This is a genomic window from Haloarchaeobius iranensis, from assembly GCF_900103505.1.
In the GTDB taxonomy this organism is placed as follows: domain Archaea; phylum Halobacteriota; class Halobacteria; order Halobacteriales; family Natrialbaceae; genus Haloarchaeobius; species Haloarchaeobius iranensis.
In genome coordinates this window covers 164,959-206,018 of record NZ_FNIA01000005.1, presented here as the reverse complement: position 1 = coordinate 206,018, position 41,060 = coordinate 164,959, and the positions used below count along the sequence as shown (strand labels likewise).

The following is a 41,060-nucleotide window of genomic DNA, read 5'->3' as shown; positions in this document are numbered from 1 at the left end:
CCTGCGGAGCCTCGCCGCCGACAAGGGCTACGACGATATGGGTTTCCGCGAGGAGCTTCGCGCAGAAGGCGTTCGACCGCTGATCAAGCATCGCGTCTTCGCACCGTACGACCACGCGCACAACGCCCGGATCGACGATGACCTCTACAACCAGCGGTCGGTGTGTGAGACGGTGAATTCGGTGATTAAGCGCTCGTACGGCTCCGCCGTCCGAGCGCGAGCGTGGTATCGCCAGTTTCGTGAAATTGTGCTCGCCGCCGCAGTCTACAACGTCGAACAAGCCGTGAAACAGTGAATCCCGTCGCCCTCTGCGGATTCAATGAAGCCCAACCAGACTAAAATTGCCGGGGTAGTATTCGACATTGTACGAGAGGTTTTCATATGAAACAGTCACTGAACGGTTCTCCAGCGGACCACTCTCGTTACTCTTTCCCTCAGCATCGACAGCTGCGACTCCAGTGAATGACGTCGATACTATCAATAGAAGTAGGCCCATCTCTTGCCGCATCAACAAGACCCTACGGGGGTGTATTCTTTGTTCTCACTACACATTACATCAATAACCCTATGTAATGGAGGGCAATCCACAGTGTTTTTTCGGTATGCAAACAGGCCCATGCTATTCTATCCCGCCCCACTGTATTTAAATTTCCACTTTCCACTTTGATTTTTATCCTTGCGATTTGTATTGTGCTGTTTAGGGGCCCTGTCCTGACCAAGGCCTACCAACGGTTTTCCCGACACAGGAACAAGCAGTTGCGTGAACCTCGACCCCGTCACGCTCGCCGGCGAGTACGTCCGCCTGGAGCCGCTCGACCCCGACGAACACCTCGACGACCTGACTGCCGCCGGGAGTGACGAGCGTATCTTCCGGTGGTTCGCGGACGCCTACGCCACGCCCGGGAAGATGCGCGAGTTCGTCGAGACCGCGCTGGAGTCCCAGGCGGACGGCGACGCGCTCCCGTTCGCGACCGTCCGCCAGGACACCGGCGAGGCCGTCGGCTCGACGCGGTTCTGCAACATCCGGCCGGCGAACCGGAGCGTCGAGATCGGTTGGACGTGGCTCGCCCCCGACGAGTGGCGGACCGCCGCGAACACCGAGGCGAAGCTGCTGCAGCTCCGGCACGCGTTCGAGGAGTGGGACTGCGTCCGCGTCGAGTTCGAGACCGCCGCGGGCAACGAGCGATCGCGTGAGGCCCTCGAACGCATCGGTGCCGTCGAGGAGGGCATCCTCCGCAGACACATGCTCATCCACGGCGAGCCACGGGACAGCGCCTACTACAGCATCCTCGACTCGGAGTGGCCCGACGTGGAACGCGACCTCGAGGCGAAGCTGGACCGGTGACGGACCCCGGAGTCAGGAGTCGCCGGTGTTCGGGTCCTCGAACGTGCCCTCGACGTACACCATCCGCCCGTCGATTGTCACCGAGCTGGAGGAAGCCTCCCCGCCGAGTGCGGCCTCGATGTCGGCCTTCGCGTCGACCTCGCTCTCGCTCTCGTACAGGATGGCGACGGTGGAGTCGAGCTGGTCGGTCGAGAACGACGCGCTCGTCGCGCCGCCGACGGCGTTGCCGCTGAGGTCGAGGTCGCTGAAGCTGGCGAGGCCGCTCGTGCCGCCGCCGGCGCCAGCGCCACCGATCTCGAACAGACCGCCATCGGATCTGTAGGCGACGCCCATGATCCCGCGGTTCGGGAGCGCCGTGACGAGCGAATCGTAGTCGTCGGAGCCCGACCGGAACCGGTCGGTGTTCCCGCCGTTCGCGTCGACGAGTCGCCGGGTTCGTGCCATCGGGTCCGCGACGGTCTGGCCGCCCCGGACCACGACGACGGCGTCGCCGGAGACCGCGATGACCGTGCCGTCGCTCCCCGAGCCGCTGCGGTAGAACGTGTAGCCCGCGTTGGAGTCGGCCTCCTGGCCACCGGCCCCGGACACCGACGACCCGACGGTCTCGGCGTCGAACGACCCCTCGAGGACGATGCCGTTGTCGACGAAGTGCGCCCGCTGGGCCGAGCCGTCCTCCTGGACGAGCGACGAGAGGCCGGTCTGGGCCAGTCCGAACCCGAGCCCCAGCGCCGCGGCGAAGAGGTACGTCGCCGGGATGCCCGCCAGCGGGTCGCCCCCGACGTTCGACGAGGTTTCGGTCTGCGTCTGGGTCTCCTCGTCCTGGTTCTGGAGGGTCCGGTACACCGCGAGGTCGAGCGTGAAGGCGTTCACCGGCTCGCTCACGCCGGCGGCCACCCAGGAGTCGTAGGTCGCGCGGTCGCCGCTGGGCGTGCCGCCACCGCCGCCCGTGAGGCTGCTACAGCCCGACAGTGTGGTCATCGCCGTCGCCCCCGCGACCCCCGCTACCTGCAGAAAGCGTCGTCGTTCCATCGTGTCCCGGCAAACAGTATCAGCACACTAATAGATTGTGAAGTGGATACTTTCGGCCAGCTCATCTGGCACTACTTCCGCTCACAACGTGTCGAGCACGCCGAGGACGCGCTCCTCGTTCTCGCGGCCGGGGTCGTGCTCGCTGCCGTCGCGGTCCGACGCCAGGTGGTCGTCGGCAGCGGCCTGCATCGCCTCGTCGACGGGCGTCGACTCCCAGCCCAGCGCGGCGAGCTTGTTCGTGTCGAGCACGTGCGGGTAGTCGCGATAGAGGACGTAGTCGTCGAGCGAGAGGTCGCCGATGGCCAGCTCGCGCTCGGAGGCGTGGACGACCTCGACGTCGGCGTCCAGCGCGTCGGCGACGAGTTCGACCATCTCCTCCAGCGTGACCAGGCGCCGGTCGCCGACGTTGTACGCTTCGCCGGGCTCGCCCGCCTCGGCGACGACCCGGAGCGCGCTCGCGACGTCCTCGACGTACGCCCGGTGCCAGACGTTCGTCCCGTCGCCGGGGACGACGACCCGGTCGTGGTTCCGCACGCGGTCGATCCAGAAGTCCAGCCGCTCGGTGTAGTCGTGCGGCCCGTAGACGATGCAGGGGCGGACCGCCATCGCGTTCACGCCGTCCTCGGCGGCCGCGAAGATGGCCCGGTCGCCCTCCGCCTTCCGCGGGCCGTAGCTCTCGCTCGAGTCGTCCGTCGCCTGCTCCTCGGTGCAGTCACAGAGCGCCGTCTCGTCCTCCCGTTTCGGCATGACCTCCGCGCCGTAGGCCGAGCCAGAGGAGATGTAGACGTAGGCGTCCACGTCGTCGAAGATGCGACACGCCGTGCGGACGTCCCGGGGGTAGTACGCCACGCAGTCCACGACGACGTCGGGCTCGACCTCGCGTGCCGCGCCGGCGAGTTCGGCGTCGTCGGTCCGGTCGCCCTGCACGTGGCTCGCCCGGTCGTCGTCCGCGAACGGGTTGTCGTGGGTCCCCCGATTGAAGACCGTGACCTCGTAGCCGTGGTCGAGGAACTCCGCCACCGTGTGTCGGCCGATGAACCGCGTGCCGCCGATGATGAGTGCCGTCTCCATGTGCGGTGCGAGGGTCGGTCGGGGGATGAACGTGGTGATTCCGGGTCCGTGTTACCGGGGCCTGCCGGGTGCGGCCATCCAGGAATCAGGACCGGGGCGGGCAGGGCGGCCGACGGCTAGTCGTCGCTCGACGCGAACCTGGTCGCCCCTGCCTCCGCGACGGCGGTGGCGCTCTCGGGGAGCTCCTCGCGCACGTCGGCAGCGTCTTCCTCGGAGAGGACGCGCTCGTAGGCGTCGGGCATGACCTTCACGAACGAGTCGAGCGCGGCGTCCCAGTTCTCGAGCAGTTCACGGCCGCGCTCGGAGTCGGTGTAGGCGACGTGGTTCTCGACGAGACGGCGGAGCATCGCGCGGTCGCGCTCGTCGAGGTCGCGCTCGAGGTGGACCATCCCGGTGTTCAGGTCGGCCTCGAACGAGCCGTCCTCGTCGAGCACGTAGGCGATGCCGCCGGACATGCCCGCAGCGAAGTTCTTCCCGGTGCCGCCGAGGACGGCGACGACGCCGCCGGTCATGTACTCGCAGCCGTGGTCGCCGACACCCTCGACGACGGCGGTCGCGCCGGAGTTGCGCACCGCGAAGCGCTCGCCGGCCATGCCGTTGACGTAGCACTCGCCGTCGGTCGAGCCATAGAGCGCGACGTTGCCCACGGCGACGTTCTCCGCGGGGTCGAAGCCGGCGTCCGCGGGCGTCTCCACGGCGATGCGCCCGCCGGAGAGGCCCTTGCCGACGTGGTCGTTCGCCCCGCCGACGAGGTGGAGCGCGACGCCGCTGGCGAGGAACGCGCCGAAGGACTGGCCGGCGGTGCCCCGGAGCGAGACGTTGACCGTGCCGTCTGGAAGACCCGCCTCGCCGTACTCGCTGGCGATGGCGTTCGAGAGGATGGCCCCGACGGTGCGGTCGGTGTTCGACACCTCGGTGGCGATGCCGACGGGCTGGCCGCGGTCGAGGGCGGGTTCGGCCTGCTCGAGCAGCCCGTAGTCGAGGTGGCCGTCGAGCTCGTGGTCCTGCTCGCGGACCTTCCGGCGCGGGCCCTCGCCCGTGTCGGCGAGGACGGCAGAGAGGTCGAGCTGGCCGGCCTTCTCGTGGTCGCTCTCCCGCTGGGTGAGGCAGTCGACGCGGCCGACCATCTCGTCGACGGTCTCGAAGCCGAGCGCGGCCATGATCTCGCGGAGCTCCTGGACGACGAAGGTGACGTAGTTGATGACGTGGTCGGGCGTGCCGGGGAACCGCGCTCGGAGGTCCTCGCGCTGGGTGGCGACGCCGACGGGGCAGGTGTTCTTGTGGCACTGGCGGGCCATCACGCAGCCGCCGGTGACGAGCGCGGCCGTGCCGAAGATGTACTCCTCGGCGCCGAGCAGTGCAGCGACGGCCACGTCGCGCCCGGTCTTCATGCCGCCGTCGGCGGTGAGCCGGACGCGGTCGCGCAGGCCGGTCCGCCGGAGCGTCTGGTTCGCCTCCGCGAGCCCGAGCTCCCAGGGCAGGCCGGCGTTCTTGATGGACGTGCGCGGCGACGCGCCGGTGCCGCCGGAGTGCCCCGAGATGTGGATGACGTCGGCGTTGGCCTTCGCGACGCCGGCCGCGATGGTGCCGATGCCGGCCTCGGACACGAGCTTGACGTTGATGTCCGCGTCGGGGCTGGACGCCTTCAGGTCGTAGATGAGCTGCTTTAAGTCCTCGATGGAGTAGATGTCGTGCAGCGGCGGCGGCGAGATGAGCCCGACGCCCGCGGTCGACTTGCGGACGTGGGCGATCATCTCGTTGACCTTCTCGCCGGGGAGGTGGCCGCCCTCGCCGGGCTTGCTGCCCTGTGCCATCTTGATCTGCAGTTCGTCCGCGTTCGCGAGGTACGTCGCGGTGACGCCGAAGCGGCCGGAGGCGACCTGCTTGACGGCGCACTCCTTCTCGGTGTCGAACCGTTCGGGCGGCTCGCCGCCCTCGCCGGTGTTGGCCTTGCCGCCGATGCGGTTCATCGCGACGGCGTTGTTCTCGTGGGCCTCCGGGCTGAGGCTCCCGAGGCTCATCGCGGCCGTCGAGAAGCGCTCGACGATGTCGTGGACCGGCTCGACCTCCTCGACGGGGATGGGCTCCCGGTCGCTGTCGAACTCGAGCAGCCCGCGCAGGGTCTGGAGCTGCTCGTTCTGGTCGTTGATCATCTCGGCGAACTCGCCGTAGTGCTCGTAGTCGCCGGCCCGCACGGACTGCTGGAGCGCGCCGACGGTGTTCGGGTTCCACTGGTGGTGGAGGCCGCCGGAGCGGTTCTCGTACTCGCCGGAGCGTTCGAGCTCGGGCGCACCCTCTGCGTCGTAGGCCGTCGCGTGGCGGTCGCGCAGGTCGGCCTCGATGTCCTCGATGCCGATACCCTCCGTGCGGTTCTCGGTGCCCTCGAAGTACTCGGCGACGAAGTCCGAATCCAGTCCCACGGCCTCGAAGATCTGCGCCCCCTGGTAGCTCTCGACCGTCGAGATGCCCATCTTCGCCATCGTCTTCAGCAGGCCGCCCTCGACGGCCTCGATGTAGGCGTCGATGGCCGCGGCGAGGTCCGCGCCGTCCGGCCCTCTGGTCACGTCGGCGATGGTCCGGAACGAGAGGTACGGGTTGATGGCGTCCGCGCCGTAGCCGACGAGCGTCGCGGTGTGGTGGACGGTGCGGGGGTCGCCCGACTCGACGACGAGCCCGGCGTGGTTCCGCAGGCCGTTGCGCACGAGGTGGTGGTGGACCGCGCCGGTCGCGAGCAGGCTCGGCACCGGCAGGCGGTCGGGGCCGACGCCGCGGTCGGAGAGCACGACCACGTCCGCGCCGTCCTCGATAGCCTCGGCGGCGGCCGCGCGAACGCGCTTGACGGCCGCCCCGAGGTCGCCGTCGACGGGGAAGGTGATATCGACGACAGCGGTCTCGATGCCGCCGCTTGCCTCGCTCCCGTCGAGGTCCCGTACCGCGCCCAGCTCGGCGTCGGTCAGCACCGGCGAGTCGGCGACGAGCTGGCGGGCGTGCTCCGGGCTCTCGCCGAGCAGGTTGCGCTGGTAGCCCATCCGCGTCTCCAGCGAGGTGACGAGCTCCTCGCGGATGTAGTCCAGCGGCGGGTTCGTCACCTGCGCGAACAGCTGCTTGAAGTACGAGAACAGCGGCCGGTTGTAGTCCGACAGCACCGACAGCGGCGTGTCGTCGCCCATCGAGCCGACGGGGTCCTTCCCCTTCTTGCTCATCGGCTCGATGAGGTTGTCCAGCTCGTCACGGGTGTAGCCGTAGACGGTCTGGCGGGCTCGCAGCCCGCTCGCGGCGTCGTCGTCCGCGGGCGTCGGCCGCGGGTCGTCGGCGGCGTGGTCCGCGAGGTCGACCTGCTCCTGGGCGACCCAGTCGCCGTACCGCTCGTCAGCGAGGTCGTCGAACACCTCGTCGTCGGGGACGACCCGGCCTTGCTGGGGGTCTGCGAGGAACAGCTGGCCGGGCTGGAGCCGGCCGCGCTCCCTGACCTCGCTCTCGTCGAGGGAGAGCGCGCCGGCCTCGCTGGCCATCACGAGCCGGTCCTCGGTCGTCACGTCGTAGCGGCAGGGACGCAGGCCGTTCCGGTCCAGCACGGCACCGACGCGGTCGCCGTCGGTCGCACAGACGAGTGCGGGGCCGTCCCACGGCTCGACGAGCGACGCGTGGTAGTCGTAGAAGTCCTTGCGGGCGAGGTCCATCGAGTCGTCGCCGCGCCAGGCCTCGGGGACGAGCATCCGCAGCGCGTGTGGCAGGTCCCGCTCCTGGGTGAGCAGTTCGAGCGCGTTGTCGACGCTCGCGGTGTCGGACTGGTCCGGGTCCTGGATGATGGGTCGGACGGCGTCGAGGTCCAGGTCGTCCGATTCGAGGTCAGTCTGGCGGGCCCGCATCCAGTTGACGTTGCCCTGGATGGTGTTGAACTCGCCGTTGTGGACGATGCCGCGGTATGGATGCGCGAGGTGCCACGCGCCGAGGGTGTTCGTCGAGAAGCGCTCGTGGACCATGACGAACGTCGAGGCGACGCGCCCGTCGCGCAGGTCCGGGTAGTAGCTCGGGAGCTGCTCGCCGGTCAGGAGCCCCTTGTAGACGAGGGTCTTGCGGTCGAGTGAGCAGACGTAGAAGCGCTCCGCGCCCTCGAACTCGACCTCGTCGACGGTCTTCTCGACGACGCGCCGGGCCTCGTACAGCGCCCGGTCGAACGTCTCGGTGTCGGTCTCGGGGGCCGCAGGTGCGACGACCGCGTGCCAGACGTCCGGCTCGGAGTCGAGGGCGGTCCGGCCAAGTCCCTCGTTGTCCGTCGGGACATCGCGCCAGTGCAGCACGTCGACGCCGCGGTCGGCGAGTGAGGTCTCGACGAGCTCCTGCATCGGTTCGCGTTCCGCTGCGGCCTGCGGGAAGAAGAATGCGCCGACGGCGTAGGTCTCCGGCAGCTCGACGGGGAGTTCGTCGGCGAGGAACGCGTGGGGCGTCTGGAGCAGGATACCCGCGCCGTCGCCCGTGTTCGGCTCGGCACCGGTCGTCCCGCGATGTTCGAGGTTCTCGAGGAGTTCGAGCCCGTCGGCCACGACCGAGTGGTCGCTGCCGCCCGCCAGGTCCATCACCATCCCGACCCCGCAGTTGGACCGCTCGTCGTCCGGGTCCGCGAGCCCCCGGCTGGCAGGGGTGACCCGCTGTGGCTGGTTCATGTGTACACGGGACACTGACTCGTATAAGAGGCTACTCCTGAATGGCTAAGGGTATTAATAACACATATAAGGCAATATTGATTGTGGATATCTCCACTCGGTGAGAGACCACAGAACGGATGCGTGCGGGCCGGTGAGTCCCCGATTCGACCGCGAGCTGAGACGAGTCGAGACGGTTCGAACCCTCAGTACGTCTTCGCGAAGTACGCGATCTCCTCGGCCGGCTCGCCGCACATCGTGCACTCGTCGCTCTCGAGTTCGAGCGCCTCGCCGTCGTCGAGCTGGGCCTCGGGGACGGCCTCGTCGTCCATCGGGACGAGGACGATCTCGGCGTGGACCTTCTCCTTGACCGCCTCCTCGCAGGCGTCGTCGCCACACCACGGCGTCTTCACGTAGCCGCCGTGCTGGCCGATGGTGCCGAGTATCTCGTTGACGTCCTCGACCGCACGGACGTTCTCGACCAGGTTCTCCTCGGCCGCGGCGTACAGCTTGTCGAACACCGCGTCGAGGTGCTCCTCGACCGCGTCGGCGATGTCGGCGCGGTCCTCGACGACCTCCTCGCCGTCGGGCCGGTGGACCACCGTCACTTCCTCGTCCTCGACCTCGTAGCCGCCGATCTCGAACCGGACGGGGACGCCGTTGAGCTCCCACTCGTTGAACTTGAAGCCGGGGTTGCGCTCGTCGCGGTCGTCGAGGTGGACGCGGACGCCCGCCTCCTGCAGCTCGGCGGCGATCTCGGAGGAGTACTGCATGACCTCCTCGCGGTTCTCGTCGTTGTAGATGGGCACGATGACGACCTGTTCGGGGGCGAGCGCCGGCGGCAGCACGAGCCCCTGGTCGTCCGAGTGCGTCATGATGAGCGCGCCGAGTGCCCGCCAGGACAGCCCCCACGAGGTCGTGTACGCCGTCTGCTCGTCCTCGTCCTCGTCGGTGAACGTCACGTCGTACGCCTCCGCGAACGACTGCCCCAGGTGGTGGCTGGTGCCGCCCTGGACCGACTTCCCGTCGGGCATCAGCGCCTCGACGGAGGTGGTCGTGTCCGCGCCGGGGAACTTGTCGTGCTCGGGCTTGGAGCCCCGCAGCACCGGAATCGCCAGCACGTCCTCGTACAGCTTCGCGTACTGGTCGAGGCGGGTCATCACCTCGTCCCACGCCCCCTCGTTCGTGGCGTGGGCGGTGTGGCCCTCCTGCCAGAGGAACTCCTTGGTGCGGAAGAACGGCTTCGTCTCAGTCGCCTCCCACCGCACGACGCTCGCCCACTGGTTCAGCCGCATCGGCAGGTCGCGGTGGCTGCGCACCCAGTCACTGATGAAGGGTGTGATGATGGACTCGCTCGTCGGGCGGACCGCGAGGCGCTCCTCCAGCTCGTCGTGCCCGCCGTGGGTCACCCACGCGACCTCCGGATCGAACCCCTCGACGATGTCCTTCTCCTGTTCGAGGTAGCTCTCGGGGATGAACAGCGGGAAGTAGCTGTTCGTGACGCCCGTCTCCTTGAACCAGCCGTCGAGGTGGTCCTGCAGTCGCTCCCACAGCTCGTAGCCCCGCGGTCGGGTGACGATGAACCCCCCCATCGGCGCGTAGTCCGCCAGCTTCGCCTTCTGGACCACTTCGGCGTACCACTCGCCCGTGTTGTACTCCTTGGACTCGGTGATACCGAGTTCCTGTTCTCCACTCATTGTCTGTACGGACTCCTGTCTGGATTATAAACCCCTTGAACGTGTGCGACTGCGTCTGAGAGTGATTGTGGCTGTGATTGTGGACATATGGAGAGCTCCTGCATGCGTGAGAATAACTGGTAGCGACAACCGACAGAAAGCCCCGAGGTTCTCGGCCCGTTCAGTCCCACCCGACCGCCACCCGCACCTCGAACCTCCCCACCCTCCTGCGATGCTCGCTCCGCTGCGCTTCTCGTCCCTCGCACGAATGGCTCGCGGCCTGGCGAGACTCCTTCGTCGTCTCGCTGCCCTCCGCTCACTGCGTTCGCGGAGACCTCGCGGGGCTCGGCACGCTCGCCAGTCGCGCGCCAACTGTTGGCTTCTCAGCCGCACACCGATTGTTGGAGGACTCCCAGGCCCGGGTTCGGGGCTGGTAGGCTCACCGAGCCACCACTGTCCAGTGACCATACCCAAGCCGGTTGCCGACGTGTAGATGTACGATGACATTCGGGGGAACGATGACAGGGGAGGAATCGGCATGAAGGTGCTCACCGGCGAGTGGCGCGTCCTCGGCACGCGCTCGGACGGGCGGACGATGCTCGTCCACCCGCTGTTCGAGACCGAGATTCCAGCCGCGGTGCGTGTCGGCGAGGCCGTCGCGGTCTCGACGACGAACTACGGCGGCGAGCTGCAGCCCGTGGTCGACGAGCTGGAGCCCGGCAACCGCGTGGAGGCGGGGGTCTACCCCGGCACGCCGGGGCGGTTCACGACCGTGGAGCGCACCGACGACCAGCGGCTCGTGCTGGGCTTCCGGCCGACCCGCACGCCGGACTTCGTGGTGAGCCTCTGGAACGAGGCCATCGCGGGACACGCCGGTGACGGTCCCGTCGCGGCGAGCCGGTCCCTCTCGACACCCGAGGGGACCGCCGAGGTGTACGTCGCGCAGTCCGTGACGCGGGGCGAGGACGACCTCTGGTGGGCGTTCGTCGGCGGGAGCGTCGAGGAGTCGTTCTTCGACTCGTTCGACACCGCGCCCGGTCGCCCGGCCGAGTTCGTCGCGGGCAACCCCGCCGGCGTCCCGTACTTCTGGGTCGTGAAGTTCTCGGAACGCGACACACAGACGCGGCGACAGCTCGCCATCGCGGCCGGGCTGGTCGGGCAGGACGTCGACATCGACGCCGAACTGACCGAGCTGGCCGACGGGCTCGGCGGGGACGTCGTCGCCTGACCCCGCTACGTCTCGCCGAACTCGACGCCCTCGCGTAGCTCGTGGTCCAGCAGTTCGTCGCCGTCGTCGTCGAAGTAGAAGGTCGCGCGGACGGTGCCGCCGTCGAGGACCTGCGGGAGCCACAGCTCGTCGTCCGGCCACATCTCGTCGTAGGGCACCGACTCGCGGGACCGCCACTCCGGGACGGCCTCCGGCGTGGTCTCGGGCGTCCCGGCCACCTCGCGGGCGACGTACACGTGACACAGGAAGATGTGCTCCTCGCCGAAGAAGAAGTCGAACTCCGCACGCTTCGTGAGGTCGCCAACCTCGAGCCCGGTCTCCTCGCGCGTCTCCCGCACCGCGCTCTCGCGGGGGCTCTCCCCGGGTTCGACCTTCCCCCCGGGGCCGTTGTAGCGGCCGGCACCCAGCCCGCGGCGCTTGCGGATCATCAGTAGCTCGTCGTCGGGCGCGAGGGGGAGGTCGCTCCGGACGGGGTAGCAGACGGTCGCCTCGTCGCGGTCGTCGGCCATACCTGCCTGACAGCGCGGGGCTCAGTTAGCTCTGTCGCCGTCGGTACGTTCCGGTGCGGTCGAGTCAGCCCCGGGAGCCAGCCCCCGGCGGTCCACGTACCAGACGAGCGCGGCGACGGGGAGCGCCACCAGCGACGGCCAGACGCTCGAGCTCAGATAGGCGTCCACCGAGGGGAGCTCGGCCCACGTCAGCGGGTAGAGGTACGGCGGCGCGACGCCTCCGGCCCGGATGACGAGGTAGTCCATGCCGATGTGGAGCCCCGTTCCACCGAGGAGCGCGGCCAGTGCGACCCGACGCTCCGCGCGCTCGACCAGCATCACACCGGCGACGAGCAGACAGGTGACGACGCCGGCGGTCTGGAGGGCGTACCACGAGCCAGTGACGCCCGCGACGGTCACCTGAGGGTCGCCGGTCACGAAGTAGCCCTTCGCCAGGTCGGGGACCACCGCGCCCGCCGTCGCGAGCGGGACGTGCCGCCGGGCCAACCACGGGACGACCCACGAGGCGACGGTGGCGACGGCGAAGGCCGTGAGCGCGTGGGTCAGCAGGTCGCTCACGACTCACCACCGTCGCCCGTTCTCGGCGTGAGGACGGCGCGCTCGCGGTCGGGCCGCCAGTGCAGCAGGAGGAACCCGAGCGCCCACAGCGCCGCGAGCCCCGAGACGACCAGCATGTAGCTCCGGTTCTCGCCGTGGGAGACGACGACCCGCTCGGCGTCGATACGGTGGTCCGGTCGGGCGGTGCCGTACACCTGCACCTGGTCGTTCGCCCCGATGTCCGCGCCGGAGCCGACGCCCCTCACCACGACCCGGGTGTCGGCCGGGTCGAACGTCCCGACGAAGCCGTCTTCGGTCACCTCGACCACCTCGAGCCAGAGGAACACCGACTCGCCGTGGTGGGCCTCGAAGTCCGCGGCGAGCGCCCGGTCGCTCGGGTACGTTCCCCGCTCGTCGGTCTGGTCGGCGTAGTCGACGGCGAGCCAGCCGGCAGCCACGAGACAGCAGACGACCACGAGCAGTCTGACGAGCGGACGCTCCATCTGTCGCACCGCTTCTCGCCGAGGGCTGGTAGCTCGTTCGGTTGTCAGTCGATCGCGAAGGGGCTCTCGCGTTCGGTCCAGCCCCACCCGGGGATGCGCTCCTGGGTGCCGGCGGCGAGCGCGGCGTCCAGGTCGTCCGCGCCGGCCGCATCGTCGGTATCGCCGTGTGTCACGATGTCTGCGTAGTGGAACGTCGCCTCGCCGAGCATCCGCAGTGGCTGGCTGCCCGCGATGGTCGCGGCCAGCTCCCGGCCGAGCACCTCGTCGACGACGAAGCCGGGGTAGTCCCCCTCGACATCGAGGTCGCGGAGGAGCCCGACCAGCGCTGCGACGTTCACCGCCCGGTCGCCGTCGGCGAACGTCTCGTCCACGACCGCGACGTACTGCGCTTCGGTCACCGGGTCGACGTCGATGCCGAACGCCTCGCCGAGGTCGGTGCGAACTCGATTCGTCAGCGGAACGACGACGGCGGACCGGTCGCGGACCCACTCGTACTCGCGTTCGACGACGGCCTCCGTGACCTGCATGGGCCGTGCTACGGGCGGCCCTGCCCTGAGTATTGCGAAGGCTTTTATAACAGCGGGGGCATACGACCGAGTAAGCGGGTTCTCCCCGAGGCCTCCCGACGAGCAAGCGTCCGGGACGGGCTCGAACCGCAGTTTCCACCGACAATGTCTCGATACGACACGCGCGGCAACGCACGTCACCAGTCCGAGAGCAGTGCGGACGCTGGGGGGTGTGGCGGTTCCGTCCGCGACGGACGGAGCGGGTCGCGCAGACGGTCGGCCGGAACGGGCGGAACACGCCGTCCGGACGCGACTGAATTTCTCGACATATGAGTTCCGTAGATCGACAACTCGAAGAACTGGAAGCAGAGATAAAGAGCGAGATACCGAGCGACATCTCGGTGTCCGCCGTCAAATACGAGGGACCTGAGCTGGTCGTCTACACGCGCGACCCGAAGAAGTTCGCCCAGCAGGGCGACCTCATCCGCCAGCTCGCCTCGAAGCTGCGAAAGCGAATCACGGTCCGCCCCGACCCCGACGTGCTCTCCCGGCCGGAGTCGGCGCGCGAGCAGATCATGGACGTCATCCCCGAGGACGCGGGCGTGACGGACCTCGACTTCCACGCCGACACCGGCGAGGTCGTCATCGAGGCCGCGAAGCCGGGGATGGTGATCGGCCGCCACGGCTCGACCCTGCGCGAGATCACGAAGAAGGTCGGCTGGACCCCGGAGGTCGTCCGCACGCCGCCCATCGAGTCCTCGACGGTCTCGAACGTCCGTAACTTCCTCAAGCAGGAGCGCGACGAGCGCCGCGACATCCTCGAGCGCGTGGGTCGGCAGATCCACCGCGAGGAGATGTCTAACGACGAGTACGTCCGCATCACGACGCTGGGCTGCTGTCGCGAGGTCGGACGCGCTGCGTTCGTTCTCTCGACCCCGGAGACGCGCATCCTCATCGACTGCGGCGACAAGCCCGGCGCGGAGGACGAGGTGCCCTACCTGCAGGTGCCCGAGGCGCTCGGTGCGGGGGCGACCAACATCGACGCGGTCGTGCTCACCCACGCCCACCTCGACCACTCCGCGCTGCTGCCGCTGCTTTTCAAGTACGGCTACGACGGTCCCATCTACACGACCGAGCCGACGCGGGACCTCATGGGCCTGCTCACGCTCGACTACCTCGACGTGGCCGCCAAGGAGGGCCGCGCGCCGCCGTACGAGTCCGAGATGGTGCGCGAGGCCATCAAGCACACCATCCCGCTGGAGTACGGCGACGTGACCGACATCGCGCCGGACGTGAAGCTCACGTTCCACAACGCCGGCCACATCCTCGGCTCCGCCGTGTCGCACTTCCACATCGGCGACGGCCTCTACAACGTCGCCTTCTCCGGTGACATCCACTACAAGGACACCCGTCTGTTCAACGGCGCGGTGAACGACTTCCCGCGCGTCGAGACGCTCGTGCTCGAGTCCACCTACGGCGGCCGGAACGACTACCAGACCGACCAGGAGGACTCCGAGCGAAAGCTCATCGAGGTCATCAACGAGGCTCACGAGCAGGACGGCAAGGTGCTCATCCCGGCGTTCGCCGTCGGGCGCTCCCAGGAGATCATGCTCGTCCTGGAGGAGGCGATGCGCAAGGGGAAGATCCCCTCGATGCCGGTCCACCTCGACGGGATGATCTGGGAGGCGACCGCCATCCACTCCACGTACCCCGAGTACCTCCGCGACGACCTCCGCGACCGCATCTTCCACGAGGACGAGAACCCGTTCCTCGCCGACGAGTTCAACCACATCGACGGCGGCGAGGGGGAGCGCCAGGAGGTCGCCGACGGCGGCCCCTGCATCATCCTCTCGACCTCCGGGATGGTCGAGGGCGGCCCCATCATGTCCTGGCTCCGCCACGTCGGCAGCCAGGAGGACTCGAAGATGGTGTTCGTCGGCTACCAGGCCCAGGGGACGCTGGGTCGCCGCATCCAGAACGGCTGGGACGAGATACCCATCAACGACCGCGGCGGCAACGGCGGCCGCTCGAACACGCTGAAGCTGAAGATGGACATCCACACGGTCGACGGCTTCTCCGGCCACGCCGACCGGCAGGGCCTCGAGGACTTCGTCCGCACGATGAACCCCCGCCCCGAGAAGGTGCTCTGTGTCCACGGCGACGAGTCCTCCGTGCAGGACCTCTCCTCGGCGCTCTACCACGAGTTCAACATGCGGACGTTCGCGCCGAAGAACCTGGAGACGTTCCGGTTCAAGTAACGCGACCGCGGCTCCGCGGCCGACGTTCCCGGCAGAAGACACTTACCCGTTCTCGCGGTTGCTCGACGTGATGCCCTCCAGACGCGCGTTCGTCGCGAGCGTCGCCGCGGCCACGGACACCCTCGCGGGCTGTGCCGGAGTTGGCGACGGGAGCGACCAGCCCGACGACGACACCGACACGACCGTCGACCCGACGGACGGGACGACCCGACCCTCCGCCGTCAGCCTCGACGACGTCGACCCCACCGCGGCCGACGAGCCCATCCGCGTGGTCCCCGAGGGGCTGCGGGGGCTGCTCGCCGACGCCGCCCGCACGGACGGGGTGGTCCGCGGCCACTATCCACTCGCCGTGAACCGGCCGCCGTCGCCCGGCCTCGCCGCGTTCGAGACGGTCGAACTCCGCAACACCGACGCCGCGGACGGCACCTACACCGTCGACGTGCAGGCCGGGGGTCGCTACGTGATGCAGTTCGAGGCCGCCCCGGCAGAATCGGTGCCCGACGACGCGACCGTTGCCGACGGGAGCGAACTGACCGCCGCACAGCGCGAGTTCGTCCGCAACGCGACCGGCAGCGACCCGGCCGAGGTGTACCCGGAGACAGAACTCGGCACCTTCGCACGGACCGTCCTCGACGGTGGCTACGTCCGCCTCGACGGCACGGTGTACACCGGACGCGAACGGCAGCAGACCGACGCCGAGTTCTTCGCGAACCGGGTCTGGTACGTGCTCTCGCTGGAGCCGGTCGACGCGGACGACCCGCCGGTGCTCGACTGTACGCCGGTCGAGCCGGCGGTGACCGACGAGGTCGCGGCGCTGGTGGCGGCCGACAGCTCCGTCGGCGACGACGAGGCGACGCCCCCCTCCGAGGCGCTCGTCCGGCTCGCACGCGAGGCCGACGCCGTCCTCCTCCACAACCTGACCCTCCGGCTGAGCGTCGAGTAGTCCCGACGCTCAGCCGCGCGCCGCCTCGGAACGTTTTCGACCCCCGAGCGTCTCGCCGGTCGTATGTCGACCGCACCCGTCGTCTTCGCGCTGCTGGCCATGCTCGCGTGGGGGGTCTGGGCCGTCCTCGCCGACGCCGCCACGCAGAGCACCTCGCCGACCGTCGCGATGATAGTCTCCTACCTCGTCGGCACCGCGCTCGCTGGCGCGTACGTCCTCACGCGCACCGAGCCGGTCAGCTACACCCGCGACGGCGTCCTGCTCGCCGTCGCGGCGGGCGTGTTCTCCGGCGTCGCCGCCGTCGCGTTCTACGCCGGACTGGAGCGCGGGAGCACGGGCGTCGTGACGACCGTCTCGGCGCTGTACTTCGTCGTCGCGGCCGCCCTCGGCGTCGTGCTGTTCGACGAGCCCGTGACCCTCCAGCGCGTCGGCGGCGTCGGCTTCGCGGTCGCCGCGGTCGCGCTGCTGGCGAACTGAGCCGGCCGCTCGACACCGTCGTCGACGCCGGCTCCCGGTCGGTCTCGAAACCCACAAGTGCGAACTGACCCTCGCTCAGGTAGTGCGACGAAGATACCGGCAGGCCGCGGTCGTCCTCGCGGTGCTCTCGCTGCTCGTGCTGGCCCGCCTGGCCGTCGGGGGCGACGTCCCGGGGCTCCTCACGGCCGTCGAGAGCGACGTGCTGTTCGTCGTCATCCTCGCGGTCGGCTACCTCGTCCGACCGTTCCTCGCGGTCCCCGTCACGGCGTTCACCCTCGTCGTCGGCTACCGGTTCGGCTGGCCCGGCCTCCCAATCGCGCTGGCCGGCGGCGTCCTCACGGCGCTTCCAGCGTACTACGCGGGCCGGTGGTACAAGCGCGACGACGGCGTCCTCGGCTGGCTGCGGCGCTCCGGCGACGAGCTGTTCGACGCGACGGGCGACCTCCGGGGCACCATCGCCGGCCGGCTCTCGCCCGCGCCCGCCGACGCGGTGGCCTACGGCACCGGGCTCGCCGACGTGCCGCTCGGGACGTTCATCCTCGGAACGTTCGTCGGCGAGCTACCGTGGATTCTCACCATCATGGCCATCGGCGTCTCCGCGCGGAACGTCACCACCGGCAGCTCCGTCGACCCGCTCGTGCTCGTCGGTGCTGGCGTCCTCGCGCTCGCGCTGGTCGCCAGACCGCTGTACCAGCGGTACGTCGAGCGCCGCGCGTCGTAGGAACTATTAACTCGATTCCGCGTACTCTTCGACACATGACTTCGAACGCTCCCGCGCCCGGCTCCGACGACCCGCTCGGCATCCACGGCGTCGTCCCGCCGACGGTGACGGCGTTCCACGACGACGAGTCGGTCGACTACGAGGGGACGGCGGCCCACGCCCGGTACGTCGTCGACGGCGGCGCACACGGCGTCTTCCCGCTCGGCACCAACGGCGAGTTCGCGATGCTCTCCGGGACGGAACGGGACCGCGTCGTCCGCGCCGTCGTCGACGAGGTCGGCGACGAGGTCCCCGTCATCGCGGGGGTCGGCGCGCCGAGCACCCAGCGCACGGTCGTCCGGGCCGAGGCCGCCGCCGAGGCCGGCGCGGACGGCATCGTCGTCGTGACACCGTTCTACTACCCGCTGGACGACACCGCCGCCGTGAACCACTACCGACGCGTCTGCGACGCCGTCGACCTGCCGACGTACGTCTACCACATCCCCTCGAAGACCGGCAACGAGCTCTCCCTCGCTGCCGTCGACGAACTCGCCGCCATCCCGAACCTCGTCGGCGTCAAGGACTCCAGCAAGGACGTGCCGTGGCTCGGCCAGGCCATCGACGACCACCCCGAGCTGACGTTCCTCTCGGGCTCCGACTCGCTGCTGTTCCCCGGCCTGGAGGTCGGCTGCTCGGGGATGGTCTCGGCGGTCGCCAACGCCTTCCCCGAGCTCGTCGTGGACCTGTACGAGGCCTACGACGCCGGCGACGAGGACCGCGCGCGAGAACTGCAGAGCCACGTGTACGACGTGCGCTCCGCGCTGAAGCGGGGGCCGTACATGGCCGGCGTGAAGGCCGCGCTCTCGCTGCAGGGGTTCGACGCCGGGCCGCTGCGGAGCCCGCTGCGGCGGATGGACGACGCGGACGAGGCGGCGCTCGCCGACGAGCTTCGGGAGCTCGGGCTGCTGGACAGCTGAGTCGCTACCGCTGTTTCTCGTTCGAGTGCGGAGCGGCCGTCTCACTACCCCGTCCGGTCCCCGACTCACCACCATCCCGCCGGTTCGACACCGTACCAGCCGTTTCGGCGCCTCTCCCCACCGTCTCCGACGTCTCTCGGCGTCGCGTAACTCCTTTCCCGACGGCCGGTGTCCGTTGGGGTATGTTCACCAAATCGACGTGGATCCGGCTACCCCGGAACGTGGTGGTCGGCCACGGCGTCGTCGACCGCACGGCGGAGGTCGTCGACGACCTGCACCTGCAGGGGCGACCGCTCGTCGTGACGAGCCCGACGCCCCGGTCGCTGGTCGGCGACGCCATCGAGTCGCAGTTCACGGACTCGGCGGTCGTCGTGGTCGAGGAGGCGACGTTCGAGTCGGTCGAGCGCGTCATCGAGCGTGCGGAGGCGACGCAGCCGGGCTTCCTGCTGGGCGTCGGCGGCGGGAAGGCCATCGACATCGCGAAGATGGCGGCCGACCACGTCGGCCTCGGCTTCGTCTCGGTGCCGACGGCGGCGAGCCACGACGGCATCGTCTCGGGGCGCGGGTCGGTCCCTGAGGGCGACACCCGCCACAGCGTCGCGGCGGACCCGCCGCTTGCAGTCGTCGCGGACACCGAGGTGCTCGCGGAGGCACCGTGGGAGCTGACGACGGCGGGCTGTGCGGACATCATCTCCAACTACACCGCGGTGATGGACTGGCGGCTCGCGAACCGGTTGAAGGACGTGCCCCACTCCGAGTACGCGGCCGCGCTCTCGGAGATGACCGCCGAGATACTCGTCGACAATGCGGACTCGGTGCGTCCGGGGCTGGAGGAGTCCGCCTGGGTCGTGACGAAGGCGCTGGTCTCCTCCGGGGTGGCGATGTCCATCGCGGGGTCGTCGCGGCCGGCCTCCGGTGCCGAGCACCTGTTCTCGCACCAGCTCGACCGCATCGCGCCCGAGCCGGCGTTGCACGGGCACCAGGTCGGCGTCGGCTCCATCCTGACGGCGTACCTCCACGGCGGCGACCGCGGCTTCTGGACGGACATCCGGGACGCGCTCCGGAGCATCGACGCGCCGACGACCGCGGGGGAGCTCGGCATCCCGCCGGAGACGCTCGTCGAGGCGCTGACGACGTGTCACGAGATCCGCGACCGGTACACCATCCTCGGCGACGGCATGAGCGAGGAGGCGGCGTGGGAGACCGCCAGGAAGACCGGCGTCATCGAGTAGGCTACTCGCTCGCCGACCCGACGTCGCCGACGCTCTCCTCTATCTCGTCGAGTTCGTCGAGCGCCTGCGAGCCCGAGCCGTAGCGTCCGAGTACCGCCACGCCGGCGGGCCCGCCGACGACCAGCCGGAGCCAGAACGTCGCGACCCGGTACAGCACGACGCCCGCGCCGACCCTGGTCACCGCGTCGCCGCTCATCACGGTGACGAGCGCCGACAGCGTCGCCTCGACCCCGCCGAGGCCACCCGGGAGCGGAACGGCGGTCGCGACTCCGGAGACCGTGACGGCGAACGCGGAGACCGACAGCGGCGCGGGGCTGCTGACCGCCGCCAGCGAGAAGCTCAACGCGGCGGCGGTGAACACCCACGCGAGGACCGCCGCGGCGAACGACGCCACGACGGCCCGGGGATGTCTGGCGACGACCTCGCCCGTGTCGACGAAGCGGTCCAGGCGTGCGCGGACCTGGTTCGGCTCGACGACCCTCCCGACCCGCGTCGACAGGGCCGCGACCGTGGGGTGGACCGCGCCGGCGAACCTGACCGTCGCCCGCCGGAGGATGCCGGGCCAGATGGCAAAGCCCGTCACCACCGTGATGAGCACCAGCAGCCCGATGGCCAGGACGACGGTGAGCTGGATGATCCACTGTGGGACGGGACGCGTGAGCAGGACGAACAGCAGGCCGACCCCGGCGACGAGCGCCGAGGCGACCGTCGAGAGGAAGCCCGCGACCGTCGTGGCGAGCAGCGTCCGTTCGATGGTCGCGTCGGAGTACCGCGAGACGACGTAGGCGATGATGGCCGCGCCCCCAGCGACGCCCAGGGGGAGCGCCTGTTTGACGAACACCGCGGCGAGGAAGAGGCCGGAGAACCGACGCAGCCCCGGCGCGTCGGGAATCGGACGGACGAGCGCGTAGACGGAGAGCCCCCAGGCCGCGATGGAGCCGAACCCGGCGAGCAGCGCCAGCCCGAACAGGGGCTTGTCGGCCGCGAGCACCCGGTCGAGCACCTGCTCCCAGCCGACACCGACGGCGAGCAGGGCGACCACGACGAGGCCCGCGACGACGCCAGCGACGATCTCCCGCAGTCCCATGTGGGGTCAGTCGCACGTGGCACACAAGAGCGCATCGGGTGTTCCACGGTCGTCCGGGGGGCCAGGGGAGGGGTCGACGGGAGCCGGGCCGGTGCGGGGCTGGTCTGGCTCGCCACGAGCAGGGGGTCTTTTGTCCCCGCGGACACCTATCGATTGATATGGCCGATGACGCGACCGGGGAGCCGTCCTCCCTCGGAAACCTACTGTTCCTCGTCGGGAGCTTCTTCGCGGCGGCACTGGCCGCCACGGCAGTCACGGAGGTGGCCCTGGCCTGGACTGGCCTCGCCAGCGGTATCGGGGTGACCATCCTCACCGTCGTCGTGTTCGTCGTCGCCTTCCTCGGGCTGTTGCTGTTCTACGACCGCTACTATCTCGGCGGGTAGCGAGCAGAGGGGGCACGCGAGTAGCCGGGGACCGACTGGCACACCACGAGACCGCACCCACTCAGGGACAGTCGCTCGCGTCGAACGACCGCGGCTCGGTACCCTGGTCGACCCGTCGCGTGGCCCCCGATTCGAGGTCGACCAGCATCGCGACCCCGCCGTAGCCGTGCGTCCGGTCGTGCCCGCGGACGACGACGCAGGTCACCTCGCCGGGAATCTCGATGGTCTCGGACCGCGTGAACGGCTGTCGGGAGTGCGCGTGCAGCAGCTCGCGGCGGCCGAGCCGGCTGCCGTCGAGCCGTTCGACCTGCCACCAGTCCACGAAGCCGTCCTCGCCGTCGTCGTCGTGGTGCAGCGTGACGTCGAACGCGTAGCTGCCGTCCCCGTCCTCGGCGGCGACGGCGACGACGTTCGCCTCGCGCAGGTCGAGGTCGTCGGTTCCGTGGCTGTCGCCAGTTCCGGTGCCGTCGGTCGTCTCCGGACTGGCGTCGTCCCCGTCCAGACAGCCCGCCAGCGCGCCGAGCGTCAGGAAACTCGACTGGCAGGTCAGCAGACGACGACGGGGGAGTCCGTCCATGTCGGGCCGTTCGCGGGCCAGGCGGATAATGGCACGTCCGAAGCGGAGCCATCCCCGGCCAGGATTTAATCCCGAATGATTGATGTAAAATGATTCACGAACTGGCGTATGGGAAACATCGGTGAAACGCCGGTTCGGTCGATGGACTACGTCCGCCGGGTGTTCGCGTTCACGGCGACCAGTGTCCTCTGTGCCGTGATCCTCGTCGCTGGTGCGACAGCACTGCCTGTGCCGCACGTCGTTGGAGAGGTCATGCTCTCGGTCGCTATCGGTGGCGTCGGCCTCGGGGTGCTGGGCTTCGGTCGCCTCCGAAACACGCTCGACTACGAGGGGATCGAGAACAGGGACGACGCATCGCTCCCGCTCCAGACGCTCCTCGTCATCGTTGACTTCGTGGAATGGCGGACCTGGGGCAACCTGCTGGGGCTCGCGTGCTACGTCGTCGGCGGACTCCTCGTCTTCCTCTCGATCGCGTCGGTCATCGGCGCGGTGGTCGGCTGACCACCGGGTCGCCCGCCCCCGCGTCTCAGACGTGCTCGTCGAGGAAGGCAGCGACCGCGGTGTGGGCCTCCACCTTGTTCTCGAGCTTCGTCAGCCCGTGCCCCTCGTCCTCGAAGATGAGCTCGCGGACGGGGACGCCCTGCTCGCCTGCAGCCTCGACGATCTGGTGGGCCTCGCCGACCGGCACCCGCGGGTCGTTCTCGCCGTGGATGACGAACAGCGGCGACCGGATGGCGTCGGCGTTCTCCGTCGGCGAGATGGACTGGAGGAACTCGCGGTCCTCGTCGAGCGAGCCGTACTCGGCCTCGCGGAGCTTGCGCCGCCACTCGCCGGTGTTCTCGAGGAACGTGACGAAGTTGGCGATGCCGACGATGTCGACGCCCGCAGCCCACCGTTCGGGGTACTCGATGAGGCTCGCGAGCACCATGAACCCGCCGTAGGAGCCGCCCATGGCGACGAGCCGGTCCGCGTCGACGGCGCCCTGGCTCTCCAGCCAGTCGAGGCAGGCCTCGATGTCGGCGACGGAGTCCATCCGGTTGCGCACGTCGTCGAGGTGGCTGTACGCCTTCCCGTAGCCGGCGGAGCCGCGCACGTTGGGTTCGAAGTAGCCGTAGCCGCGGTTCAGGTAGTACTGCTTGACGGGGTTGAACGACGGGCGACGCTGGGACTCGGGGCCGCCGTGGATGGAGACGATGACCGGCACCGGGTCGGCAGCCGACGCGCCGTCGGGCAGCGTGAGGAACCCCGGTACCTCGAGGCCGTCGAAGCTCTCGACGTGGACGAGCTCGGGCTCGCGGAACGACGACTCGGGGATGCCCGCCGTCGCGGCGTAGGTCCACCGTTCGGTCGCGCCCGTCTCCGTCTCGACGACGTAGACGTTGGTGTTCACGGCCGCACCCGTCGCGGTGACGGCGAACCGCTCGGCGTCGGGCCCCCACGAGACGCCGCCCGCGATACCGCCGGGGAGGTCCGGCGACGGGAACTCCTCGATGTCGGTCCTGCCGGCGAGCTTACCGACGGTCAGCTCGGTGTACCCGTCGACGTTGCGCGAGTAGACCAGCCGCCCAGTCTCGTCGTCGAGGGACACGCCGTCGATGCTCCAGTCGCCACCGTCGACCACCGTCTCGAGGTCGCCGGTTGCGAGGTCGAGCCGCGCGAGATAGAGCGTGTCCGAGTCGGCGTCGGTACAGAGATACAGGGCGTCGCCGTCGGGTCCCCACGACGCGCTGGTGTACCGGACGTTCCCCTCGTGGGGCGTCAGGTGCTCGAAGTCGCCCGATTCGAGGTCCAGCACGTAGAGGTCCTGGTCGTAGTTCGAGTACGCCTGCGAGACGACGAGACGGTCGTCGCTCGGGCTCCAGCCGCCGACGCTGAGCCAGCCGTCGCCCTCGTGGACCAGCGTCGCGTCGTCGCCGGTCTCGTCCCGGCCCTGCACGTAGATGTCGAACACGCTTTCGTCGCGGCGGTTCGACGCGAACGCGAACCGCTCGCCGTCGTGGCTCCAGCCGCCCCAGCGGTGCTTCGCGTCCGGGTGTGCGGTGAGCGCGACCTCCTCACTGCCGTCGCCGCTCATCCGGAAGAACTGCATCCGCTCGTTGCCGCCCTCGTCCATCCCGTAGACGAGTTCGTCGCGCTCGGGCGACCACGACGCGAAGCCGACGCGCTCGTCCTCGAACGTGCGCTGATTGGGCCACTCGCCGGGCCCGTCGACCGACCAGACCTGCGGCGTGCCGGTCGTGTCCATCAGGAAGGAAACGCGCTCGCCCTCGGGCCCGAACGACGCCCCGTAGGCGCTCCGGACGTTGAGATAGCGCTCGATATCGTATGGCATACGACGGACGTGGCGGCGACGGGGCTAATGGGTTCGGGTGGCGGAACTGCGGACCACGGATGACCGGCGGGACCGGTGACACTTCGAGTGGAAGCGGTCAGTCCGAGAGCCGCGAGAACCGCCGAACCAGGAGTCAGTAGCAGTTCGGGTTGTAGTCCTCACCTGGGTCGGCGTGATGGTCCCGAACGGTTATCCCGGAATCGCTCAGGATGACGCGGACGCTGTGGAGGGATGGTTCCGCCGCGACCGAACTGACGTCCATCGACTGCTCCCCGCTCCCCGAACTGATTTCGGCCCGGTACGTGTCGAACGGGCGCCCGTTGTCCTTGAATATCCGTTCCGACTCCTCTGTGACGGTGTCTGCCGGTGCCTGATACGTGTTCGAGAATAGCAGTTGCGTCTCCTCCCCCGATTCACCACGAATCTCGACGTGTACCGTCCGCGCCGAGCTAGTCTGATTCTCGATTTGTATATCTGGAACTATATACTGTTCACTACAACTGTTCGTTTCGATACTGGTTACCGCCCGGCTTTCATTGGTTCCAATACAGCCGGATGTCGCCGGGAGACCAATCAAGGACAGGCGTAACACCGTTCTCCGGTTCATGCTTTACTCGTCGCTCTTCTGTCTCACGGCCACCCAGACGATGCCAGCCATCATATGCTTTGTGCAGGACAGGTCTGCCGGCTGTTAGATTCCGTCACAACCTACTGGTGACCCGAACCCAAAAGACACTTTTGCGAGTCTGTAATTACATCTAATTACATGAGCGAGTTCCCCGACTATCTCGACGTCGATTACACGGACGGCGAAGGCGAGACACCGGCGACCTACCCGTCCATCGAGCACAAGATAGAGAAGGCCCTCGAAGTCACCCAGAAGGGCCTCGAGCAGTACGAGAACCCCGCCGTGATGTGGACCGGTGGCAAGGACTCGACGCTCACCCTCTACTTCGTGAAGGAGGTCGCCGAGAAGCACGGCTACGACCTGCCGACGACCGTCTTCATCGACCACTTCCAGCACTTCGACGAGCTGATGGAGTTCGTCGAGCACTGGGCCGACGAGTGGGACCTCGAGGTCGTCTACGCCCGCAACAGCGACGTGGGCGACTACGTCGACGAGCACGACCTGACGCCGGGCGACGACATCCCCGTCGACGCCCTCTCCGAGCACAACCAGCACCACATCCGCAACATCCTCGAGTACGAGGAGGACGAGTTCCCGTTCCTGCTCGACACGTACGTCGGGAACCACCTGCTGAAGACGGTGGCGCTGAACGACACGCTCGAATCCGAGGACATCGACGGCATCATCTCGGGCATCCGCTGGGACGAGCAGGAGGCCCGCGCCGACGAGACGTTCTTCAGCCCGCGCCACGACCCCGACATCTACCCGCCCCACGACCGCATCCAGCCCATCCTCCAGTTCGCCGAGGCCGACGTCTGGGAGGCGTTCTGGCACTTCGTGGTGCCCGAGACCGTCGACGAGTTCCCCGACGAGGGCTACGTCCCGCAGGACTACGACGACCTGCCGAACGGGCTGACCCACGAGGACATCCCCGTCTCGCCGAAGTACTTCGAGGGCTTCCGCAGCCTGGGAAGTGAGGTCTCGACGGAGAAGGCCGAGCAGGACCCGGCCTGGCTGCAGGACCTCGAGAACACGACCGAGCGCGCCGGCCGCGCCCAGGACAAGGAGGACCTGATGGAGCGCCTGCGCGACCTCGGCTACATGTAGACTCGGCCCGCCGACCACCCACTTCTGCGGTTCGTTCCAGCCGTCGACGCTCGTGCAGCGGCGACGCACGCCCAGCGTACGATTAATCCCACGCGACCCTTCCCGTCCACCATGGTAAGGGATAGCACACGACGCCGTCTCCTCGCGGGCGCCGGCGCCGCCCTCAGCGCGCTGGCGGGCTGTCTGGGGTCCGGTTCCGACTCCGACGGCGGCGGGACCACCGACGCCCCGGCGGCGAACCAGCTCGACGACCCCCCGGGCGGCGGGTCAAACGGCGAGAGCGGCGACCCGCCGCTCGCGAACGAGTCCCTCGTCGTCGAGGAGTCGTTCGCCCAGCTGCGGGACTGGGTGCGCTCCGGCGGCCCGCCGAAGGACGGCATCCCCTCGGTCGACGAGCCGTCGTTCGAGTCGACCGACGACGTGGGCGACCGCCTCGAGGACGGCGACCCCGTGTTCTCCGTCGTCGTCGACGGCGACGCCCGCGCGTACCCCCAGTCCATCCTGGTCTGGCACGAGATCGTCAACGACACCGTGGGCGGCGAGCCCGTCGCGGTCACGTACTGCCCGCTCACCGGGACCGCCATCGGCTACCGCCGCGGCGGCGTCGAGTTCGGCGTCTCGGGCAACCTGCTCAACTCGAACCTCGTGATGTACGACCGCGGGACCGACAGCCGGTGGCCGCAGGTGCTCGGCACCGCCATCGAGGGCGAGCACGAGGGGCGGAGCCTCCAGCACCTCCCCGTCCGGTGGACGACGTGGGGGCGCTGGCGCGAGGCCCACCCCGACGGCCGTGTGCTCACGCGCGACACCGGCTACGTCCGCGACTACGGGCGCGACCCCTACGGCTCGTACAACCCGCGAGGCGGCTACTACGCCCGCGAGAGCACGCTGTTCGACCCCGCGATAGAGGACGACCGGCACCCCGCGAAGGACGTCTTCCACGGGGTGCGGACGCCGTCCGGCGCGAGCGCGGTCCACGAGCGACTGCTCCGCGCGGAACGCGTCGTCACCGGCACTGCGGGCGACGTACCCGTCGTCTTCGCCCGGGACGGCGTGCTCGACACGGGCCACGTCTACCGGCTCCCGAGCGCCGACGCGGCCGTCCCGACGCCCATCGTCGGCGGGGGCTACCGGCTCGACGGCGAGACGTACGCCGCCGGCGAGCTGCCGCTCGACCCGCTCCCGTCCTTCGACGCGATGTGGTTCGCCTGGTTCGCGTTCTACCCCTCGACGAAGGTCCATGCCTGACCGACTGGCCCGCCTCGAGGGTGTGGTCGCCGGTATCGGCGGTCGGCTCAGCCGCACCGCCCGCTCGCTCGGCCTGCTCGTCGGGCAGCGGGACGCGCTCGCCGTCTCGGTGCTGCTCGCGGCCGCGTACCTCGCGGTCTACCTCGTCGCGCTGGGCGACCTGGCGATCCGGACCGGGCTGCCGGTCGAGGTCGTCACGGTCGTCGCCGACCCGGTCTCGCGGATGCTCGAACGGACCGGGCCGTTCGCCTGGGAGCCCGTCGCGCTCGTCGACCTCGGCGTCGCTCGCTGGCTGGTCTCCCCGCTGAACGTCGCCGTCGGCGGCGTGCTGGCGGGCCTCGTCGGCGCGAACGTGGGGCTCACCTACCTCGCGTGGCGCTACCCGCAGGCCTGTGGCGTCGAGCGCACGCGCGGAACCGGCAGCAGCGCGCTCGCGGCCATCCCCGCGCTCCTCTCCGGAACCGCCTGTTGCGGGCCGACCGTGCTCATCGCCGTCGGCGTGTCGGCGTCGGGGACGCTGCTGACCGTGTTCGAGTGGCTCCTCCCGCTCGGGGTCCTGCTGCTGCTCGCGAGTCTGGTGTACACGGGCGGCGGGTTGCAGCCGGGCACCGGCCGGGGCGGCGGGACGGGGACCTGAGCGACGTTACCAGTCGAGGCTGCCGCCGCTCTGGTACTCCGTCACCTGCGTCTCGAAGAAGTTCTTCTCCTTGTTGAGGTCGACCTGCTCGGACATCCAGGGGAACGGGTTGTCCGTGCCGTACTGTTCGGGCAGGTCGAGCTGGCCGAGCCGCCGGTCCGCGACGTGCTCGACGTACTCCGCGAACTGCTCGGGGCCCATACCGAGTATCTCGTCGGGGCAGGCCTCCCGGGCGTACAGCTGCTCCAGCTCGACGGCCCGGGTGATGCGGTCGACGACCTCCGCGCCGAACTCGTCGGTCCAGACGCCGGGGTGCTCGGTGCGGATCTGCTGGACGAGGTCCACGCCGAAGCCGACGTGGAGCGACTCGTCGCGCATGATGTACTCGAACTGCTGGCCGATGCCGACCATCTTCCCCTGCCGCTTCAGCCCGAGCATCATGGCGAAGCCGGCGTAGAAGAAGATCCCCTCCATGATGACGTAGAAGCCGACGAGGTCGCGCAGCAGTGCGCGGACGTCCGCGTCGCTCTCGATGGTGAACCCGGGGTCGTCGAGCACCTGGGTGAGGTCGACGACGAACTCGTCCTTCTCGCGGATGGCTGGCACACGGTCGTACATCCCGTAGAGGTAGTCGGGGTCGAAGCCGAGCGTGTCACAGCAGTAGATGAACGTGTCGGTGTGGATGGCCTCCTCGTAGGCCTGCCGGAGCAGGTACTGGCGGCACTCCGGCGCGGTGACGTACTCGTACAGCGCGAGGACGATGTTGTTCGCGGTCAGCGACTCCGCCGTCGAGAAGAAGCCGAGGTTCCACTCGACGAGCTGGCGCTCGGCGTCGGTGAGCGCGTCGCCGTTCCACTGTGAGACGTCCTCCTGCATCGGGATCTCGGCGGGCACCCAGTTGTTGGCGACGCCCGCTGTGTAGTACTCGCGGGCCCAGTCGTAGTCGATGGGCAGTATCTTGTTCGGGTCGTGTTCGGCGTCGGTGTCGATGAGTGGCATAGGGTTGTAGCGGTGGGGACAGTATCACTGGCACGCGTCGCAGGTCGGGTCCTCGACGCGGCAGAGCTCCTCGTCGGCCGTGCGGCCGTGCTCGCCGGCGCGGCCGCCGTCGGCGGCGGTCCCGTCGTCGTCGCCGGCGTCCGGGCCGCCGTCGCGGTGCTGCGTGCGACCGTACTCGCCCATGTCGAGCGTCGACTTCTCTATCTGGGAGGCACCGAGGGTGCGGAGGTAGTACGTGGTCTTCAGCCCGAGCTCCCACGCCGTCCGGTAGACGTCGCCGAGCAGCGAGCCGTCGGTCGACGGGAAGAAGACGTTGTGCGAGATCGACTGGTCGATCCACGTCTGTCGGTGGGCGGTGAGCCGGAGCTGGTGGCGCGGGTCGATCTCGAACGCGCCGCGGTACAGCTCGCGGGTCTCGGCCGGTATCTCGGGGATCTCCTGGATGGAGCCGTCGTGGAACTTGATGCGGTCGACCAGCTCGTCGTCCCAGCGGCCCTCTTGCTTGAGGTCGGCGACGAGCTGGTCGTTGACGACGGTGAAGTCGCCGGACATGTTGGACTTCACGTAGAGGTTGGAGTAGATGGGCTCGATGGAGGGCGACGTCCCGTTGATGGTCGAGATGGTCGCCGTCGGCGCGATGGCCATGGTGTTCGAGTTGCGCATCCCGTGGGTGTCGACGTGCTCGCGGACGACCGACCAGTCGAGGGTCTCCGTGCGGTCGGTCGGGATGTCCCGGCCGCGCTCCTCCTCGAGCAGGTCGACGGTGTCCTGCGGGAGCAGCCCGCGGTCCCACTTCGAGCCCTCGTAGCTCGGGTACGCGCCGCGCTCGCTCGCCAGCCGGGCGCTGTTCAGGATGGCGTGGTAGGAGACGAACTCCTGCCAGCGGTTCGCGAGCTCGACGGCGCGCTCGCCCGCCATCGGGACCTCGAGCTGCATGAGCGCGTCGTGGAAGCCCATCACGCCGAGGCCGACCGGCCGGTGCTGCATGTTCGCGTGCTCGGCCTCGTCGGTCGGGTAGAAGCACAGGTCGACGACGTTGTCGAGCATCCGCATCGCCGTCTCGATGGTGTCGGCGAGGCGGTCGCGGTTCAGCGCGCCGTCCTCGACGTGCGTCGCGAGGTTCACCGACCCGAGGTTACAGACGGCGTGCTCGTCCGCGCTGGTGTTCAGGGTGATCTCGGTGCAGAGGTTCGAGGAGTGGACCGTGCCGACGTGGTCCTGCGGCGACCGGACGTTGCAGGGGTCCTTGAACGTCAGCCACGGGTGGCCCGTCTCGAACAGCCGGGTGAGCATCGTCCGCCACAGTTCCGCCGCGTCGACGCGCTCGAACTGGCGGAGCTCGCCCGCGTCCGCGGCCGCCTCGTACTCCCGGTACTGCTCGGCGAACTCGCTGCCGTAGAGCCCGTGGAGTTCGGGCACCTCGTCGGGGCTGAACAGCGTCCACTCCTCGTCGGCCGCCACGCGCTCCATGAACAGGTCGGGGATCCACGCGGCGGTGTTCATGTCGTGGGTGCGCCGACGTTCGTCGCCCGTGTTCCGCCGGAGGTCGACGAACGCCGGGAAGTCGAGGTGCCAGCACTCCAGGTAGGCACAGGCCGCGCCGCGGCGCTTGCCGGAGCGGTTGATGGCCGCCGTCACGTCGTTCGATATCTTGAGGAACGGGACGGTGCCCGTGGACTCGACGCCCGTGCTCTCGATGAGCGCGCCGGCCGCACGGAGGTTCGTCCAGTCGTTGCCCAGCCCGCCGCTCCACTTCGAGAGCTGGGCGTGGTGCTTGTACGAGTCGAAGATGTGCTCGAGGTCGTCCTCCACCGTCGTGAGGTAGCAGGAGGAGAGCTGCGGGTGGACCGTCCCGCTGTGGAACAGGGTGGGCGAGGACGGCGTGAACGCCAGCTTCGAGAGCACCTCGTAGAACTCCAGTGCACGGGCCTGGGGGTCGTCCTCGGCGACGGCCAGCCCCATCGCCACGCGCATCCAGAACGCCTGCGGGAGCTCGAGGTGCTCCCCGCCCTCCTCCGTCTTGAGGAAGTAGCGCTGGGCGAGCGTGTCCATCGCCATGTACTCGAACTTCTCGTCGCGTTCGATGACGAGTTCGTCGGCCAGCGCGTCGAGGTCGAACCGGTCGCGGAGTCGCTCGTCGAGCAGGCCGAGGTCGACGCCGCGACGAACGTTCTCGACGAAGGTCCGGCGGTACGCCCGGTCCAGCTCGTCGCCCGTCTCGTCCGAGCCGATGAGCTCGCGGTAGTACCGTTGCCGGAACACGTCGGCGGCGACCCGCTTGAACGCCGGTTCGCGCTCGATCCGCGCCGTCAGCGACTGGATTGTCGCCTCGTACACCTCGTCGGTCCCGGCTCCGTCGTAGAGGTTCCGTTCGATCTCCGCGACGAGCGTCTCGACGGTCTCGTCGGTCGGTAGCTGTGCGTCGTCGTCTCGCGCCCGGTCGAGGATGGACCGGACCGTCGTCGTCTGTGTCTGTTGCTGACTCATGTGTCGGAATCGGTCTGTTCGCGTCGCTGCCCGCCCTCGTCGCGGTCGTCGTGCGCGTCGTCGTCCAGCACGGCGTCGAGCTCCCGTCGGAACGCCGCCGGGTCCGAGAACGCCCGGTAGACCGAGACGAAACGGACGTAGGCGACCTGGTCGACCGACCGCAGGCGCTCGGAGACGAGCGCACCGACCCGCTCGGACGTGACGACGCGGCCGTCGCCCTCCGGCAGGTCCGCCTCGACCTCCTCGACGAGTGTGGCGACGTCACCGGCGTCGACCGGCCGCTTCTCGACGGCGCGCTCGATACCGGTCCGGAGCTTCTCGCGGTCGAAGGGCTCGACGCTGCCGTCGCGCTTCTCGACGCGGAGCGAGTCCCACTCGGTCCGCTCGTAGGTCGTGAACCGGAACGAGCAGGCCCCACACTCGCGCCGTCGCCGGACGGCGGTTCCGTCGGTGGTCGTGCCGGTGTCGACGACGTGCGTCGGGTCGTGGTCGCAGTTCGGGCAGTCCATGGTCGTCACTACGCGTCGCTTCGGACCCCCACATCTGGGGGACGGGGCGGGGCAGTCGCAATATGTGCTGTCAGGGGCGGTCGGTATAAAATTTCCCCAACAGAGTTGAACTACTGAAAGTCAGCTTGTTTTCCGGTGCCCGCGACCGCGAGCTCACGCCGTCGCTGTCGGCGCGCCGCCAAGGCATCGTCCCGGAGTCCGCGCTGCTCGTCCGTGGGGCACCTGAGGGTCGGTATCTCGGTCGGCTGCTCGTCGGCGTCGAGCGCGACGAAGCTGAAGAACGAGCTCGCGGTCTCGGCAGTCTCGCCATGGCTCGGGCGCTCGGCCAGCACGTCGACCTTCACGTCCATGCTGGTCCGCCCGGTGTCGAAGACGTAGGCCGTGACGGTGACGATGTCCCCGAGCTCGATGGGCGCGATGAAGTCGACGTGGTCCATCGACGCCGTGACGACCTGTCGCCGTGAGAACCGCCGGGCTGCGATGGCCCCGCAGATGTCCATCCAGTGGAGGACGGCCCCACCGAGCGCGCGTCCGAGGTTGTTCGTGCTGTTCGGCATCAGGATCTCGCTCATCTCGGTGAACGACTCCTGGAGTGTCCGCTCGCGGCCGCACTGCTGTGACATGTGGACGACTCCGCGTGAACGGCATAAAACGCTAACTAAGTTGAATTAGGACAAGTGAGTTTGCTCATCGCCCGTCCGCGTGTCGCTACGCTTCGTCGAAGAGCGTCTCGCCCTCGACCATGTGCCCCGCGACGGCGTCCATGTCGAGCGTGACGCCGAGCCCGGGCCGCTCCGGAATCTCGATGTAGCCGTCCTCGATGACGTCCTCCTCGACGAGGTCCGCCCACCAGCCGAGCTCGTAGGAGTGGTACTCCACGGCGAGCGCGTTCGGGATTGCCGCGCCGACGTGCGCGCTGGCCATCGTCGCCACCGGCGAGGAGACGTTGTGCATCGCGACGGGGACGTAGTACTGGTTCGCCACGTCCGCGATCTTCCGCGTCTCGCGCATCCCGCCGACCTTCGGCATGTCGGGCGCGACGATGTCGACCGCCTGGTCCTCGATGAGCCGGCGCTCCTCGGTCACGCGGTAGCGGTTCTCGCCCACCGTGATGGGCGTGATGGTGGACTGCGTGACCTCCTGCTGTACGGCGAGGTTCTCCGGCGGCACGGGGTCCTCCAGCCACCAGACGTCGTACTCCTCGATGGCGCTGGCGAGACGCTTCGCCGAGCCGCCGGAGAACGTCCAGTGGCAGTCGAACGCCACGTCCGCGCGGTCCTTCACGCGCTCGGTTACCTTCTCGACGATCTCGGCCTTGTGGCGGATCTCGCCGGGACGGAGATGGCGGTTCGCGCGGTCCTTCTCCAGCCCCGACGGCACGTCGAGGTCGAACTTCAGCGCGTCGTAGCCGAGCTCCTCGACCACGCGCTCCGCCTCGTCGGCACAGGCCTCGGGGTCGGCCTCGGCCTCCGTGTGGCAGTCGCAGTAGACGCGCATCTCGTCGCGGTACTTCCCGCCGAGCAGCTGGTATGCCGGCACCTCCAGTATCTTCCCGGCGAGGTCGTGGAGCGCGACCTCGATACCCGCGATCGCGGTGACGGTGATGCCCTCGACGCTCCCCTCGCCGGACATCTTCTGGACGAGGTGCTCGTACAGCCGGTCGATGTCGAGCGGGTTCTCCCCGACGACGAACGGCTCCATGCGCTCGATGAGTTCGGGGACGCCGGCGCCCCAGTACGCCTCGCCGGTCCCGACGACGCCTGCGTCGGTGTAGATCCGCACGAGCGTCCACGGGAAGTTCCCGTCGACCATCGTCGTCTGCACGTCGGTGATCTCGACGTCCCGGCCGCCGCCGCGCTCGCGTGTCACGCCCATCGTCTCCGCGGAGAGGTCCCGCATCGTGTACTCCGCGTTCGGGTCGTGAAGCTCCGTGTAATCGATGCCCATGGCACACGTGTTTACTCGCTCCTTAGTAAAACTTTGCTCCGGGGCCGGTCCGGAGTGAAAGCGAGCGAGAACCGCGATTGCGAACGGGGAGCCTGCGACCCGTGCGCACAGCGATAAGCGCCCTTCTGCTCGCGGTCGTTCCTCCCCCGCTCGCGTCTCGGAGAGTCTCGTTCGCTGGCGCTCACTCGACTCTCCCTACTCCTCCGGCTCCCGACGCTCCCACTCCTCGGGCGGCTGGCGGATCTCCGAACTCTCCTTCGAGAGCACCCGGAGGTACACGATGGCGATGCCCGCCAGCAACAGCACCCCGGAGATGACGAGGTAGATGGCGACCGTCGCGGTCCGTCCCTCGACGACCAGCGCGAGGAGCACCAGCAGGAGCAGCCCGAGCCCGGCGATGGTCGCGAGCAGTCGTTTGAACCCCAGCGCGTACTCGAACAGGTCGCTCATACCGGCGATTCGGGGCCTTCGGGTTTGATTGTTCGGATTGAATTTCGGCACTTCGAGGGCGGGAACCACCGACGACGGACAGCTTGCCCGGCGTTCCGGACCCGCGAACGGCCCGTGTTCAGTCGAGACCCGCGAGACAGTTCATCGCGTACGCGGTCCCCAGTAGTTCGGCCGACTTCCCGCGGTCGAAGACGAGCTCGTCGGTCGAGAGGACGTGTTCGAGCACGTCGGAGGACGCGTGGTTCGGGGCCGCGGCGATGCCGGCGTGGTTCTCCTCGGCCCAGCGCATCACCCGCAGGTCGGTCTTGGAGTCGCCCATGACGAGCGCGAAGGGGTCGTCGACGCCGAGCACCTCGAGCGCGGCCACGACACCCGCGACCTTGTTGAGCTCGAGACTCGATATCTCGGCGGCGTCGGCCTCGTAGTAGGCGACGTCGATGCGGTCGTAGGCGTCGGCGAGCACGTCGGGGAGCTCGTCGAGGTCACGTGCCTCGTACTCACCCTCTCGTTCGAGCACGCCGCGAATCTCGGGGTCGGCGTCGGCGTAGTAGGCCCGCGCCCAGCCCACGGCGTCGTCCTCGTCGAGGTCCGCGGCGGCGGCACGGGCGACGGCGGTCCCCAGGAGCTGGAGCTGGTAGACGAGCGCGGTGTCGATTATCTCGCGGGCGCGCTCGCTGCCGGTCTCGTAGTTGGGCTTGAGCGTGACGTTGAACTCGTTGCCCTGGAGGTGACAGCCGTGGCGGACGGCCTCGGGGGCCTCGGTCAGTGCGCGGGCACGCACGTCGTCGAACACCTCGCGGACGAACTCGTCGAGGCCCTCGTACAGCAGTCGCTTGGTCTCCGCGCCGTGGCCGGGCGTGAAGACGCCGTTGCCGGACTCGTAGACGATGCTCAGGTCGCCGGAGTGGACGACCTCGCTGCCCAGTCCCTGGATCATGAAGCCCTTGACGTTCTCCAGGGTCTGCCCGGTGCAGATGACGATGGGGACGCCGCTCTCGTAGAACTCGGTGAGCCGGTGGAGCGTGTTCCGGGGGATCTCGTTGTCGGTGTTGCCGGCCGAGCGCAGGGTCTCGTCCACGTCGAGCACGAGCACGTTGATGGCGCGGTCGTAGGCCGAGAGGAGGTCGAGCGCGGTGAAGGCCTGGTCCCGGGTGGCGTGGGCGGCGACCTCCGCGAACGTCTCGCCGGGGACGAAGGAGTCGCGAATCTCGCCCTTTCGCGTGTCGAGCTCCTCGCTGGCGTCCTGCCAGTGCTCGAGGGCGACCCGGGAGTCGACGGCCGGGAAGAGGTCGACGAACTCCTGGTACTCCCGTAGCGTCTCCGTGTCGAACTCGCCGTACAGTCTGTACAGCAGGTCGTATCGTTCCATGTGACTCCCATTGAGTCGGAGTGGTATGAAAGGGGTTGAGGGTGTGAAAAGCGGTGGCCGGTCGGCATGGCACGGACCGTGACTGGAGTGGCTGTGGGTGCTGCCGGGGGGAACTCGCGTCACAGGCGGTGACCGTCCACCGTAGATAATACTTTACTCGCGATAGAATAAATCTTTTGTCCCAGTAGGTCGTTGGGGGTGACATGCACGCAGTCGCAGTGCGTCGTAAAGGAAGCAGCCCCGAAGTGGTGGAGAAGCCACGCCCCGAGCCCGGGCCGCAGGAGGCGCTGATCCGCACGCTCCGGGTCGGGATCGACGGCACCGACCACGAGGTCATCGAGGGCAGCCACGGTGGCTCCCCCGCGGGCGAGGACCACCTCGTGCTGGGCCACGAGGCGGTCGGCGTCGTCGAGGACCCGAACGGCACCGGGTTCGAGGCTGGCGACGTGGTCGTCCCCACGGTCCGGCGCACGCCCGCCAGCGGGACGAACGAGTACTTCGAGCGCGGTCAGCCCGACATGGCTCCCGACGGCGAGTACGTCGAGCGCGGCATCGTCGGCGCACACGGCTTCATGAGCGAGTACTTCACCAGCCCCGCGGACTGTCTCGTCCCCGTCCCGCGCGAGCTGGCCGACCTCGGCTTCCTGGCGGAACCCATCAGCATCTCCGAGAAAGCGTTCGAACACGCCTTCGCCTCACGCTCCGCGTTCGACTGGGAGCCCGACTCCGCGCTCGTGCTGGGCAACGGGAGCCTCGGCCTCTTGACCCTCGCGATGCTCGTCGGGAGCGAGCAGTTCGACCGCTGCTACTGTCTCGGTCGGCGCGACCGCCCCGACCCCACTATCGACATCATCGAGCAGCTCGGCGCGACGTACGTCGACTCGCGGGAGACGGCCGTCGCCGAGTTCCCGTCGGTCCACGAGCCGGTCGACTTCGTCTACGAAGCCACCGGCTACGCGAAGCACGCCTTCGACACCATCGACGCACTCGCGCCCAACGGCGTCGGCGCGCTCCTCGGGGTCCCGACTGACTGGGAGTTCGAGGTCGACGGCGGGCGGCTCCACCGCGAGTTCGTCCTCCACAACAAGGCACTCGTGGGGTGCGTCAACTCCAACACCGGCCACTTCGGTGCGGCCGTCGACCGGCTCGACGCCCTCCCCGACGCGTTCCTCGACGATCTCGTCACCGGCGTCTACGGACTCGACGAGCTCGACGCCGCTTTTGCGACCGACGACAGCACTATAAAAACCGCCGTCGAATTCGACGCTATATGAAGAACGTCGACGACCTCATCGAGAGCGCGGCGGAGCTGGCCGAGCACGGCCACTCCAAGGGCGAGATTGCTGACGAACTGAACGTCTCCCGGGAGACCGCCTCCTGGCTGGTCGAGCGCGCCGGCGGGCCCGCGGCCCCGGCAACGACCGACACGACCGCTCCCGCTGGCGGTCCGCAGGACATCCACGTCGACTGGTCCGCGGTCGGCCGCGACAGCTACCGTCTGGAGGCGGTCACCAGCGCGATGGCCGACCTGCTCGCGAAGCAGGGCGAGGACGTGGACCTCACCGTCGGCATCGAGAAGGCCGGCGCGCCCATCGCGACCCACATCGCCAGCAACCTCGACACCGACCTCTCCAGCTACGCACCCAGCAAGCACCAGTGGGACGAGGGCGAGCTGGACACCGACGTCGGCGGCTCGTTCTCCCGGAACTTCGCCCAGATCCGGGACCGCGACTGCTACGTGGTCGACGACACCATCACCTCGGGCACGACGATGACCGAGACCATCGAGGCCATCCAGGACGAGGGAGGCAACCCCGTCGCCGCCTGCGTCCTCGTCGACAAGCAGGGACTCGAGGAGGTCCAGGGCGTCCCGGTGTACTCGCTGTTCCAGGTCATCTCCGTCGGCAGCGACGAGTAGCTCGGAGTTCGAACCGCTCGGCCAGCCGGTCGAGCGCGTCCGCTCCGTACGCCTCCGGCCCCAGGTCCGGCAGCACCTGTATCGCCACGGATCCGCATCGCCGTCGAGAGGCCCTCACCGAGCACGTCCGGAAGCGTCAGCAGCCGCAGCGTGTGCCCGGTGGGTGCCGTGTCGAACACCACGCGGTCCCACCGGTCGGCGTCGCAGTCGAGGAAGAAGGAGAGCGACGCCACCTCGTCGCTTCCCGGCAGGAACCCCCCTCGATGTCCGCCTCGACCGCCCACAGGTTCTCCGCGACCGCGGTCGGCGTGCCGGCCCCCGCTCACCACTCCGTCGCGCGCTGTCGGAACGTCTCGGCATCCAGCGCACAGACGATGGCGGGTTTCCGGACCACGCCGGCCTTGTCCGCTCGGGCCGTCGACGCCGGGTCGTGCGCGGGCTTCGTGACCGCGAACTCTCGGACGAACTCGTCGTCCAGGAAGTAGCCCCGTCGGTCGCCGTCGAACGCCGCGAACGTGCTCATCGGTCTCCCGACGCGCTCGAACAGCCCGCCCTCGTCGCCGTCCAGCAGCACGACCCGGCGGTCGTCGCGGTACGGGCGACCGTCGACGGCGCGCTTCGTGTGGGCGTTCTCGGGGTGTCGCGCCAACTTCTCGGCCGTCGTCTCGGGGTCGTCGTCGGCCTCGACGACGGTCACCCGGGAGAGACGGAACCAGCCGACGAGATACCGGTGCAGTCGCCCGTCCGCGTCCTCGAGCCCGGCGTAGAACCCGACCGCGTCGTCCGGCTCCAGCGCGGCCAGCCGGTTCACGTAGCCCGGGCGATGCTCGCCGTAGGTCAGCGCGTCGAGGTTCGGGTCGTCGTGGGGCGGGTACGCGGCGATGGCGTCCCGTTCGGTGATCTCGGCCGCGTCGCCGCCGGGGTCGGGGACGAGCCTGGCGAGCAGGTCGGCCATCGTGCCGTCGCCGTAGCGCAGCGGCCGGTCGCCGTACAGCCGGTCCTCGCTCGTCTCGCGGGTCTTCTCGGGAATCGGCAGGTACTCGAACTCGCCGTCCGGCCCGACCGTCGGGACCCGGGAGTCCCGCAGCTCGACGTTGGTGGTGTCGGCACCGATGCCACAGCAGACGACGGTCATCGCGGGCGGACGGTGGTCACGAGTCGTTCACCGTGACCTCGAACTCGTCGCGGGCGACGGCGAGGCGGAACGTCGGCACCGTCGTGTAGACGACCTCGACGACGTCCTTGCGGCGGAGGGACTGGAGCGCGTCGCGCACCTCGTCCACGTCGGGGTCGAGGTCCGCGGTCTCGCGCAGCGTCCGCAGCACGCTGACGACGCTCTGACCGTCCTCCTCCGGCCCGGCGAGGCTGTCGAGGATGGCCGCCTGGAGCGCGGGCACACGGACCGCACTCGGCGTGCCACCCGGTTCGTCGCCGGCGGTGACGCCCGGCTCGACGTCGACGAGTTCGGCGGCCTCCTCGGTCGCTCTGATGAGGCTGTTGTCGTCCCGGAAGTAGTACTCCTGCAGCTCGCGTTCGAGGAAGCCGTGGACCTCGCTCCCGCTCTCCATCCCCCACCGCTCCTGCAGCTCGCCGTTCTTCGTCGGCTGGAGTTCGACGATGTCGGCCAGACGCTCGCGCGCCTCCTCCGAGAGGGTCATTGGAGGCCGCTACGGTCAGCCGCTATTTGGGCGTTCTGTCTCCGGGTGGTTCGACACCACGCTCAAGGGGACGCGAGTCGAATGTTGTCGCATGACACGGCGCGTCGAGTTCGCACACATCGAGACCACGCTCGAGGACCTCTCCTACCCGGTGCTCCGGCACGACGCCGCGGCGGACCTCGAGGATGTGACGCTCGTGCTCTCGGACGGCGAGACCAACCTCGGGGTGCTCGTCTCGGAGACCGACAGCGACGCGTTCCAGACGCCGGAGGACCTGCTGTTCGAACTGGCGGAGTCGGTCGGTGTACCGGTCGCCGAGTCCCGGGAGCACACCAGCGACGCCGACGGGGCCTGAGGGCGTCGCGGAATCCGGGGGCGACTGGCGCTCGTTCGCGACCGGCGCACGGGTGGGTCTCGCTTTTCAGGGTCGAGAACGTACCCCGTTCCATGACACGCGAGCACGTCGACACGGTGACGGTCTACGCCGACTACGTCTGTCCGTTCTGCCACCTCGGGCGCCACGCGCTGTCGCTCTACCAGGACACCCGCGAGGAGCCCCTTCGGGTCGAGTGGCACCCGTTCGACCTCCGAGCCGCCCAGCGTGGCCCCGACGGCGAGCTGGACCTGACCGTGGACGACGGGAAGGACGACGCGTACTACGAGCGCGCCAGGGAGGGCGTCGAGCGCCTCCGCGAGAAGTACGGGGTCGAGATGAGCGTCGACGTCTCCCGCGACGTCGACTCGTTCCGGGCGCAGCTGCTCTCGCGGTACGTCCAGGAGCACGAGCCCTACGACACCTGGCGCGCGCTCGACGAGGCGCTGCTCGCGGCGCTCTGGCGCGACGGCCGCGACATCGGCGACGTGGACGTCCTCGCCGACGTCGCACGCGGTGTCGGTCTCGACGGGACCGTGGCCGAGACCGCGCTCTCGGACGACGCGAACCGCGACGCACTCACCGAAGATTTCGCCGCCGCGAAGGCCGCCGGCGTCACCGGCGTGCCGACGTTCGTCGCCGACGGGCACCAGGCTCGCGGCGCGGTGCCGCCCGAACAGCTCGAACGGCTCGTCGAGGGCGTCTGACCGGGTCCGTCGAGGTGTCGGACGGACTGTCAGGTGACCGGACAAGCGGGTCGCTTAAGTCCGTTCGCGGGCGAACGGACGGGTACGATGGAGTTCTGTGACGACTGCGGTTCAATGATGAAGACGGAGGGCGACGAGTGGGTCTGTGGGAGCTGTGGCTTCTCGAAGGCCCGCGACGCCCAGGCGGAACAGGCGATGGTGACCACGCAGGGCCAGGAGGAGTCGGAGGTCGTCGACGTCTCCGACGCCGAGAACAAAGGCCTGCCGACGACGGAGTCCCACTGCCCGAAGTGTGACAACGACGAGGCCTACTGGTACATGCAGCAGATCCGCTCGGCGGACGAGTCAGAGACGCGCTTCTTCATCTGCACCGAGTGCGAGCACAAGTGGCGCGAGGACGACCACTAGCCGTACACGAGCGTCCACAGCGCGCCGAGCCCGCCGAACACCACCGACGCGAGCAACAGCCCCGCCCAGTTGAACGCGCTCAACGGGTAGCCCAGCCCCGGCCCGAGCACGAGAAGTGCAGCCGCCAGCAGCGCCGGCGCGACCGTCGCGAGCGGCCGCCGTCCGTCGCGGCCCAGCCAGCTGATCGCGACGAGACAGAGCCCGAAGCCGACGGCCAGCCCGTACACCACCGGGACGACGCCGGCGGGGTCCAGCTGCGATCCGAGGTCCGACGTGACCGGCGTCGCGAGGAAGACCAGTCCGAGCAGTCCCGACAGGGCGGCGAACGCGCGCCCGACGGTCTCGGGCGCGATTGGGAGTCCCGTGGCTTCGGTGGCGTCGCTCATAGCTGGCGTGTCGGCGGGGTGGGAGGAATGGGTTTCGTTCCGACCTCGGGCCGGTGCGTCTGGCGCCTTCGCCGGTCAGCGCGTCGCCCGGTACTCGCCGTGGGCCACGCCGATGCCTAGACAGATGAGCCCGAAGACGAGCATCGACGGCGTGACCATCATGAGCGTCGTCTGCATCGGCATCACTTGCATGGCGAGCAGCGCGGCCGTTCCGAC

Annotated in this window: 42 protein-coding genes and 1 pseudogene (1 of these 43 running past the window's edge); 19 read left to right on the top strand and 24 right to left on the bottom strand. The window is 69.0% G+C overall.

What is annotated here, in order from left to right; translation table 11 throughout:
• Together BLT27_RS06360 and BLT27_RS06355 are read left to right on the top strand one after the other, a co-directional pair.
• A partial coding sequence (locus BLT27_RS06360) for a transposase (RefSeq protein WP_139172266.1) occupies positions 1-295 on the top strand: 295 nt, incomplete at its 5' end.
• 465 nt (positions 296-760) lie between these two features.
• Entirely contained in the window at positions 761-1,345 is a 585-nt protein-coding gene (locus BLT27_RS06355) for a GNAT family N-acetyltransferase (protein ID WP_089732198.1), read from the top strand.
• Positions 1,346-1,357: 12 nt separating this feature from the next.
• Here BLT27_RS06355 and BLT27_RS06350 read toward each other — a convergent pair whose 3' ends face one another.
• The 4 genes from BLT27_RS06350 to proS form a co-directional block, all read right to left on the bottom strand.
• Positions 1,358-2,374 carry a hypothetical protein gene (locus BLT27_RS06350; protein ID WP_139172265.1) on the bottom strand — a complete coding sequence of 339 codons (1,017 nt, stop codon included), beginning with the start codon at positions 2,372-2,374 and terminating at the stop codon, positions 1,358-1,360.
• 81 nt (positions 2,375-2,455) lie between these two features.
• Positions 2,456-3,445, bottom strand: coding sequence for an NAD-dependent epimerase/dehydratase family protein (locus BLT27_RS06345; protein WP_089732196.1), 990 nt, complete (start codon positions 3,443-3,445; stop codon positions 2,456-2,458).
• 116 nt (positions 3,446-3,561) lie between these two features.
• The gene (gltB, locus tag BLT27_RS06340; protein WP_089732195.1) at positions 3,562-8,109 is read right to left on the bottom strand and encodes a glutamate synthase large subunit; all 4,548 of its coding nucleotides are present in this window, start codon (positions 8,107-8,109) and stop codon (positions 3,562-3,564) included.
• Positions 8,110-8,294: 185 nt separating this feature from the next.
• Positions 8,295-9,785, bottom strand: a complete 1,491-nt coding sequence (gene proS / locus BLT27_RS06335; protein ID WP_089732194.1) for a proline--tRNA ligase — start codon at positions 9,783-9,785, stop codon at positions 8,295-8,297.
• Between the two features lie 472 nt (positions 9,786-10,257).
• On the opposite strand from proS, the gene BLT27_RS06330 reads away from it, so the two are divergent.
• The gene (locus BLT27_RS06330; RefSeq protein ID WP_175526400.1) at positions 10,258-10,992 is read left to right on the top strand and encodes a hypothetical protein; all 735 of its coding nucleotides are present in this window, start codon (positions 10,258-10,260) and stop codon (positions 10,990-10,992) included.
• A gap of 5 nt (positions 10,993-10,997) precedes the next feature.
• Here the strand turns inward: BLT27_RS06330 and BLT27_RS06325 are convergent, their stop codons facing one another.
• From BLT27_RS06325 to BLT27_RS06310, 4 genes are read right to left on the bottom strand one after another with little or no spacing between them, the layout of a single operon-like run.
• Complete coding sequence (locus BLT27_RS06325) at positions 10,998-11,501, bottom strand: 8-oxo-dGTP diphosphatase (protein ID WP_089732192.1); 504 nt, start codon at positions 11,499-11,501, stop codon at positions 10,998-11,000.
• Between the two features lie 21 nt (positions 11,502-11,522).
• On the bottom strand, positions 11,523-12,059 hold the full coding sequence (locus BLT27_RS06320; RefSeq protein WP_175526399.1) for a hypothetical protein: 537 nt from the start codon (positions 12,057-12,059) through the stop codon (positions 11,523-11,525).
• Positions 12,056-12,541 (bottom strand): OB-like fold-containing membrane protein, encoded by a 486-nt coding sequence (locus tag BLT27_RS06315; protein WP_089732191.1) that lies wholly within the window; start codon positions 12,539-12,541, stop codon positions 12,056-12,058. Before BLT27_RS06315 ends, BLT27_RS06320 begins: the two co-directional genes overlap by 4 nt.
• Positions 12,542-12,585: 44 nt before the next feature.
• Positions 12,586-13,068, bottom strand: coding sequence for a DUF7984 family protein (locus BLT27_RS06310; RefSeq protein ID WP_089732190.1), 483 nt, complete (start codon positions 13,066-13,068; stop codon positions 12,586-12,588).
• Between the two features lie 308 nt (positions 13,069-13,376).
• Here BLT27_RS06310 and BLT27_RS06305 point away from each other — a divergent pair, with 308 nt between their 5' ends.
• From BLT27_RS06305 to BLT27_RS06280, 6 genes are all read left to right on the top strand, one after another.
• The gene (locus BLT27_RS06305) at positions 13,377-15,305 is read left to right on the top strand and encodes a beta-CASP ribonuclease aCPSF1 (protein WP_089732189.1); all 1,929 of its coding nucleotides are present in this window, start codon (positions 13,377-13,379) and stop codon (positions 15,303-15,305) included.
• A gap of 70 nt (positions 15,306-15,375) precedes the next feature.
• Positions 15,376-16,248: a DUF7979 domain-containing protein gene (locus BLT27_RS06300; protein ID WP_089732188.1), complete on the top strand. Its 873-nt coding sequence runs from the start codon at positions 15,376-15,378 to the stop codon at positions 16,246-16,248.
• Between the two features lie 63 nt (positions 16,249-16,311).
• Complete coding sequence (locus tag BLT27_RS06295; protein ID WP_089732187.1) at positions 16,312-16,725, top strand: EamA family transporter; 414 nt, start codon at positions 16,312-16,314, stop codon at positions 16,723-16,725.
• A gap of 82 nt (positions 16,726-16,807) precedes the next feature.
• Positions 16,808-17,446, top strand: coding sequence for a TVP38/TMEM64 family protein (locus BLT27_RS06290; RefSeq protein WP_175526398.1), 639 nt, complete (start codon positions 16,808-16,810; stop codon positions 17,444-17,446).
• 35 nt (positions 17,447-17,481) lie between these two features.
• Positions 17,482-18,402 (top strand): dihydrodipicolinate synthase family protein, encoded by a 921-nt coding sequence (locus BLT27_RS06285; protein WP_089732185.1) that lies wholly within the window; start codon positions 17,482-17,484, stop codon positions 18,400-18,402.
• A gap of 182 nt (positions 18,403-18,584) precedes the next feature.
• Positions 18,585-19,634 (top strand): NAD(P)-dependent glycerol-1-phosphate dehydrogenase, encoded by a 1,050-nt coding sequence (locus BLT27_RS06280; protein ID WP_089732184.1) that lies wholly within the window; start codon positions 18,585-18,587, stop codon positions 19,632-19,634.
• A 1-nt stretch (position 19,635) separates the two neighbouring features.
• Here the strand turns inward: BLT27_RS06280 and BLT27_RS06275 are convergent, their stop codons facing one another.
• A complete protein-coding gene (locus BLT27_RS06275; RefSeq protein ID WP_089732183.1) occupies positions 19,636-20,721 on the bottom strand; it encodes a lysylphosphatidylglycerol synthase transmembrane domain-containing protein in 1,086 nt (361 codons plus the stop codon).
• A 158-nt stretch (positions 20,722-20,879) separates the two neighbouring features.
• On the opposite strand from BLT27_RS06275, the gene BLT27_RS06270 reads away from it, so the two are divergent.
• Positions 20,880-21,104: a hypothetical protein gene (locus tag BLT27_RS06270; RefSeq protein WP_089732182.1), complete on the top strand. Its 225-nt coding sequence runs from the start codon at positions 20,880-20,882 to the stop codon at positions 21,102-21,104.
• Between the two features lie 61 nt (positions 21,105-21,165).
• Here BLT27_RS06270 and BLT27_RS06265 read toward each other — a convergent pair whose 3' ends face one another.
• A complete protein-coding gene (locus BLT27_RS06265; protein ID WP_089732181.1) occupies positions 21,166-21,681 on the bottom strand; it encodes a hypothetical protein in 516 nt (171 codons plus the stop codon).
• A gap of 108 nt (positions 21,682-21,789) precedes the next feature.
• On the opposite strand from BLT27_RS06265, the gene BLT27_RS06260 reads away from it, so the two are divergent.
• Positions 21,790-22,182, top strand: coding sequence for a hypothetical protein (locus BLT27_RS06260; protein ID WP_089732180.1), 393 nt, complete (start codon positions 21,790-21,792; stop codon positions 22,180-22,182).
• A 25-nt stretch (positions 22,183-22,207) separates the two neighbouring features.
• Here BLT27_RS06260 and BLT27_RS06255 read toward each other — a convergent pair whose 3' ends face one another.
• Complete coding sequence (locus BLT27_RS06255) at positions 22,208-24,013, bottom strand: S9 family peptidase (RefSeq protein WP_089732179.1); 1,806 nt, start codon at positions 24,011-24,013, stop codon at positions 22,208-22,210.
• 133 nt (positions 24,014-24,146) lie between these two features.
• Entirely contained in the window at positions 24,147-24,620 is a 474-nt protein-coding gene (locus BLT27_RS06250) for a hypothetical protein (RefSeq protein WP_089732178.1), read from the bottom strand.
• 159 nt (positions 24,621-24,779) lie between these two features.
• Between BLT27_RS06250 and BLT27_RS06245 the strand changes: the two genes are divergently transcribed.
• From BLT27_RS06245 to BLT27_RS06235, 3 genes are all read left to right on the top strand, one after another.
• Positions 24,780-25,748, top strand: a complete 969-nt coding sequence (locus BLT27_RS06245) for a phosphoadenosine phosphosulfate reductase family protein (RefSeq protein ID WP_089732177.1) — start codon at positions 24,780-24,782, stop codon at positions 25,746-25,748.
• Positions 25,749-25,859: 111 nt separating this feature from the next.
• Positions 25,860-26,996, top strand: coding sequence for a DUF3179 domain-containing protein (locus tag BLT27_RS06240; RefSeq protein WP_089732176.1), 1,137 nt, complete (start codon positions 25,860-25,862; stop codon positions 26,994-26,996).
• A complete protein-coding gene (locus BLT27_RS06235; RefSeq protein WP_089732175.1) occupies positions 26,989-27,633 on the top strand; it encodes a hypothetical protein in 645 nt (214 codons plus the stop codon). The genes BLT27_RS06240 and BLT27_RS06235 overlap by 8 nt, the downstream gene beginning before the upstream one ends.
• Before the next feature lie 6 nt (positions 27,634-27,639).
• On the opposite strand, the gene BLT27_RS06230 is transcribed toward BLT27_RS06235, so the two are convergent.
• From BLT27_RS06230 to BLT27_RS06200, 7 genes are all read right to left on the bottom strand, one after another.
• Positions 27,640-28,632, bottom strand: a complete 993-nt coding sequence (locus BLT27_RS06230) for a ribonucleotide-diphosphate reductase subunit beta (protein ID WP_089732174.1) — start codon at positions 28,630-28,632, stop codon at positions 27,640-27,642.
• 24 nt (positions 28,633-28,656) lie between these two features.
• The gene (locus BLT27_RS06225) at positions 28,657-31,119 is read right to left on the bottom strand and encodes a ribonucleoside-diphosphate reductase subunit alpha (RefSeq protein ID WP_089732173.1); all 2,463 of its coding nucleotides are present in this window, start codon (positions 31,117-31,119) and stop codon (positions 28,657-28,659) included.
• Positions 31,116-31,628: a transcriptional regulator NrdR gene (gene nrdR / locus BLT27_RS06220; RefSeq protein WP_089732172.1), complete on the bottom strand. Its 513-nt coding sequence runs from the start codon at positions 31,626-31,628 to the stop codon at positions 31,116-31,118. Before nrdR ends, BLT27_RS06225 begins: the two co-directional genes overlap by 4 nt.
• 110 nt (positions 31,629-31,738) lie before the next feature.
• Positions 31,739-32,251: an acyl-CoA thioesterase gene (locus tag BLT27_RS06215; RefSeq protein WP_089732171.1), complete on the bottom strand. Its 513-nt coding sequence runs from the start codon at positions 32,249-32,251 to the stop codon at positions 31,739-31,741.
• 85 nt (positions 32,252-32,336) lie between these two features.
• Entirely contained in the window at positions 32,337-33,575 is a 1,239-nt protein-coding gene (locus BLT27_RS06210; protein ID WP_089732170.1) for a mandelate racemase/muconate lactonizing enzyme family protein, read from the bottom strand.
• Positions 33,576-33,770: 195 nt separating this feature from the next.
• A complete protein-coding gene (locus BLT27_RS06205) occupies positions 33,771-34,025 on the bottom strand; it encodes a hypothetical protein (RefSeq protein ID WP_089732169.1) in 255 nt (84 codons plus the stop codon).
• Positions 34,026-34,143: 118 nt separating this feature from the next.
• Positions 34,144-35,394, bottom strand: a complete 1,251-nt coding sequence (locus BLT27_RS06200; RefSeq protein WP_089732168.1) for an HAD family hydrolase — start codon at positions 35,392-35,394, stop codon at positions 34,144-34,146.
• A 203-nt stretch (positions 35,395-35,597) separates the two neighbouring features.
• Between BLT27_RS06200 and BLT27_RS06195 the strand changes: the two genes are divergently transcribed.
• Both BLT27_RS06195 and gfcR read left to right on the top strand, forming a co-directional pair.
• Positions 35,598-36,668, top strand: a complete 1,071-nt coding sequence (locus BLT27_RS06195; protein ID WP_089732167.1) for a glucose 1-dehydrogenase — start codon at positions 35,598-35,600, stop codon at positions 36,666-36,668.
• Positions 36,665-37,312, top strand: coding sequence for a transcriptional regulator GfcR (gene gfcR, locus BLT27_RS06190; protein ID WP_089732166.1), 648 nt, complete (start codon positions 36,665-36,667; stop codon positions 37,310-37,312). Before BLT27_RS06195 ends, gfcR begins: the two co-directional genes overlap by 4 nt.
• 95 nt (positions 37,313-37,407) lie before the next feature.
• On the opposite strand, the pseudogene BLT27_RS20140 reads toward gfcR, so the two are convergent.
• The 3 genes and pseudogenes from BLT27_RS20140 to BLT27_RS06175 form a co-directional block, all read right to left on the bottom strand.
• Positions 37,408-37,596, bottom strand: a pseudogene (locus BLT27_RS20140) (ArsA-related P-loop ATPase); the annotation flags it as partial.
• Between the two features lie 38 nt (positions 37,597-37,634).
• Positions 37,635-38,447 carry an Nmad3 family putative nucleotide modification protein gene (locus BLT27_RS06180; RefSeq protein WP_089732165.1) on the bottom strand — a complete coding sequence of 271 codons (813 nt, stop codon included), beginning with the start codon at positions 38,445-38,447 and terminating at the stop codon, positions 37,635-37,637.
• A 16-nt stretch (positions 38,448-38,463) separates the two neighbouring features.
• Complete coding sequence (locus tag BLT27_RS06175; protein ID WP_089732164.1) at positions 38,464-38,970, bottom strand: DUF5797 family protein; 507 nt, start codon at positions 38,968-38,970, stop codon at positions 38,464-38,466.
• Between the two features lie 91 nt (positions 38,971-39,061).
• On the opposite strand from BLT27_RS06175, the gene BLT27_RS06170 reads away from it, so the two are divergent.
• The 3 genes from BLT27_RS06170 (at position 39,062) to BLT27_RS06160 (ending at position 40,458) form a co-directional block, all read left to right on the top strand.
• Positions 39,062-39,325, top strand: coding sequence for a DUF5789 family protein (locus BLT27_RS06170; protein ID WP_217639101.1), 264 nt, complete (start codon positions 39,062-39,064; stop codon positions 39,323-39,325).
• A gap of 92 nt (positions 39,326-39,417) precedes the next feature.
• Positions 39,418-40,050: a DsbA family oxidoreductase gene (locus BLT27_RS06165; protein WP_089732163.1), complete on the top strand. Its 633-nt coding sequence runs from the start codon at positions 39,418-39,420 to the stop codon at positions 40,048-40,050.
• Between the two features lie 87 nt (positions 40,051-40,137).
• The gene (locus BLT27_RS06160; protein WP_089732162.1) at positions 40,138-40,458 is read left to right on the top strand and encodes a transcription factor S; all 321 of its coding nucleotides are present in this window, start codon (positions 40,138-40,140) and stop codon (positions 40,456-40,458) included.
• Here BLT27_RS06160 and BLT27_RS06155 read toward each other — a convergent pair.
• The gene (locus BLT27_RS06155; RefSeq protein WP_089732161.1) at positions 40,455-40,844 is read right to left on the bottom strand and encodes a hypothetical protein; all 390 of its coding nucleotides are present in this window, start codon (positions 40,842-40,844) and stop codon (positions 40,455-40,457) included. The two genes, BLT27_RS06160 and BLT27_RS06155, sit on opposite strands and share 4 nt — an antisense overlap.
• A 75-nt stretch (positions 40,845-40,919) precedes the next feature.
• Positions 40,920-41,060, bottom strand: the 3' portion of a protein-coding gene (locus tag BLT27_RS06150; RefSeq protein WP_089732160.1) for a DUF7333 family protein. Its footprint extends 51 nt past the window's final position; 141 of the gene's 192 nt are visible here — the last part of the coding sequence; the start codon falls outside the window, past its right edge; it ends in the stop codon at positions 40,920-40,922.

Bases quoted from the DNA above. Each gene is read 5' to 3' on its own strand.
- BLT27_RS06155 (WP_089732161.1), bottom strand. From the start codon at position 40,844: ATGAGCGACGCCACCGAAGCCACGGGACTCCCAATCGCGCCCGAGACC.
- BLT27_RS06295 (WP_089732187.1), top strand. From the start codon at position 16,312: ATGTCGACCGCACCCGTCGTCTTCGCGCTGCTGGCCATGCTCGCGTGG.
- BLT27_RS06210 (WP_089732170.1), bottom strand. From the start codon at position 33,575: ATGGGCATCGATTACACGGAGCTTCACGACCCGAACGCGGAGTACACG.
- BLT27_RS06300 (WP_089732188.1), top strand. From the start codon at position 15,376: ATGCCCTCCAGACGCGCGTTCGTCGCGAGCGTCGCCGCGGCCACGGAC.
- BLT27_RS06275 (WP_089732183.1), bottom strand. From the start codon at position 20,721: ATGGGACTGCGGGAGATCGTCGCTGGCGTCGTCGCGGGCCTCGTCGTG.
- BLT27_RS06225 (WP_089732173.1), bottom strand. From the start codon at position 31,119: ATGAGTCAGCAACAGACACAGACGACGACGGTCCGGTCCATCCTCGAC.
- BLT27_RS06280 (WP_089732184.1), top strand. From the start codon at position 18,585: ATGTTCACCAAATCGACGTGGATCCGGCTACCCCGGAACGTGGTGGTC.
- gltB (WP_089732195.1), bottom strand. From the start codon at position 8,109: ATGAACCAGCCACAGCGGGTCACCCCTGCCAGCCGGGGGCTCGCGGAC.
- BLT27_RS06285 (WP_089732185.1), top strand. From the start codon at position 17,482: ATGACTTCGAACGCTCCCGCGCCCGGCTCCGACGACCCGCTCGGCATC.
- gfcR (WP_089732166.1), top strand. From the start codon at position 36,665: ATGAAGAACGTCGACGACCTCATCGAGAGCGCGGCGGAGCTGGCCGAG.
- nrdR (WP_089732172.1), bottom strand. From the start codon at position 31,628: ATGGACTGCCCGAACTGCGACCACGACCCGACGCACGTCGTCGACACC.
- BLT27_RS06255 (WP_089732179.1), bottom strand. From the start codon at position 24,013: ATGCCATACGATATCGAGCGCTATCTCAACGTCCGGAGCGCCTACGGG.
- BLT27_RS06200 (WP_089732168.1), bottom strand. From the start codon at position 35,394: ATGGAACGATACGACCTGCTGTACAGACTGTACGGCGAGTTCGACACG.
- BLT27_RS06240 (WP_089732176.1), top strand. From the start codon at position 25,860: ATGGTAAGGGATAGCACACGACGCCGTCTCCTCGCGGGCGCCGGCGCC.
- BLT27_RS06345 (WP_089732196.1), bottom strand. From the start codon at position 3,445: ATGGAGACGGCACTCATCATCGGCGGCACGCGGTTCATCGGCCGACAC.
- BLT27_RS06175 (WP_089732164.1), bottom strand. From the start codon at position 38,970: ATGACCCTCTCGGAGGAGGCGCGCGAGCGTCTGGCCGACATCGTCGAA.
- BLT27_RS06265 (WP_089732181.1), bottom strand. From the start codon at position 21,681: ATGGACGGACTCCCCCGTCGTCGTCTGCTGACCTGCCAGTCGAGTTTC.
- BLT27_RS06310 (WP_089732190.1), bottom strand. From the start codon at position 13,068: ATGCAGGTCACGGAGGCCGTCGTCGAACGCGAGTACGAGTGGGTCCGC.
- BLT27_RS06215 (WP_089732171.1), bottom strand. From the start codon at position 32,251: ATGTCACAGCAGTGCGGCCGCGAGCGGACACTCCAGGAGTCGTTCACC.
- BLT27_RS06165 (WP_089732163.1), top strand. From the start codon at position 39,418: ATGACACGCGAGCACGTCGACACGGTGACGGTCTACGCCGACTACGTC.
- BLT27_RS06270 (WP_089732182.1), top strand. From the start codon at position 20,880: ATGGCCGATGACGCGACCGGGGAGCCGTCCTCCCTCGGAAACCTACTG.
- BLT27_RS06260 (WP_089732180.1), top strand. From the start codon at position 21,790: ATGGGAAACATCGGTGAAACGCCGGTTCGGTCGATGGACTACGTCCGC.
- BLT27_RS06350 (WP_139172265.1), bottom strand. From the start codon at position 2,374: ATGGAACGACGACGCTTTCTGCAGGTAGCGGGGGTCGCGGGGGCGACG.
- BLT27_RS06305 (WP_089732189.1), top strand. From the start codon at position 13,377: ATGAGTTCCGTAGATCGACAACTCGAAGAACTGGAAGCAGAGATAAAG.
- BLT27_RS06250 (WP_089732178.1), bottom strand. From the start codon at position 24,620: ATGAACCGGAGAACGGTGTTACGCCTGTCCTTGATTGGTCTCCCGGCG.
- proS (WP_089732194.1), bottom strand. From the start codon at position 9,785: ATGAGTGGAGAACAGGAACTCGGTATCACCGAGTCCAAGGAGTACAAC.
- BLT27_RS06245 (WP_089732177.1), top strand. From the start codon at position 24,780: ATGAGCGAGTTCCCCGACTATCTCGACGTCGATTACACGGACGGCGAA.
- BLT27_RS06315 (WP_089732191.1), bottom strand. From the start codon at position 12,541: ATGGAGCGTCCGCTCGTCAGACTGCTCGTGGTCGTCTGCTGTCTCGTG.
- BLT27_RS06235 (WP_089732175.1), top strand. From the start codon at position 26,989: ATGCCTGACCGACTGGCCCGCCTCGAGGGTGTGGTCGCCGGTATCGGC.
- BLT27_RS06195 (WP_089732167.1), top strand. From the start codon at position 35,598: ATGCACGCAGTCGCAGTGCGTCGTAAAGGAAGCAGCCCCGAAGTGGTG.
- BLT27_RS06205 (WP_089732169.1), bottom strand. From the start codon at position 34,025: ATGAGCGACCTGTTCGAGTACGCGCTGGGGTTCAAACGACTGCTCGCG.
- BLT27_RS06230 (WP_089732174.1), bottom strand. From the start codon at position 28,632: ATGCCACTCATCGACACCGACGCCGAACACGACCCGAACAAGATACTG.
- BLT27_RS06180 (WP_089732165.1), bottom strand. From the start codon at position 38,447: ATGACCGTCGTCTGCTGTGGCATCGGTGCCGACACCACCAACGTCGAG.
- BLT27_RS06170 (WP_217639101.1), top strand. From the start codon at position 39,062: ATGACACGGCGCGTCGAGTTCGCACACATCGAGACCACGCTCGAGGAC.
- BLT27_RS06325 (WP_089732192.1), bottom strand. From the start codon at position 11,501: ATGGCCGACGACCGCGACGAGGCGACCGTCTGCTACCCCGTCCGGAGC.
- BLT27_RS06330 (WP_175526400.1), top strand. From the start codon at position 10,258: ATGTACGATGACATTCGGGGGAACGATGACAGGGGAGGAATCGGCATG.
- BLT27_RS06160 (WP_089732162.1), top strand. From the start codon at position 40,138: ATGGAGTTCTGTGACGACTGCGGTTCAATGATGAAGACGGAGGGCGAC.